Source organism: Terriglobia bacterium, assembly GCA_036496425.1.
GTDB lineage: Bacteria > Acidobacteriota > Terriglobia > 20CM-2-55-15 > 20CM-2-55-15 > 20CM-2-55-15.
In genome coordinates, this window is sequence record DASXLG010000070.1 from 1 (window position 1) to 57,671 (window position 57,671).

Here is a 57,671-nt window from a genome sequence, read left to right on the forward strand (position 1 = left end):
CCTGCCCAAACACTCCGGTGTCTATAAAATCTTCGACCTCCACGGAAAGCTGATCGTCCTCGATAAGACCAGCAATCTCTTCGAACGTTTTGAACGTTACTACGGCGAACGATCGGAGCGCGTACGCGACCTCGATCTGCGCGAAATCACCGGCCGCATCGAGTACATCCGGACCGATTCCACCTTTGAGACGCTCTACGTCCTCTATCGGGAACGGAAGCGCCATTTTCCTAAAACCTACCGCAAAATGCGCACATTCCGGCTGTTCACGTTGATGAAAATCAATCGCAAGCAGCGCTTTCCCCGTATCTATGCAAGCCGCCAGGTCAAATCCGGCGTCGACTACTTCGGACCCTTCATTTCGCGCAGCCAGTTCACCAGGCTCAAGACCACCCTGGAACGCACATTCAAGCTGCGGCCGTGCCTGTATAACATTCGCGGCAATGACCCCCATCCGGACTGTCTCTACTTCCAGATGCATACCTGTTCACGGCCGTGCAACAACGACATCGACCGCCGCGGATATCTCGAAGATGTTCATGAAGCGATCGGTTTCATCGAAGGCCGCGACGCCGATGTCGAAAACGCGCTGGTCGGAAAGATGAATGGCCTGGCCGCGGAGACCCGGTTCGAGGACGCGGAAATCGTCCATCGCAAACTCGACAAGCTTCATCGCGCCCGGCAGGAATACAAAGATACGTTTTTCTCCGTGTGGAATTTCAATTACGTTGCGGTGCTCGGCGCAGACTCCGTTTCGCGCTGCAAGATTGCGTTTATCCGGCAAGGCCGAGTAGTGGGCTTCGAGCAATACGAAGTCGCCGCGCTGAAGGAAGCCTTTGAAGGCGATCTTCAAAGACTGTTCTCGATTCCGATGGAGAAAAGCGCGGACGCCGTTTACGACGAGTTCTGCCTCGTCGCGAACTTCATCGTCAGTCCATTACAGAACGTCCACCTCATTCCGACGGCGGATCCGGAGTCTGTTCTTCCGCGGGTTCTGCAGAGACTTCAACGAAAGCGGAAGGAACCACAAGAAGCACAGAAGGCACAAGAATAGCCAGTCTTGTGCTTCTTGTGTTCCTTCCCGTTCCTATCGGTGTCCGTTCAACTTGTGCTGGCTGATCTTGCGGTTCAGTGTATTGCGATGGACTCCGAGCACTGCTGCGGCCTTGGTCTGATTTCCGCGGGTCTTACTGAGCGCGCTCTGAATAAACTTCTTCTCGAATTCGCTGACAGCTTCGCCCAGATAAATGCGTTTTTCGATCATTTCGGCAACGAGGGACTCCAACTGCTCTTTCACGGTTCTTCCTTCGAGTTGGTCGTGGATTTTTCGGATTACTGTTGCCGCCACCAGCGCTCCAGCGCTTGGTAGCCGACAAGAAACTTCGCTTTCATTTCAAAGGGAGTCACGATGGCAATGACTCTCGACCCGGGCAGGAAATACGGTGCCAGCCCCGAGTTCTTCACTGTCTCCGTCTGAACCTCGAAGGCCGTCAACGCCATGAGGATCACGACCCCGATCAACCATCCGCGAATAAAGCCGAATGCCGCACCGAGCAATCTGTCGGCCCAGTCGACCTTCGCGAACTTCATAAATTTCGTGGCAAGCCAGATCACCACGAATCCGGCGATCAGGATCACCAGGAATATAACGGAGAAGCCAAAGAATAGAGCAAGGTTTTCTGTTCTGACAACACCTTTAAACAAGCCCGCCGCGTCCTGATAAAACCACGACGCAAGCAGCACCCCTGCGAAGATCGTAATCAAGCCGAAAACTTCACGAATAAAGCCTTTGAGCCAGGCGACGGCAGTGGAGTAGACAAGGATGGCGAGGATGACGAAATCCAGCAAAGAGAATCTGAGAATCAGCATCACAGTATAATTTTATTTAAGGTCGTGGCCCGTCAAAACACGCAGCGCTTCGACGTATTTCGCGCTGGTGGCCTTGACGATATCCTCCGGCAATTCCGGGGCCGGCGGCTGTTTATTCCAACCGATCTTCTCGAGATAGTCGCGCACAAATTGCTTGTCGAACGACGGCTGCGGCTTTCCAGGTGAATATTTGTCCGCAGGCCAGAATCTTGACGAGTCCGGAGTGAGCATTTCATCGATAACCGATATCTTTCCGTCGATGGTTCCGAATTCAAACTTGGTGTCGCAAATGATGATACCGCGCGTCGCCGCATAATCCACGCCGCGAGTGTAAAGCATGAGCGTGAGCTCCTTGAGGCTCTGGATGTTTTCCGGCCCGATGATCCTGCCGGCCTGCTCTTCGGAAATGTTCTCGTCGTGGCCTTTTTCGGCTTTCGTCGACGGCGTGAAGATCGCCTGCGGCAGACGATCCGAATCCCGCAATCCCGGCGGCAGCGGAATTCCGCATACCTGCCCGGTCTTGTTGTAATCCTTCAGGCCGGAACCGGTGAGAAAGCCGCGCGCCACGCACTCCACCGGAAAGACTTTGGCCTTCTTCACCAGCATCGAGCGCCCTTCGATCTGATCGCGGAACTGGTGAAGATTTTTCGGATAGTCGCTCACCTCAGTCGAAACGACATGATTGGGAACAACATTTTTGAAATGATCGAACCAGAACGCCGACATTTGTGTCAGCACTTTCCCTTTGTCCGGAATCGGGGTTGGCAGCACCACATCGAAAGCCGAAAGCCTGTCGGTCGCGACGATCAGAAAGTGCTCGCCCAGATCATAAATATCCCGAACCTTGCCGCGGCCATGGAGCGTTACACCAGTTAGATTCGTTTGAACAATTGCCGTCATATTATTTAAGTCCGTTGCACCATTTCATCATCCGACGTTTCTGCATTTCAAATTTGAAATACAGAAACCTCGAATGATGCAATGATCCAATAATTCTTCCTTAGTTCAATCTCACGGAGACTATTTTTGATATTCCGGGCTCTTCCATCGTAACGCCATAAAGCTGCGATGCGGTTTCCATTGTACGCTTGCTGTGGGTGATGACGATGAATTGCGTCGTCGAGCTCATGTCGCGCACCATTTGCGCAAAGCGGTCCACATTGGCCTCATCCAGCGGCGCATCGACTTCGTCGAGCACGCAGAACGGACTCGGCTTGTAACGGAACAGCGCAATCAGCAGAGCGAGGGCGGTCAGCGCTTTTTCTCCGCCGGACAGCAAAAGCACGTTCTGAAGTTTTTTGCCCGGAGGCGACGCGACGATTTCCACGCCCGCATCCGTTTCTCCGGCGCCTTCGAGCAGGCGGAGTTCGCCCATTCCGCCGCCGAAGAGGGTGACAAACGCCTCCTTGAATCCGGCGTTGATGGCTTCGAACGCTTCTTTGAATTGCCGGCGGCAGACCGCGTCGATTTCTTCGATGGCCTGGGTCGTGTCGCGGATTGAATCGAGCAGATCCTGGCGCTGCGTGCTGAGGAACGCAAACCGCTCTTCAGCCTCCTGATATTCCTCGACCGCCATCATGTTCACGGCGCCCATGGAATCCATCTTGTCGCGAAGCTCATGATATTCCTTCTCGCGGACCTCGAGTTCCGTCGGCGGCAACGCTTCGAAGTATTTCAGGCAGACCGCTTCGATGGTTTCATTCAGTTCGTGAACGCACGATTCCGCCAGGTGCTTCAGATCGGATTCGACCTGGGTCTTTTCGATCTCCAGCGCGTTATGCCGGTCTTTCCAGGAATCGAGCAGGGCCCGGGTTTCGTCCCATTTCGCTTCCGCCTCGTGCAGTTCCCTGCGTAGCTCCTCGAGCGCGCTGGTGGTGACCGTGATCGCCGCATCCAGCTCACCGCCTTCCTCGACGAGGCCGGCGCGCGCCACTTCGAGCGACTCGATGGTGACCTCGGTCTGGATCTGCTGTTCCTGCGCCTGTTGAATCTGGGCGGCGGCCTCGGTCGAGCGGCGGTTGAGTTGCTCCGCCTGCTGCGTCAGGGCTGTGATTTCACGCGCCACGGTGGAGCGGCGCTCCTGCAGTACGGCGAGCTGCGACTGAAGCCCGGCGAGGCCGCGCTTCAGCTCATCCGTTTCGATGCGAAGCTCTTCGCTAAGGCGGCTGCGGAGCTGAATTTCTTCCTCGACCGCGCGTTTCTGAGTCGCGACTTCAGTCAAAGCCAATTCCGCATCGACCGCTGCCTTTTCCACCTCGGCCCGCTCCGCCGTCAGCCGCTCGATCTCTGCGACCGCCACCCGCAAGCGTTGCGCCGCGCGCTGCACATCACCGGAAAGCGAACGGACCCGATGGTCGGTGTTCAGCATCGTCTTTTCCGCTTCCTGAAGTTCGACAGCCAGGCGTCCCTTCAACGCCTCGCTTTCACGGACCAGATCCTCCAGGCGGATGGATTCATCCTGCCAGACAGTGGTCTGGCGCTGCGCCGTATCCAATTGCGCGTCGAGTTCGCGAATCTCACGTTTCAGCGACAGCGGTCCGTGATCCTCATGCTCGCCCCAGCTGATGACATGACCGCGCACCATTTCACCGGTTCGCGCGACAAACTCCAGCTGCGGATATTGCGCGGCAAGTTCCCATGCGCGATCCGCCGTGTCGACGATATAGGCATCGCGCACGTAGTCGCTGAAGTGACGGACACGGTCATCGAAACGAACGACTTCCGCAAGCGGCCGCGCTCCCTCGATAACAGCCGGCGGCGCCGGCGTAGTGTGCCCGTTGAGAACGAGACAATCCAGGCGGCCTTTGCTCACCGTCTTGACAATGTCGATCGCCCGCTCGGCCTGCGTCCTGTCCTGAACGACCACGTATTGGAGTTTCCAGCGCAGGAAGTCTTCGACCAGCGCTTCGAAGTCCGGCTCGACTTCGACGAAATCCGCCAGGATTCCGAGCGGCGCCCATTCCAATCCGCGCACCGCATTGAAAAACTGCTGCACGGATTCAGTACTGTAGGCGCGCTGCACGGCAAGGTCGCCGATCGTTTTAAGACGATGGCGAATGCTCTCTTCGTGCGCCCGGGCTTCAGCGGCTGCCTTTACGGCGCCCGCATGATCCTGTTTGTTCTTCGAAAACGACTCCTCGGCGAGCTGGAGCTGCGTCTTCAGCTGACTGAATCCAGCCTGCTGGACGGCATATTCTTCACGCGCGGCAGCCAACTGCGCTTCGAAAAGAGCTTCCTGCTCGCGGGCCTCGGCTTCTTCTTTCTGAAGCCTGTCGATCTGGCCGGAGATGCGGGCGATCGTGTCCCGCCTGCTGGCAACTTCGTTGCGCAGCCGTGCTTCCCTGCCTACCATTTCGAACTGCTGCTGGCGCAGCCTTTCAATCGTGCGTTCTTCCTCATTGCGCCGGGCCACACAATCCGAAACCGCGGCTCCGGCTTTCGCGACATTTGCTTCGACCGCAATTTTTTCGTCATCGATCGCCGCGAGCTGGACCGTCCGGGCCTCACGCTCAGCGCCGTTTTTCTCGAGTTCTTCGAGCGCGCGGGCCTGGTCGGCGGCAAGAGCGACCTTGCGATCTTCGAGCGCCTTGATCTGGTCGTGGAGCCGTTCGATGCGCTGGACCGTCTTTTCGTGTTCGAGCTCGATCTCGGAACGGCGGTCGCGCATCCCTTCGAGTTTGTGTTCCGATTCGCCCACATCAAAGCGGCGCTGGTGAACGAGCGCGTTGAGCCGCTCGATTTCCTGTTCGAGGTGTTTGCCTTCATTGGTCATCAGCGCGAGCGAGATCTCGATCTTCTCCTGCTGATCGACCAGCATCTCGGCGCGCGTCGAATAGACGGCGGACAGGACGTCCCGCATGCGGTTCCGCAGCTCGATGTAGCGGCGGGCTTTGCCCGCCTGTCGTTTCAGTGAATTCCGCTGCCGGTCGACCTCTGCCAGGATGTCGTTCACACGGGAAAGGTTCAGCCTTGCCGCTTCCAGGCGCGATTCCGCAAGTTTCCGCTTGGCCTTGAATTTGGTGATGCCGGCCGCCTCTTCGATGAGCCCGCGGCGATCCGTCGGTTTGGAGCTGAGCAACTGGCCGACGCGGCCCTGCTCGATAATCGCATAGCTGTTGGGGCCGAGGCCGGTACCCAGAAAGATGTCCTGAATATCGCGCAACCGGCATATCTTGCCGTCGATCAGGTACATGCTCTCACCGGAACGGTAGAGACGGCGCTGAACCGTTACGTCGCGCGGCCCGGCTACAGGAGCGGCCGGCGGCGCGGCGTGCTCCACGTCATGGCCGTTGCCATTGCCGCTTCCGTTGCCATTCCCGTTGCCATGGCCATTGCCATTTCCGTTGCCGTTCCCATTGCCGATCTGGCTCAGCGTGATCGTCACTTCCGCCATGCCCATCGGCTTCCGGTTCCGGGTGCCGTTGAAGATGACATCTTCCATCTTCTCGCCACGCAGGGATTTAGCGCTCTGCTCGCCGAGAACCCATGCAATGGCGTCGGACACGTTACTTTTGCCGCACCCGTTCGGACCCACAATGGCGGTAACCCCCGCTTCGTTAACGGTGATTTCCCCCCGGTCGGAGAACGACTTAAAACCTAGAATTTCAATGCGCCGTAATTTCAGCATTTGCTCCCACTCACCTTTTCGTTGTGCCCCTAGCTTCGGGGGTATGAGTGACAGATTGGGTCCAAGTAAGATATTGTCGGGAAATATGAAAGTGTCCGCCAGAGACGAATATGCGTGTTCGGCCGTGCTGGAACTGGCGCTGAATTATGACAGTGAAGCTCCCGTACGCGTGCAGGATATCGCGCAAAGGCAGGCAATACCGATGAAATTCCTGTTTCAAATCATGCAGATCCTGAAACGGGTGGAGATCGTCCGGAGCCGCCGCGGCACTGAAGGTGGGTTCACCCTCACGCGAGCGCCCTCGCAGATCACCCTCGGCGATGTCGTCCGCGCCATGAGCGGCCCTTTCGTCCAGCTTTCGTCTCTCGACAACGGAAAAGACTCGCAGTTCAAACTGATCTGGGACGACGTGGATCGCGCGATCGGCGGCGTTCTGAACAACATCACATTCGAAGAACTCGTCCGCCGCGAGCGCAGCAACCAGCGCCGGTTGATGTACCACATCTAAGGCGCCCATGCGGTCGATCCTGCACGTCGACATGGATGCGTTCTACGCCTCTGTTGAACAGCTCGACCATCCTGAATACAAATCGAAGCCTGTCATTGTCGGCGCCGATCCGAAAGACGGACAAGGCCGGGGCGTGGTTGCGGCGTGTTCCTACGAGGCGAGAAAATTCGGAGTTCGCTCCGCTCTCCCGATCAGCCGCGCGTGGAAACTCTGTCCGGACGGCGTGTACGTCCGGCCGCGGATGAAGCGGTACGTGGAAGTGTCCGGACAGGTCATGGAAGTCTTCCGCCATTTCACAGATCTCGTCGAACCGCTCAGCATCGACGAAGCCTTCCTTGATATCACCGGTTCTGTGGCCCTCCTGGGCGCTCCTGTTCAGATCGCCCGATCGATCAAAGCCGAAATCCGCGAGAAGACCGGTCTGACCGCATCCGTCGGCCTCGCGCCCAACAAGTTTCTTGCCAAGATCGCTTCCGACATTCAAAAACCGAACGGCTTCGTGGTGGTCGAAGAAAGCCAGATCCAGCCCTTCCTCCGCGATCTGCCGATCTCCAGACTCTGGGGCGTCGGACCGAAAACCGAGGTGCGCCTGCACGAACTGGGGTTCCGGACGATCGGCGACATTGCCGCAGCGGACCGGGAATCCGTTGTCCGCCGGCTGGGCAGCCTTGGTGAACATCTCTATCAGCTGTCTCGCGGCAATGACGACCGGCCGGTCGTGCCGGACTGGGAACCCAAGTCGATTTCGAGCGAAACCACGTTCGAAGAGGATACCGATGACCGGCAGCTCCTGCTCGGTACCATCCTCGAACTCTCCGATCACGTCGCCGAACGCCTTCGCAAAGACAATTACCGCGCGAGGAAAGTAACGCTTAAGCTCCGCTACTCCAGCTTTACGACACACACGAAACAACAGTCGCTCGAACAACGCGTTCAAACCGGCGAGGCCATCGCCGCCATCGCTCGCGGCCTGTTCTCGAAATTTCCGTTGAAGCAGAAGATCCGATTGATCGGCGTCGCCGCCGGCGACCTGCGCCGGGACGGCGAAGACCCGCACCAGTTGACGCTTTTTGCCGAAGCCACGGCCCAGAAGGAGAAGGAGAAACTCAGCCACACCGTCGACGAGATCAAACAGAAATTCGGTGAGGGGGCTTTGCGCCGCGGCTCGCAGATGCTGTAGAAAGGAGAAGGAACCACAAGAAGCACAAGAGACACAAGATATGAATCTGTTGCTATTAGCCGCATTGCTCCTCGCACCTCCACAGGAGGATCTCAAACAACTCCAGGCCGTGTTCGACACCTCGGCCGGAACATTCATCATGGAGTTCTACCCGGATCAGGCCCCGTCACACGTCAAGCAATTCATTCAGCTTGCACGCGACGGCTTCTACAACGGCACGACGTTCCACAGCATGGTGGCGCATGGCATTGTTCAAGGCGGCGATCCCGAAACCAGGGATCCGCAGGCGCGCGCGAAATACGGCACCGGCGGCTTCAATCGCGGACTGAAACCCGAAATCAGCAACCTTCCATTCACTCAGGGCACCGTCGCGGCCACGCTGCTTCCGGGCAAGCCGGACAGCGCGGGATCCGAGTTCCTGATCATCGTCGCGGACCAGCCTCAGTTCACCGGCCAATTCACTGCCTTTGGCCACATTGTCGAGGGCATGGAAGTCGTGGATAAGATTTCCACCAGCCCGGTCGACGAAAAGCAGATCGCCAGGGAGCGCATCGAAGTCAAAAGCATCACGATTCGCCCGCGGCCGGCGCCCGTTCCGCCGCCGTTCACTCAGGAAACAGTAGAGGAGCTTTCCCGGTTCCGCGTCGTCATGGAGACATCGAAAGGCAATATCGTGATGGAAATGTTCCCGGATAAAGCGCCGAATCACGTGCGCCATTTCCTGCAGCTCGTATCATCGGGTGCTTACGACAAGACGGCATTCCACCGCATTGCGCCCGGCTTCGTCATTCAGGCGGGCGATCTCAACACCCGCAGCGAGCCGGTACCTCAGGCGGCCCAGAAGTATGTCGTGAAGATCAAGGCGGAGCTCAACGATGTGAAGCACACCGCCGGCATCGTCTCGATGGCGCGAGGCGACGAGATTGACAGCGCTCTCACTTCCTTCTTTATCGTTCTCGCCGACCAGCCTCCGCTGGCTGGCGTCTATACCGTCTTTGGAAAAGTCGTGGAAGGCATGGACGTGGTGGAAAAGATCGCGGCCGTTCCCCAGGAAAACGAACGCCCGAAGGAACGCGTCGATATTTACGCCATGAAGGTGGAACGTAGGAAGTAGTCGCGGTCTTTTTCGAGGTCGGAAACGGCGAAGGTTGCGCCGGCTTCGAGCAACTGCGCGACGGAATAGCTGCCGGTCGCGACACCCACGGTTTTGAATCCCGCGCGCTTCCCTGCCTCGATATCCAGAGGCGTGTCGCCGATGACAAAAGTGTCATCTGCAAGGAAAGTCCTGCCGATTTTGTGCGCTGCCCGGGCGGCGCCTTTCCGGACCAGTTCGGATCGGTCCTCGGCGTCAGATCCGTATCCACCAAAGTCAAAATACCGGTTCAACCCGCCGCGCTCGAGTTTGACTCGTCCGCCCATTTCAATGTTGCCCGTCGCGAGGCCCATCGCCGCCCCGTCGTGTGCCACCAGGTGGTCGAGCAATGAAATGATGCCGGGCAATACCCGGTAGGCCGGCGAGAGGCGAACTTCATCCTTCAGAAAGGAAAGATACGCTTCCAGGATTGTTTCGATTTCTCTTTGTGAGGGAGAGATGTTTTTCAACCGAACACGAAAGATTTCCCGGACAATCGCGGGGTCGGTCTTGCCGTGCGGGCTGATTCCGTCCATGGCACGTTCGAGTTGGATAAGTTGCTGACAAGCACGGTCCAACGCGCGCAATCCCGCGCCGCCCGTGTTCACCAGGGTCTGATCAATGTCGAAGAGGAGTAGCTTCACTCCCTAACAACACACTAATTCTGCCTCGAATTCAAGCACTTGCATGGCCTCGGCCGGTTCCATTTCAAGTTCGAGGCCACAGTCCGATTCCAGACAGACAAATCCGTGGGAAAGAGCGGAGTACGCCATTTCGTTTTCGCTTTTGCATCCTGGACAAATCATTTCAATACCTCCCTGAAATGGATGAGCACTTCAAATGCCACGAGCTCGGAGGTTAGACGCCGGCCGTGAAATAATGTTTTTGTCCCGCCGGAAAATTTCGATATTCTCTTCGACTTGCAGGGAACCTCTATAGACGATCACGGAGAAGCTTGATGATCGAAATCGCAGAGATCTCGCTGGAAAAGCTATGCTTGTTCACCGGCAGTTCCAACACACTGATTACTATTGACGCACCTTTATTCAGCAGCTTCATGATTTTCAACGGGCGTGTCCTCACGAAAAGCGCCCACTACGTTGAACCCGGAAAAATCGGCAACTCGGTAGGTTTTCCGGCTCACGAACAGGTCATAGCCGAAGCCTCCCGCTTCTGGCTGGTGGACGATCGCGGCATCCGGCAGCGCAAGAGCCGAAGCGAAATGGCCGAACTCCTCGAGAAATCCGAGCTGCGGATGTCGCGTATTTCGCAAAGAAAATCCGCGAAATCCGTGTAGTTTTCAACCCTTGAAATCCTGGCTGATCGGCTGGATCGGCACGATAGCGATCGCGGTCATCGGCCGGACCGTCCGGTGGGAATCCGAAGGCGACTCCCACCTCGACGACATTTATAAGTCCGGACAGCGCGCGATTTTTACCTTCTGGCATGGCCGGATCTTTCCCTCCACGTACTATTGGCGGAATCGCGGAATCGTGGTCATGACCAGCATGAATCGGGACGGCGATGCCATCGCCCAGTGCATCCGGCGATTCGGATTCGGCGCCGCCCGCGGCTCCAGTTCCCGCGGCGGCTTTCGCGCGCTGGCCGAGATGGCGCGGGAAATTCGCAAAGGCCACGACGCAGCTTTCACCATTGACGGCCCGCGCGGCCCACGCTATGTCGCGAAACAAGGTCCCGTGCTCCTGGCAATGAAAACCGGCGCCGCGATTTTCTGCTTTCACATTTCGATGAAACACAAGATCCAACTCAAAAGCTGGGACGAGTTTCAGATTCCGTTGCCGTTTACGCGCGCCATTGTGTTGAAGGCAGAACCCATCTGGGTGCCACCCGACGCCTCCGAGGAAGTACTCCGCAACCTCCACCAGCAAATGCAGACGGCCCTTGATAAGTTGAGAAATGAAGGGGATACGCGGTGGTAGTCGACAGCCACGGCCTCTTCGCGTATATTGAACATGACTAATTTAATCTAGTAAGGGTAACGATGAGCGACTTTAAACAGATTCTGAATGACGCAAAGCGGCAAATTAAGGAAGTTTCCGTTCAGGAAGTTAACGAGAAGTTGAATCCTGCCAATGGTTTCACCCTCCTCGACGTGCGCGAAGGCGACGAATGGGAGCAGGGTCATCTCGATCAGGCCATTTTCCTGCCCCGCGGCTTTCTGGAAGTGAAGGCCGACAAGGAATTGACAGATAAGAATCAGCCGATCGTCGTTTACTGCGCCGGCGGCACCCGCTCCGCGCTCGCGGCCAAAACGCTCCAGGAACTGGGCTACACCAAGGTCTACTCGATGCGCGGCGGTTTCAACGAGTGGAAAAACAACGGCTTCCGGTTCGTTACGCCGGAAAAGGTCCGCAAAGATCAGTGGGCGCGCTACAGCCGCCACCTGCGGATCCCGCAGGTCGGTGAGAAGGGACAACTCCAACTGCTCAAAAGCAAGGTTCTGCTGGTCGGCGCTGGCGGGCTGGGATCGCCGGCCGGTGTCTTCCTTGCGGCGGCCGGAGTGGGAACGCTTGGTCTGGTCGATTATGACGTCGTCGATGAATCCAATCTGCAGCGGCAGATCCTCCATTGGACATCGTCGGTCGGAATGCCGAAGGTCGATTCGGCGCGCCGGACCTTATTTGAAGTGAATCCCGATGTGAAAGTCCGGACATACCAGCTGCATCTGGATGCCTCCAACATTCTCGACATCTTCGCCGACTACGACGTCATCGTCAGCGGCTCCGACAATTTCACGACGGCATACATGGTGAATGACGCCGCGGTGCTGCTGAAGAAGCCGGTCGCCTATGGAAGCATCTTCCAGTTCGAAGGACAGGCCTCGACGTTCATTCCCTATCAGGGACCGTGCTTCCGCTGCCTTTATCCGGAAGCCGCTCCGCCGGAGCTCGCGCCGAGCTGCGATGAAGCCGGAGTGCTGGGCGTGCTGCCGGGCACGATCGGTCTGGTTCAAGCGACCGAAGTGATCAAGCTGTTGCTCAATATCGGAAAGCCGCTGAACGGCCGGTTGCTGTATTACGATGCGCTCGAGATGACGTTCCGCACATTGAAGATCACCCGCAATCCGAACTGCGCGGCGTGCGGACCGAATGCACACATCGACCTGGCGTCGATTCCGGAGTTTGTATGCTCCGTACAGACAACCGCGAAAGGGTGAAGGCCAGCCCGATCCAGGTAGGCGATTTCGTCTACTGCCGGTCGAAATACTATCGAGACCAGCTCCAGCTTCCCGAAGAAGTGGGGCTGGTCATCGAAATCAAGCGCAGCAACTTCAAACTCGTCTATTCCAGCGACAAACGCTGCTGGCTCCCGAAGGAAGCGCTCGCCCGCGTCCGGCCGGAAAAGCTCGACTATTCCGGGTTTCTCCAGAAGCTTCACTACCTTATTAAGAAGGTCCACGCTTTGGAGTGCGAACTCGTCTCGGATAACGGCACGCATCGCCTCGGCCTCCGCATCGATAAGATCACTCATCAGACCATGGGAGAGATCCGCGACTTCCTCGGCCCCGGCTTCGGCTCACTGACCGTCGTGCCGGAAGGCATGGCCTTCATGCAGCTGGAGCTGGTATTTCAGGCCTGAAAGGTGGTTCCTTCCCTTCTAAAACAGAATCTCGAAGTCTGCGCGATAGCGTCTCTTGTAATGCCCGAAGAAGGTTCCGAACAGCGGGTCCGCGACGTTCGCGTGCACGTCCAGCGGATTGAAATGGTTCAGTGCGTTCATCACGGTCGCGGAGATTCGCGCCTTGTACTTCTTCGTGACCTGAAAGTCCTTTGAAATACGCGCGTCGAGTCCGACATAACTTCGATACCGTGAGGCGTCTGAATATGGCAGGCCGACATAATTCCGGTTGGCGTCGAGGACGGCGTACGGCAATCCCGTGTGATATTCGAAGATCGGAGCCACGCGCGTCTTCCACGGCGTGTTGATGAAGCCCCATGCGAGAAACCGGTTCGGGATATCGCCCCTCAGGTTTGAGAAGAAATTCGGCTGGATCGGCGTCACGGGGTAGTCCCCCAGATAGCTGCTGAACGTATTCAGGTCTCCTCGCGCTTTGCTCCGGACGTAAGAAAACATCATCTGCTGGGCGCCTTTCCAGGTCAGCCGCGCCGTCGCTTCGAATTGGCGATAGGTGGACTGGCCGCCGCCGCCGAGCGCATGCACATTGGCGCCGTTGAGCGCCTGCGCCGTCAGGAGCACTTCATCCCCCGAGTTGCTGTGCTGATAGTTCACGCGAACGTGAAGGTTTCTCGCGACCGTGCGTTCGAGCTCGACAGTCCACGTCTGGTTGTAAGGAGCGAAATTGCCACGCCCCGTCCCGTGATGGACGAAAGGAAAGGACTGGCTGTCGGTTTCCATCATGTTGGCGAAGGAGCGGGTTTGCGGCGCGGCGCTCCCGGAACGATCGAACGTCGTGACGATTTCGGCCGGATAGTGGAGGAACGAAAAAACCGAAAGCGGCACACGGTCATAGAACACGCCGAAGCCGCCGCGCAGGATCAGCTTGCCCTCCCGGAAAGGCGTCCACGCCGCTGCGACGCGGGGCGCAATACGCACCGACGATGCGTCGGCCTGATACTCCATGCGGGCGCCGGCGTCGATCGAGAGGTTGGGGATCAGTGTCCAGTGATCCTGGGCGAACAGCGCAACCTCCGTATCCATCTTCTGGAATGAGGGAACGCTCGTAAATTCGATGCGTTCGAGTATGTCCAGACTGGAATCCTGAATTTGGACGGGATTGAACGAGACCGTTGCGCTGTTCGCCACATGCGCCAACAGCGAACCGAACTTCAACGCATGAGCGCTGCCTTTGTTGATGGACAACGTTTCCAGCCATTCGGTCCGGGAACTCTCGCGGTTGCGGCGCGCGAAATAATTGCCGAGGTTGCCGAAAGGGGTGAATACCATGTCCGCATTGCCCTGCGCTCCAACCCGGGCCCGGTAACCTTGCCGCGTGATCGTACTGTCCAGCAGACCGTTGAATACGCTCAGATGATCGCCGAAGATAACGGCGTTTTCGAAACTGCGCAGACTGGGAGTCACCGGCTGCGGGTTGAAAAACGCCGGATCGACGAAATTGATGTGTTCCGGCGCGATATGAGCACTCGCCGTCACGAAATGCGATCCGGAGAGGATGTAATCGAATTGCGTGAACGAATTCACGCTTTCGTCTTTCGATTCGTTGTTTGGAAACGACAACGTGCGGATCTGTCTCTTCTGCAGGAAATACTGGCCGGATTCGTCGAAGAAAAGCCTGTTCCGGATCAACGGCCCGCCGAAGGTCACGCGCGGCGTCTCATTGCGAAGGCCGCGAAGGTGCCCGCTGCGGACACGGATGTCCGGGAAGGGATCCTTCAAAGCGAACTTCCATTTGTCGCCGCCGCGTTTGGTTTCCACGTCGACGACGCCGGCCGTGAAGCCTCCATACTGAGGGAGAAACGGGCTCTTCAGAACGTTGATGGACTCCACGCTGTCGACCGGCACCGTGGCGCCGAAACCTCCCGTGACGGGATCGGCCACGTTTGTCGCATTCACCAGGAGCGCGCTTTGTTGTTCGCCCTGACCGTTAATCTGAACTTCTCCATCCGGCCCGCGGTTGATGCCGGGTACCAGCGTCAGCGCTTCCGCAACCGTTGCCGGACGCGTCGCCACATCGTCCAATTGGGCCGATTTCAGTTCCGCGGCCGGCGGTGCCCCGGCTTGAACATCGACGCCCGGCGCATCGGCGACAACATCCACGTTGTCCGTTCGCCGGAGCTTCGAAAGCAGCGTCACGTCGATGTCGATCTGCTGCCGCTCGTCGGCGATCGCGATCGTCTGCACCGACGGCTCGAAGCCGTCGCAGGCGATAGAAATCTTATATTCGCCCGCGGGCAGCGCCGCGATCGCCGCCTTTCCGTCCGGATCGCTCACGGCGCGCGCGACAGGTTTGCCGTCTCGCTCTGCCTGAACAATCGCACCCTGGATCCCGACGCCGGCGTCCGTATGTACGTTGATCAGCACCGGCCGCAGTCCCTGTGCGGATAACAACGTCGCGATCCCGGCGATGATGAGCGCCTTTATCGCCAACACGACTCCCTCTCAATGCCAAACGATTACCAGTTCTTCTGTTCTGAGAACCTTTGAGCAAAATTATACGCCCCGCAGAGCGCACATTAGAAAAAGATAAAGAAGATTTTTACGGGGTCTGCGAGGGCTTAAGGGTTTGAACGAAGACGAATCCCCTCCTTGAAAAGGAGGGGATTACGCTCGGTTCGACAATTCAGGCTAGAAAATGTTCTCCTCCAAAGATGTTTGCCTGACAAAACAGGCGAACATGATAGGGGGACGAGACACGCGGACGCGTCACAATCAAGTAAATATCTTGTCAATAAAAAGCTTCGGGGAATAAACCCGGCGGGTGAGGGCTTGTACGCCACAGACGTTCAAACCGCAGAACGGCAATTAAAGAAACAATTCACAAGAAGGAGATGGAATGAAAAAACAGCTCATCGCGTTGTTTAGTGCAGCCTTCATGATTGCGGGTTTCTCTGCAAAAGTGCAGGCTGCCGATCCCCAGAAAACTCTGGTCGTCACCATGACGAACGACTCCAACAATAATTCGGTCATCGTGGTCGACGCTGCCATGCAGACCCGGCTTCAAACGCTCTCCACTAATGGGAAAGGGGGCGTCACCGGAAATAATCGAGGAGTGAGGCAATACCAGGACCAGTTATTTGCAGCCGTCAACTATGGCTCCGGAACGGTGGCCGTGTTTCAACGTGCTGGGGACCAGTTGACGTTCGAGCAAACAGTCGTAACCACCAGCCCTCCGGTCAGCCTGGAGTTCGCCAACGGCCACATGTACGTTGCCGGAGACACGACCGTGGATTCATTCATTCTTCAGGGAAGCCACATCGGAGGATTGGATGGTACCGCACGGCTGGTTCTGGCCGGCGGCGGCGTTCCCATCGGCGGCGATACCGCTCAGGTCGCGGCGGCGGGTGGCAACACGTTGCTCGTATCGATTAAAACAGACCCGATTCCGGGCACGATGGATGTGGTCCCCCTCAATTCGAACGGAGCGGTTTCCGGAATGCCTGTTGGCGTTTCAGCTCCTCCGGGCACCCTGACGCCCTTCGGCTTTTCGGTTTATCCGGACGGAAGCGCTGTGGTTACTCTGGCACATTCCAACCAATTCGGACTGTTCAGGAATAATTCATTTATCGACGTTGTGGCTGCCGGCCAGATGGCGGACTGCTGGACCACGCGGGTCGGAAAATATGTATTCGCCGTCAATACAGGCAGCCACACCATCAGCCGTGTTCTGGGCACCGGGAGCAATATCTTCGTGGATAGCGCCGTGGCGACAACCATCACCACCGGGGCGCCAACGGACGCGGATTCGACCGGTGGTTATTTCGGCGTTATCGACCATACCACCGGCGCCGGGGCGGCATCGCATTTGACCTTGTTTACCTACGATGAACTCGGAGAATTGTCTCCTATCGGCAGCGCGCTCAACCTCGGCGTTCCTGCCCCTGACGGGATAGCCATAATGGCGCCGGAGTTCGCCGCCGCCAATAGCATCACGGGAAACCTGACCGTTTCGGCGGGCCAGGTCGTGAATCTCAGCCAACAAACCGTGACCGGCAACGTCACCGTGACCGGCGGCACGTTGATCTTGAGAAACGGCTCCCGGATCGGCGGCAACCTGCAAGTTTCAGGGGGCAGTGTTTCACTCGCCAAGAGTGCGATTGGCGGAAACGCGCAGTTTGATGGCGGCGGCAGCTTCTCGATTGGGGAAGGCGTCGCAATCAACGGCAACCTCCAGATTGGAAATCTCCCCGCTAGTGCGGGACTCAACACCGTGTGCGGTTCCAGTGTCGGGGGCAACCTGGAGTTCCACAACAACAACGCGCCCGCGGCGATCGGGTCAGGCAGCGGCTGTGCTGGAAATCTGGTCGGCGGGAATCTGCAAGTCAACAACAACTTCGCTCAAGTGCAGGTTTTCGGCAATCAAGTGACGAACAATCTGCAGTGCCAGCAAAATTCGTCCATCACCGGCGGCGGGAACGCGGCCAGATCCAAACAGGGGCAGTGCTCGGCGTTCTGAGCAGAACGTCAAAACGCAAAACGGTAATCAAAGAAACGATTCACAAGGAGATGGAATGAAAAGACAGCTCATCGCGTTGTTTAGTGCAGCCGTCATGATTGCGGGTTCTTCTGCAAGAGTGCAGGCTGCCGGTTCCCAAAAAACTCTGGTCGTTACGATGACGAACGACCCCAACAATAATGCAGTCATCGTGGTCGATGCTGCCACGCAGACCCGGCGTCAAACGCTCTCCACCAACGGGAAAGGAGGCGTCAGCGGGAACAATCGAGGATTGAAGCAATACCAGGACCAGTTGTTTGCAGCCGTCAACTATCGCTCCGGAACGGTGGCCGTGTTTCAACGGGTGGGTGACCAGTTGGCGCTCCAGCAAACTGTCGTTACCTCCAGCCCTCCGGTAAGCGTGGACTTCGCCAATGGCCACATGTACGTTGCCGGCGATACCACTGCGGATTCATTCATTCTTGACGGGAGCCGTGTCGGAGTATTGGATGGTAGCGCACGACTGGTTCTGGCCGGCGGCGGTATTCCCGTCAGCGGAGACACGGCTCAGGTCTCGGCTGCGGATGCCAAAACGTTACTGGTATCGATCAAGACAGACCCGACCCCGGGCACAATGGATGTGGTTCCCCTCAATCCGAACGGAGCCATTTCCGGAACGCCTGCTGCTGTTTCAGCTCCTCCAGGAAGCTTGACGCCCTTCGGCTTTTCGGTTTACCCGGACGGAACCGCGGTAATCACCTTGGCACATTCCAGCCAACTCGGACTGTTCAGGAATAACTCATTTGTCGGCGTTGTGCCCGCCGGCCAGGCGGCGGATTGCTGGACCACACGGATCGGAAAATATGTTCTGGTTGTCAATACCGGCAGCCAGACGATCAGCCGTGTTTTGGGCACCGGAAGCAATATCTTCGTGGACAGCTCCGTGGTGACAAGAATCGTCACGGGAAATCCTACGGACACCGATGCTGCCGGCGGTTATCTCGGCGTCATCGACAAAGGCACCGGTGCCGGGGCGCATTTGACCCTGTTTACATACAATGACTTCGCAGAATTGTCGCCGAGCGGTACGCTCAACCTCGGAAATATTGCTCCTAACGGGGTAGCCATAATGACTCCAGCGCAATTCGAAGACGAAGACTGAAGCGAAGGGATCCCCGTGACTTTTCCTGGGAAGCTCGAACTATGAGCTTCCCAGTCCTCCGTTTCTGTTTGCGATATCAGAATGATACCGCTCCGTTGTCAATTGGACACTGAGGCTCAAGACATCACCGGAACAGATCATGGGGTGAGTCTGAACGTCGGAGACGTTAGCCGAGGCTTCTGGCTGGGTTCGCGCTGGCATCGCTTTGCACAAAAAGTCGCCCAGAAGGACATTCCCCGCCTTTCCAAGGCGGGGTGGCTGCGCCACTAATAAAACGGTCCCGTTCCTTAGCGGCGCAGACGGGGCGGTTAGTAACTTCCATCAACCACCCTCGCGCCGGATCTCGGAAAAACAGGGCATGCGCCTCATCGCGGTCTAAGAGCGGGATTACGTATGCGGCCGCTTGCCGGCCGAAGTCTGGGAGATTGTGGATATCGAACTTCGATTGCTTCCTTAAGAAGAGGTTTGGATCTAAACTTGCGTTAATGCTGTCAACACCTTACGAGGAATCATGCGTCGTCCACACACAACATTCCGGACGCCGCCGAATGGGTTGATTCGATACCCGGCCTTTGACAACGTAAAAGGGACCCATGCAGAATTCCGGGACGTGACCGCAAATCTCCCGATTTAAGTTCCGATCTGGAGATTTTCTTTCCCAAAACGAGATTTATTCTCCGAAAATGAAAAAGGAGTTCCTATCTCCAGATTCTTTCTCCTATTTCCAGATTCTCTTTCCCAAAACGGGGATTTATTCTCCGAAAACGAAAAAGGAATTCCTATCTCCAGATTCTTTCTCCCATTTCCAGATTTTCTTTCCGAAATCGAGATTCATTCTCCGAAAACGAAAAAGGAGTTCCTATCTCCAGATTCTTTCTCCTATTTCCAGATTCTCTTTCCGAAATCGAGATTCATTCTCCGAAAACGAAAAAGGAGTTCCTTTGTGGAACCCACCCGCGGATCCGAACGAATGACCGCGGGCGGGTTGGATTTTCAATCCGTTAGGCGGCTTCCTGGCCGGATTTGCCGGTAGTGGTGGTGGTAGAGCTTTCACCCTTGATTTCGATCTTCCGCCGGTTTTTGTATTGTTGAGGAGCATCGACCGTCACTTCGAGAACACCGTTCTTGAAGTTTGCGGTGGTCATACCCGGCATATCTGCACGAAGGACGAGCTTTCCATTGCGTTCAAAAATATCGATCTGCGGCGAGAACGTCTCGAGTCGCATCGAGGGCGTAAACCTTCTTCAGGCGGGAAAGCCGAAGCCTTCGACCATCCGATCCATCTCATCCGCAAAACGCCGCATCATAAGTTTCAATTGTCGGTCGGCCGTTCCTCGATGTGATCGACGATGAAAACGGGGTAGGTGCGCTTCTGCGCTTCCAGTTTCAGCCCGAGCTGTTTGTCAATGACGTCGACAAGCGAAAGTCCTCCGACCGGATCGGATGTAGCCCCCGCAGGCCCTCCCGAAAACGGATTGCCCCGTCCAGCAGCCTGAAGCGCCACGAGAGGATCAAAGGCGAAGCTAAAGTCCCAGCCTCCGTCGAGCCCGGTTGCGTCCACAATAGGATAGCGAAAGTATGGACCCCCATATGGTCCTGCGATGCTTTGCAGCTGACTGGCAAACTGTGCCATCGTCATGTTCTGGCACGATACAGGTTGAGAGATCACCTGCCCTGTACGCGATAGGTTTTCCAGCTTACAACCGGTACGAGTCGAAGCGTCCGCCTTCTTGAGTTTCGGCTTTGCAGCCACCAACGCATAAGCAGCCACCAAGCGGTCCTCATAATGGATCTTCATTTTGAAGCGGTCCATCAGCAAAGTTTGAAGCATCTCCGGTATGGGAGCCGTCGCGGCATCTGCACCTCTGAAGGCGGCCGGCAACGTTGCAATCATGTCGAATCTCGCCGAATCGAGCCATTTCGGCGCGCCGATCAACTCTTCATTCGGGTCCAGGTTCCAGGCGATTGAGATCACTGAATGCAGGGGAATAATCCCGCCTGATATCATGACGCGGCCGCCCGGCTGAATGCCTCCGGCCCCTACCTCGTTGCCACCGGTCCCGGTCGGCTTAATCACCGCTACTTCGAACGCGGCTGGTGGAAGAGGGGGTAGCCGTTTGGCGGTGTCCGGCGGATTGACGCTGGGTTTTTCATTGACTCCGTCTACCAGGATGACAGGAGTCAGCACCGTTTGCTCCTGGAGCTTCAGCCCCAGTTGCGTATTGATGCCATCCAACAGGGTGACGCGTTCGGATCCGGCTGGCTGGCTCTTATCGGTAAAGCGGATATCGAGGTCCCATGAACCCTTCAACCCGGTGGAGTTTAAAACATAGCCACCGGCGCGGCCCTTCAGTTCTGCCGCAAACGCATCCATGGTGATGTTGCGGCAGGAAAGGTTCACCATAATTATCTGGCGCTCAATGACTGGTTGCGACTGGCATCCCGTCTTGCCCGATACGTCCGCGTCCTTAAGTTTGCTCTTGCCCACCGATAGTACGAACCCGGGGATAAGTTTTGTATCGTTGTGGACCATCAGCTTGAACCGGTCCGCGAGGAGAGACTGGAGCATGAGATTTAGCGTAGCTTGCTGCGTGTTGGGCGGAACCAGGGCCGTCACATCGAATTGATCGAATTCCAACCAGCTCGGCCCCCCACTGACCCTGTCGCTGTCGACCGTATAGGCGGTCCCGATCAAGTCCACCATGGTAGCGTTGCGCACTTCGTAGCGTTCACCCCTCAGGCTCGTTCGAAAACCCTCCTTGCCGCCAATCCGGCCCAATATGCCATTGCGGATAATTCGAGAGCTCTCATGGACATCCGCAATTTCAAACGTGGGACGTGTACGCGTCGATTGACCAAATCCCGAACCCGACAGAACGGCAGCCACCGTTAAAACAACGCATACTCGCATCATCTTGTCTCATCTCCGTAAGGGAATCGCTGCTGTTATTTGTAAGACGCTCGGAAGCGGCTGGAAGTTTAATTTATCATCAAGGGTGGATAGCGACGGGAAACCGGCCGCAGAACGTCCGTTATTTTGTTCCGGCCGTCGACCTGCGCGCGGATGACTTTTCTGTCAAAACTACGACTCTTTGATACACACGACATAGGCCGTTATTGGGAGCACATGCCCGCGGTGGAGTTCGAGCCTGGAGCCATCAAAGTCAGAAAGCACCTTGTCGCCATCGACGAAGAGATTGTTCCCAAGCTCGATCGCATCGCGAAATCGAAAAAGATGTCTTCCGAATCGCTCATCAACAAGTGGTTGAGAGAGAAGCTTTCCAGAGCGGGATAGGCTTCACGGCGCTTTGCACAACGGAACCCGCGTGTCATACATCGCACACCTCTCGAGCGGGCGGCAGTGCCTGCCGATTGGCCGCGTGGCAAGTTGCTGAAAGCCGTGCCGAAGTAGAACAAGTCGTTCTTGTCTATGCATTGCATATACAATCTGGATTAGGCAATGTTCGAATGGGACCGGAATAATCTGCGAAAGATTCGGACGCATGGAATCACGCAGGAGGAGCCAGAACAGGCGCTCCTTAACAATCCGATTTCGATCTATGAACAAGATGTGGAGGGTGAACGCCGCTTCGTATACTACGGAGGAACCACCGCAGGCCGGCTGCTGGCTGTCATCGTGAAGGAAATCGGCGATAAGCTGCGGGTGGTGACCGCTTACGATCTCGACGCGGGGCAGCGGCGGGACTACACCGATAGACGCGCAAAAGGGCAGTAACGCAATGAAGAAGAAATCTCTTAAAATGCCGAAGTTCCGCAACGAGAGCGAAGAAGCGGATTGGTGGGCCAGCCCGGCCGGGCGCACTTATGTAAAGCAGAGATCCGCTCAAGCTCAATCGCAAAAAACCAAAGGGATGGGATCGAGCCTGGTTGCGGGGTTGAATAAAAAGGGCAGCGTGCAGATCGCCATTCGTCTGCCTGAAGCCGACCTTGCGCAGGCTCGCAAACTCGCTGAACGCAAGGGTATTGGCTATCAAACGCTGCTGAAAATGCTCGTCCGGGAGGGCCTTGTGCGGGAATCCCGCCGCAGCTAACGAAGATTTATCCCCGCGTTGAGACCGGCCCGCACGGGGGAATTCGGCTTCTTCTGCATGTGACCATGCCAAACCTATCGCTGCCGTTCGGAACAGCCGCGGGCTTACTTTTTCCCATTTTGCCTTCTCTCAGTAACGGTCATATCCCTAACAATGCGATGATTCGTCGCCGAATCCTCCGCGCCAGTTGATGTAGTTGTGATTGCCGTTAAATTCGCGGTATTTCACGGCGTATCCTTTGGCGACGAGCATATCGCGCATCCGGCGGTTAGGCTCCAACTGGACTTCTGACGCGCCTCCGGCGCTGAGGCATGCAGTTAACTTTCAGATCTCCATCGCGGCTGTGCTGTCGCCGAAGGATTCCCGCGGCACGTCGAGCTTGTGGAGAACGGCGAGCAGCAGGTTGGACATGGTGGTGTCCTTCGGATTGCGCAGATGACGGCCGCTTTTCAGCTTGCCGGACGCGGAGCCGGCAAGAATAACCGGCAGCGGCGCGTGATTGTGCTGGTTGCCGTCGGCCATTGCGCTGCCGTAGAGCACCATCGAATGGTCGAGCAGGCTGCCGTCGCCGTCCGGCGTGTTCTTCAGTTTCTCGAGCAGATAAGTGAACACGGTCACGTGATAGCGGTTCAGGACGGCAAACTTGTCCATGTTCTCGCGCAGATTGGAATGATGCGAAAGGATGTGGAACGCGTCGCGGATTCCGCTTTTCGGATAGACCGCATTGCTGAGTTCCTTCGCCATTAATAACGTCGTGACGCGTGTGAGATCCGCCTGCCAGGCCAGAACCCACAGGTCGAACATCAATTTGATGTGTTCTTCGAAATCCTTCGGAATACCTGTCGGAGCGGCGGGCACATTCAGATCCGAAGAGACCTGGGCGCCCGCTTTCTCGATGCGCCGTTCGATTTCGCGCAGGTCATTCATGTATTGATCGACGCGGGCACGGTCGCTGGCGGAAACCTTCTTGTTTAGCGCATTCACATCGCCCATCACCGAATCCAGCAGGCTCAGCGACTGTTCGCGGCGGGCGCGGCGCAGTTCATCGGTGCTGCCGTCGCCGAACAGGCGTTCGAAAACCACCTGCGGATTGTTCTGCATCGGCAGCGGCGAAGTCGCACTCTGCCACGAAAGCGTGTCGCGATAGGCGCAGCTCAACCCGTCGCCGCAGCTCAGGCTCGCATCTTCGATACCGAGTTCGAGCGAAGGCATCGCCGTATCCTGGCCGATCTTCTGGGCGGCAACCTGGTCGGCCGTCACTCCAAGGTAAGCCTGGGGACCCGAGCGCGCTTGCGCGCCGCTGAGATAGGCGGCAGCCGAGCGCGTATGGTTCGAAGTCGCCGATCCGCCGCCGTAGGCCTGCGGATGGCTCATATCGCTGACGATGTTGATGCGGTCGCGATACGGTTTCAACGGTTCGAGGATCTCGGAGAATTCAAACGTGGCGCCGTTGCCGGCCGGCGTCCACTTGTCCATCGTGGCGCCGTGCGGGAAATAAATCGCGCCGAAACGCGTCCGCACTTTCGCGGCGGCCGTCTGCCGCAGCGGCGTTGCCGCAGGAACCATGGATTCCAGAAAAGGCAGCGCGATCGTAACGCCCGCTCCGGTCAGGAAGGTGCGCCGTGAAAGATGCTTTTTCGTGATGAACATTTCCCGTCTCCTGTCTACGATTTGAGTTTCTTCTGAAACGCGTCGCTCTGCACGACTCCGAGCACCAGCGACGAAAATTTATAATCGTTCTGAGCGGCCCGCCGGACAATCGTCCGAACCGCCGGCATGTCGTAGTATTGCACCGTGCGGCCCGTAGCATAAGTCAAAAGCTTCTGCGTGGCCGTGGTTACGAACCTGTCCTTGCGCGACAGCAGCGCGTTCCGCAGGTCGGCGACGCCGTTCAGCTTTGTCCCATCAACGAGTTGCCCCGACGAATCGATCGGCGTTTTACCGTCGAGCGTGCGCCAGGTTCCGACCATATCGAAATTCTCCAAGGCAAAACCGATCGGGTCCATGATCTTGTGACAGCTCGCGCAGGGCTCGACTTTCCGGTGCAGCTCCAGCCGCTGCCGCAACGAGGTGACCTTCACCTGCTCGGCATCCTTTTCCAGATTCGTGTCGATGCCGGGCGGCGGTACCGGCGCCGGCGTACCCAGCACGTTTTCGAGAATCCAGCGTCCGCGCGTCACCGGCGAGGTGCGCGTTCCAACCGAGCTGACAGTCAGGAAAGAGCCCTGCCCGAGGATGCCGCGCCTTGGACTCGAGGCCTCCAGAGTCACGCGTCGGAAATAACTGCCGTGGATATTCGGAATGCCGTAGTGCTGCGCGAGGCGTTCGTCCACGAACGTGTAGTCGGCATCGAGCAGCGTCACGATGCTGCGGTCCTCCCGAATGATGCTGTCGAACAGCATCTCGGTTTCGCGCTTGAACGCCTGGCGCAGATTGTCGTCGAAATTCTTGGCGGACGTTTCCGCCTTGGCCAGCTCACGCAGTCCCAGCCATTGTCCGCCGAAGTTGGTGACCAGCGCTGCGGACTTCGGGTCGGCCAGCATGCGCTTCGTCTGCTGCTCGAAGACTTTCGGATCGCTCAGCCTGCCTTTGATCGCAACGTCGAGAAGCTCATCGTCCGGCATGCTGCTCCACAGGAAGAACGACAACCGCGATGCGAGCTCGAGATTGCTGAGCCGGTAGACGCCGCCTGCGGCCACGGTTGCGGGCTCGTCCTCGATGCGATACAGAAATGCGGGAGCCACCAGTATCCGCGCGATGGCTTCCTGAATGCCGGTCTCGAAGTCGGAGTCCTTGCGTCCATGCTGATAGAAACTCATCAGCTTGGTGAGTTCGGCTTCCTGCACCGGGCGGCGAAATGCGCGCCGCGCAAGCGTGCTCACAACCTGGCGGGCGCAGGCGGGTTCCTCGGCCAGGTTCGCAGGCCGGCAAACGAAGATGCGCTTGCGGCTCGGCGAATCGCCGGCGCCGGCTGGATTGAACGGCCCGTTGATCACGATCGTGTTGACGCCGCCGGCCGGATTGAAGAGGCCATTGACGCGAAAATCGGAATACGCTTCATCGACGCCGGCGCCGCGCTGCCGGTCGATCAGGGCGGCGCCGATCGTATGCGGCCCGGCGGCAATCGCAAGCCGGAAGTTCCGGGTGTTACGCACACCGATCCGGTTGCCGTCCACCGTAATGTCGGTCGTCGCCCCGCCACCGCCGATGCCGCCGCCAACCGTGAAGTCATACTCGGCATCCATCGGAAACGTATGCTGGACCAGCATGCCGCCGCGCGTTCCGAGCGGCAGCCCTTCAATATGGCGATCCTGGGCGAAGGCCGGAGGCGCGTTGTACGTCGCCTGCGACGGAATCAGCGTCCGGTCGCCGACGGCGCGCCGCGAAATTTTCATGGCCGCGGAGATATATCCCTGAATCAACGAAGGCGAGGTTCCCAAGGCGTCCGCGATGTTGTCAAAACCCTCAGTCGCGTCGTCCTGCGGCAAAAGCGCCGGCACATCCACATCCAGCGCGAGCAGGTCGCGGATCACGTTCGCATATTCGGTACGGTTCAGACGATGCAACGCCGGCGTGCCGGGATTCGGATGCAGCGCGGCCGCGCTGTCGAGGCGTTTCTCGATTTCCGATGCGAAGGCGTCAAGCTCGGCGCGCTCCGGACGGCGCGCTCCGCTCGGCGGCATCATCCCGGTCTTGATCTTGCGGACAACCTTTTCCCAGGTGGCGGCATCTTTCGCGATGTTCGAGTAGTCCATGCTGTCGAGCATGAGACCGGCGGTCTTCGCGCGCTGATTGTGGCAGCCGACGCAGTATTTCGTTGGCAGCGCGTTATCGAGCGGCGGCGCCTGGGCCGCGAAGAGGGGGACGGAACACAAGAAGCACAAAAAGCACAAGATTCCCGGGAACCGATTTTGCTCTTTCTTGTGCCTCTTGTGCTTCTTGTGTTCCATTTCCCTAGTTGGCTTTCGATTGAAGTTTATTGATGAGCTCGATCGAGCTGGGTTTCGCTTTCGCCGGATGCGTGGCGAGGAAAACGCCTTCGGCCCAGTTGAGGGTTGTGCGGCCTTCGTTATCCTTCAGGTCGAGACGCGCGCCTTTGCTGACAAGCCACTCGAGGATCTCGTCGGAACCGCGATTCGCCGCGCCCATGACGGCAGTAATGCCCATCGAATTCACATCGTTCACGCTGAGTCCGAGATCGAAGCAAAGCTTCACGGCCTCGAGGAGATTCTTCTGGCCCTCGTCATAGGTCTGATCGACAACCCAGTTCACGCCGGCGGCGGCCATTAGCGGAGTGGTTCCTCCAAATGTCGCGATTTTCGGATCCGCACCGGACTTCAGCAGCAGGCGCATGACGGTAACATCGCCGGAATAGGCCGCGCGAAGGAATGGCGTCTGGCCAGTAAAGTCGACCCATTCGAGTGTGCCGGTCGTGCGGAGCATGAAGCGGCGGATCGGAATACTCTCCTTTGTCCGGGAATTCGGATCGGCGCCTTTGTCGAGCAACGTCTTGATGAGGTCCAGGACAGGTTCGCGTTCGATGCCGTTTTCAAATGTTCCATTGTCTTCGTCCATGTTGCGGACTTCGACGGCGGTCCATAGCGGCGTGCGCCCATACCAATCGCTGACGTTGATCCTGGCGCCTTTATCGATCAGAAATTGCGCCGTCGCCATCTGGTCGTCGGCGATGGCCATCAGCAGCGGCGTGATTCCGTTCGGATCGGCCTTTTCGAGATCCGCGCCGGCATTCACCAGGAGCTTTGCGGCGTCGAGCCGCCCGTCGCGCGCCGCATAGAGCAACGGCGTGAGACCGCCGGGAATGAAATATCGCGAGCCGCGCGCCGGCAGTCCGCCGCGGATGATGCCGATGCCGTGACCGAAGCCGGGCACGGAATTCGGAAGAATCCAGCCCGGCGTTTCGCCGGTCCGGGTCTGCGCATTCACGTTGGCGCCATGTTCGACGAGAAGCCCGGCGACATCCGGATGATTTTCGCGCACAGCGATCATCAACGCGGTCTGCTTGTACAGCGGGTCTTCGGTGTCGACCTTCGCTCCGTGATCGAGAAGGGCGCGGACGGTTTCGAGATCCCCAACCTTGGAGGCCGTCATCAATGCGGTCTCGCTCGTCGGATCGGTCGTATTGGGATCGGCGCCGGCATCGAGCAGCAGCCTGGTCATCGCGGCGTTGCCGTTGGAGCACGCAAGGTAGATCGGAGTGACGCCGTAGCGGTCGGCAAGCTTCACGTCCGCGCCCGCCTTAATAAGGAGACGCGCGGTTTCCAGATCGTCGACGCGCACAACCCAGTGGAGCGCCGGAGTGCCGTCGGTTCCAGGCGCGTTGACATCGACCTTTTGATTCAGCATCGAGCGGACGGTTGCCATGTCGCGGTGCGCGGCCGCATCCGCCAGGTTTCCATAAGCGATCAATGACGCCAGCAGGATTGAAGGGATCATAATGGTGTCCATTTTATAAACATTGCGAAACGATTGCACGCAGAAAGCCAGTGTGCCAGCGCGGCCGGGCGGTCCGCTGATCAAGCCGCAGCTGCGCTATTGCCTGGTCAGCTGAAAATCGCCCTGCTCGCCATCATGCGACCAGGTTCCCGCCATTTTATTGCCTTCAATTTTGCCATCGACAACGTAATGGACCGTCCGGCCGTTTGCCTGAGCATCGAATTGGATGTTGATGGCGCTCATCTCCGGCTTGAAAACGGCCTGAGTCACATCAAGCGATCGAGTCCCCGCCTGAACCGTTCCGCGAAGTGTCGTATTGTCCCATTTCAAATCGAGAGTGATGGGATCGCGCCGTTCGGCATTCGGGCCGTAGTCGCCGGTCCATCGTCCGCTTGGCGGCGCCGTTGAAGGACCGGCCTTCGGACCGCAGGCCGCTAGCAGCATGAATATCGATATCGAACAAACGATTTTGAGTTTCATTGCTGCCGTCAGAATCGAGTATTTTCGCAACATCAGATCTCCGCAATAACTCCGGTACTGTCCCCGATTTTTTCTGCCGGGACTCCAGCCTTATGCAGGATGGTGAGCAGAAGGTTCGAATGGGTGGTCAGTTTTGCCAGTTTGATGTGCCTGCCGCCTTTGACGGTACCGTAAGCCCCTCCCGAGAGAATCATCGGCAACGGGCTGTGATTGTGTTCGTTGCTGTTGCTCATGCCACTGCCGTAGAGAACGAGCGCGTGATCGAGCAGCGTTCCATCTCCGTCCGGAGTGGCTTTGAGCTTCCCGAGGAAATAGGCCAGCATGCTGTGATGGTATGCATTGAGTTCCGCGAACTTGTCCATATTGGCCCGTACGTTCGAATGATGCGAGAGATTGTGGAAGCCGTCGCGGATGTTGGTTGCGGGATATACCGCATTGCTGACCTCATGAGCGAGCATCAGGGTTGCAATGCGGGTGATCTCGGCGCGGAAGGCGAGCACCTGGAGATCAAACAGCATTTTGATGTGATCTTCGAAGGCATCCGGCACACCCGCCGGAGTATCCGGCACATCCAACTTCGCTGCCTCCAGCTTCTGTTGCGATTTCTGGATCCGGCGTTCGATTTCGCGCACGTCATCCAGGTAATCGGTAACCCGTCCTCGATCGCCGGCCGGAAGCTGCCGCTGCAGGGCGCCGAGCTGGTCCGTTACGGAATCGAGCAGGCTGCGTGCTTCTTTGCGCCGCGCATTCCGTTCGGCCTCATTCGAGCCGTCACCGAAAAGTTTTTCGAAGATGACCTGCGGATTGTTTTCCATGGGTAGTGGAGAGGTCGCGGACTGCCAGGCGATGGAATTCCGGAAGGGGCTGGTCAAGCCGCCCTCTTCGACCGTCATTTCGATGGACGGCAGAGGCGTATCCTGTCCAATCTTTTTGGCCGCCATCTGATCGGCGGATTCTCCGAGAACCGGACGCGGCGTCTCTTCCGGCTTGGCCCCTGTAATAAACACGGCCGATGAATTGGTATGGTTGGCGCCGGCTGAGGCATCTTTGCCATACGCCATCGGCGCATAAGTGTTGCTGATGATGTTGACATGGTCGCGGAACGGTTCAAGCGGCTTCAGGATGGGTGTAAATTCAAACCCTGCGCCTTCGGTTGCGGGCGCCCATTTGTCCATCGTCACACCGTGCGGGAAATAGATGAAGCTGAGCCGTGTCCTGGAATTTGCGGCCGCTGTCAATGGCGTCTGGGCCGGCAGCATAGACTCCAGAAAAGGCAGAGCCAGCGTGACGCCTGCACCGCGTATAAAGGTCCGTCGCGAAAGATGTTTTTTGGTGATGAAGTTCATTGTTTCGACTCCTGTGGACGGTCGTTAACCGCTCCTGCAATTTTGGGCGCCGTTTGCTCTTTTGCGCGCATCTGGAAAGGTACGCTCTTGACTACACCCAGAACGAGCGATGAAAAACGATAGTTGTTGCGCTCGGCCTCCCGGGCAATGCTCCGGACTGCCGGCATGTCATAAGGTGTCGTTGCGCGGCCGATGGCGTAGGTCATGAGTTTCTCGGCAGCGACCGTGACAAACACGTTCGAACGGCTGAGCAGCGCGCGCCGCAGGCTGGCCGGCCCGTCGAGCTGCGTTCCATCGACCATCTGCGCTGTGGCATCGATCGGGACTTTGGAATCGGTCTCGCGCCATTTGCCTGTCAGATCGAAATTCTCCAGAGTGAATCCAATGGGATCCATGATGCTGTGGCACGAGTTGCAGACCGGGTTCTGACGGTGCATTTCCATGCGCTGCCGCAGCGTCTGAGGTTCGGGTCCATCCGATGGTTTGTCGAGATTGACCTCGACTCCAGGCGGCGGGTTTGGAGCTTTTGCTCCGAGCACATTTTCCAGAATGAACTGGCCGCGCTGAACCGGAGACGTCCGGTTGGCTGCCGACGTCACCAGCAGTATGCTCGCTTTTCCGATAATGCCGCGGCGGGGATCGTCTTGCGGCAAGGTGACACGCCGGAACAGGCTGCCTTTCACATTCGGAATCCCATAATGCCGCGCCAGCCGGTCATCGACGAATGTGTAATCGGCATCGAGAATATCGATGATGCTGCGATCTTCGCGAATGATGGTTTCAAAGAACAGCTGCATTTCGCGCTGCAAGGCGAGACGCAGGTTGCCATCGAAGTCCGGAGACTCGGGTTCGGCATTGTCCAGTTCGCGCACTCGCATCCATTCCATCGCGAAGTTGTCCACCAGCGCTTTGGATTTCGGATCTTTGAGCATCCGGCGGGTCTGCTGCTCGAGCACTGCCGGGTTCGAAAGCTTTCCCGCGATCGCGAGATTCAGAAGCTCGTCGTCCGGAATGCTGCTCCACACAAAGAATGCCAGCCGCGTTGCGATTTCGAGATCGTTCAGACGATACGGCGTACCGGCAGCGAGATTCACAGGCACATGCTCCATCCGCAAAATGAATCGCGGATCGACCAGGATGCGTGCGAGACCCTTTCGGATGCCATCTTCGAACGAACCTTCGCTCCTGCCTTCCTGATAGAAACGAAGCAGCGTTTCCATGGCAGGATCGTCATCTTTTATGGGTTGTTTGAACGCCCGCGTTGCGAGCGTCCGAAGAATCTGTTTGGCGCACGGAATTTCATCGGCCGGTTTGGCCGCTGTACAGCCGAAGATGCGGCGGCGGCTCGGTGTGCCGCCGGGACCGGCCGCGTTGAAAGGACCCGTTACCGTTATCGTCGAAATGCCGCCACCGCCGCGTTCCGGCGCGCTGAACACGTCGTCCAGGCCTGCGGTTTCCGCCGCGCGGACCGCTGCGGCGCGTATGGTGTGCGGACCTGCTGGAATAGCCACGCGTATGGCGCCGCGGCCGGTCACGGGAACCGCCTGGCCGTCGATCGTCAGATCGATGCGGCCGTTGCCGGCCCGGATTTCATATTCCGCATCCAAAGGAAAGTTGTGTTGCGCGACCATTCCACCCTGAGTTCCGAGAGGCATGCCGTCGAGATGACTGCGTTGCGACAGGCCCTTCGGCGCGCGATAGGCTACCGGTGTGGGCGGGGCGGACCGGTCGCCTACCGCAAGACGGCTGATCTTCATGGCGGCGGACAGATAGCCCTGGATCAGCGAGGGTGATGTTCCAAGAATGTCCGAAATGTTGTCGAACCCGGCACTGCTGCTGTCGCTGGGAAGCAATGTCGTCACGTCCACGCGCAGATCGAGCAGATCACGAATTGCGTTCGCATACTCGTTACGGTTCATCCTGTGCAGGGAAGGCGATCCCGGATTGGGATGCTGTGCCGCAGCGCGATCGAGACCGGTTTCCAGCCAGGCCGCAACGCCGTCCAGGGTTGCACGATCCGGCCGGGAGGCGTTTTTCGGCGGCATCATTCCGGTTCGAAGTTTCCGGACGACAGCTTCCCAGACCGGCACGTCGCTTTCGACGTGACTCAGATCCTTGATATCCAGCTCGAGATTGGCCGTCTTCGCACGCTGATTATGGCAGGTGAAACAATACTGTTTCAGAACTGCCTGGACGTCCGGCTGCGACAATGGCGCGCCTGCGGCATAGGAACTGATCAGACAAACAACAATGAGCAGGTATAGACGATAACGCATCATTGTTTCGCCGCGGCCTGGCCGTTACCGGTGAGTTTTTGAATGAGAGCCATCGTGCCCGGCTTCGGCACCGCCGCATGCGTCGCCAGGAAAATTCCTTCGGCCCAGTTGAAAGCGGTTCTGCCGGTTTTGTCCTTCACATCCAGACGCGCACCCTTCGAGACGAGAAACTCGATGATCGCGTCCGACCCGCGATTTGCGGCGCCCATTGCGGCAGTCAAACCCATCGAATTTGCCGCATTCACATCCAGGCCGAGCTCCGAACACAACTTGACGGCCTCGAGCAGCGCCGGTTCGCCCTCGGTGTATGTCTGATTCACGACCCAGTTCACGCCGGCCGCGGCCATCAGCGCATTCGTGCCGCTATAGGTCGTTATTTTCGGATCCGCGTCGTGTTTCAGGAGAAGGCGCATCGTTGAAAGGTCTCCCGACAGGGATGCAAGGATAAATGGCGTCTGGCCTGTAAAATCGACCCAGGCCAGTGAGCCTCCGAGCAGGTACATCCAGCGGCGGAGCGGCGCAACTTCTTTGACGCGGATGTTGGGATCCACGCCGCGATCGAGAAGATACCCGATGAAATCCAGGATCACTTTCCGGTCATCCTCATTGACCATGTGCTGAAACGTGACGTAATGCAGGTCCACGTTCCGCATTTCGATGGCCGCGAACAGCGGAGTCCGTCCGTACCAGTCGACCGCATTGATGTTCGCCCCGCGATCGATCAGCATCCGTGCCATCTCGATGCGGTTATTGCTGATGGCCATGAAGAGGGGCGTGATCGCGTTCTTGTCGACGGCGTTTACATCCGCGCCGGCTTCGATCAATGCCTTTGCGGCATCGAGATGTCCTTCACGCGCCGCGTACATCAAAGGCGTCATATCGCCTGGAATGGGCGCGCGATATCCCTGGTCCGGAAGACCGCCGCGAATGATCCCGACGCCATGCGACCCGCAGCCGGCCTTGTCGATGCAGGGCAGTTTCGGCTCCGGTGTGGCGCCCGTTCTGGTGCGGGCATGAACGTCTGCGCCACGGGCCAGAAGAGCCCGGACGATTTCGGCATTCCCGGTATCGGCGGCGAGCATCAGGGGAGTAAGCCGGAGTTGGGGTTCTGCAGCGTTGGGGTTGGCGCTTGAGGAAAGAAGCGCCTGAACAGATCCGGCCGCTCCTGCGCGGATGGCAACCATCAAAATCGATTCGCCGGTTGCGCGGTCGATCTGGTTGGCATTGGCTCCCGCAGAAAGGAGTGCGCGGACCATTTCGGGATCGCCATTCTGCGCCGCCAGATAAAGCGGCGTGACGCCAAGCCGGGTCTCCGCATTCGGATCCGCACCGGCCCGGAGCAACAATGTCGCGACTTCGAGTTCGTCGGCGCGCACAGCCCAGTGCAATGGCCGTGTGCCGTCGGTGTCGGCGGAATTGACGGCCTCCTTTGTCGATCCTTTCGAGACCAGCGAACGGACGCCGCTCCAGTTCGCCGATCGCGCTGCATCCAACAGTGCGATATCACCTGCGCCCGCCGCCAGGCATGCGCCGGCTGCAACGATCAGAACGAGAAATGCGTTTCTCACCAACCGAATAGACATACCGCCTCCAGCTCGCTGTCGTTTGCGACACATTTCCAAATGGATATACCACCTGCACCATAGTCCCGATCGTCCCTTGAATCCAATATTTTCGTTCTGTTCTCCGTCCATGCGCCGATTATGGCCGGAGGTCTATGTGGCCTTCAACTCGAGCATGATCCGGTTGTTGTCGCGGAAACGCACGACACCGGGCTCGTCGTCCGAGGGGAGAATCTCGACGCCGATTTTCTTGAGGCCCGCAATCACTGCAGCTCTATCGAACGGCCGCACCCTGATGCAGAAGTGTTCGATGGCCGGGGACTGACCGGCGGCAACTTTCTGGAGTCCGATCCGAGTACCCTTCTTCAGATTCAACCACAGCCGCTCGGGATTACGTTCGCGCGCACCGTCCACGTCTTTTCCGTATACGAAGTGGTAATAGGGCAGTGATGCGTTGATGTCCCGGACGTTCAGCACCACATGATCCAGACCCAGGGGTGTGACAAGCCCGTTCATTTCGACCGCAAGCTCGGATGGTACAGCTGCTTTGACGACGCCGGCGGGTGGCTGGAAGAGTTGAAGCTCGAGATCGTCGGGATCGGGCCACATTCCGAAGCTGCCCTGGGCGGTTTTATACCCGGCCGCTTCCATTTCCCGTGCCACGGCATTGCGGTCATAGTGTTCCGCCAGTGAGCAATAATGGCCGATTCCTGTCGGCCGGGTTCCCCCCGCGCCGATCGCGATGTATCCGACCTGCCGGTCCTCAGGCAGCTCGCCCAGCAGAATGAAATAGCGGATCCCGCCCTGAAACGGCTGCTGGTGGAGCTTGGTGCGGAATACCTGCATATAAAATTTGGCGCTCACAGCCGTGTCGGGTACGACGATATCGAGGTGTTCGAGTCCCAGATTCTTCAGCGGCAGTGCCGTTGCCGCGGATTGTGCCCGGACGGATGCCGCCGGCGCGAACAACGCCGCGCCCATGCCTGCAATAAACGATCGACGCGTTTGGCTCATAGAAAGTACCTTTCAAAATCCTTAATCTAAACTTCACAGACACCAAATTGTCTTTCCCTTACGATTTCAATTCGGTGTCTGTCCCCAGAACTCCCTCATTCATTACGTAACGCAATCAACGCGCTCCTACATATGCATCACAAACCGCGCGCGACGAATGCTGAATTTCCAGCCTTCGGAGGTTCGAATGAATTCGTCTTCGAATTCGCCGATACGCTCCTCCGCCTTCTCATTCCCTGTCGCCGAGTAGACCACGGCGTATGTGATTCCGCGCGCCCGATCCGCGGAGTCGACCGTGATCCGGATATTGCTGCAGACGTGCCGCGTCATGCGGCCCGCGGGACGCGAACGATAGGCCTGCAGAATCGCCTCGCGGCCGATGGGATCGCCGCTCGGGCGATGCATGATTCCATCAGCCGCAAAAAGCGCCGCGAGCGCTTCATATTCCTGATGATCGCTGAAATACGCAAAGTCCAGAACCAGACGCTCGCACGCCCTCTCAATCGTAAGACTGTCCATTAGCTCTCCACAGCCGCTTCGACGCCAGTTCCGCGCCCTCGACAAGCGCCCTCAATTTCTTGAATGAGATCCCGGCATCCATTTTACCGATCCCCGCGAATGTTCCAAAACCGCAGTCGGTTCCCGCAATGACGCGCTCGCGTCCCACGATCTCGGCGAACTGGCAGATCCGCTGGGCCACGAGCTCGGGATGCTCGACGTAATTCGATGTCGATGTGAGCACGCCGGGAATGAGAATCTTATCCTCCGGAACGCGGGCTCCCTTCCACACGGCCCATTCGTGAGCGTGCCGCGGATTCGAGGCTTCGAACTGAATCGCCTTGGGCTTCGCTCTCAGGATAATTCCGATGACTTTCTGCAACGGGATGTCGTGGTCGTGCGGTCCTTCATAGTTGCCCCAGCAGACGTGCATCCGCAGCGAGTCCGCCGGAACGTTGCGGAGTGCGTGGTTCATCACCTCAACCTGATGCTCGGCCCGCTTCAGGAATTCGGCTTCCGTCAGGTCCTGAAAACCGGTGTGGCGCGCCATCGCCAGGTCGGGACAGTCGAGTTGCAGAACGAATCCGGCGTTGACAATCGCTTCGTATTCGATCCGCATCGCTTCGCCGATCGCTTCAACATAGGCCGTGTGGGTGGGATAAAACCGGTTCGGCTGAAACGCGGAGACCACGCCCGGAGATGCGGCATTCAAGAACGCATCGTGCGGACGATGCTCCTTCACGGCGGAGTGGAACCGCGCGATGTCTCTCTCCAGATCGGCATGGCCCGCAAACCGGATCTCGCCCGTACACGACTGCCGCTTGAACGTCTGCTTGCCCGCAAAAGCCGCCATCCGCGACCGGAACTCCGGATACGGTTGAAGATCCAACGCAATCTGGCGCGGGCTGTCGCCCGCGAACCCGGTGAGCCGATCCTTTATATATGTCGCATAACCGATCTTCGACGTCTCACCGTCACTGACGACGTCGATGCCGGTTTCGACCTGGCGCCGCACGGTATCCGAAACCGCCTGGGCCATCACGCGATCGAATTCAGCGGTATCAAACGGTTCACCTGCCTCGCGCTTGAACAGCAAATCCACCACGCCTTGTGAGCGCGGGAGACTGCCGACATGCGTGGTGAGTATGCGATCCGAACTGAGCTTCATAAAAAGGAGCGAGTATACACGCTGCCGCGCGCCATCCGCGTCATCTGCGGCTATAAATACTCCCTCTTTTCCGAATTTACGTTGACAACAACTCTGTAAGTGAATTTAATGGGCGCAAATTTCCGGTTAAGAGAATTTCAGGTGGAGGACTCTACGATGAAACGGTTCGCTCTCGCGGTGGCTCTGTTTTTGATAATTCTTCCGCTTCCAGCATTCGCGCAATCGAGCAATGCGAATCTCAGCGGAACGGTAACGGACGCTGGAAAAGCCTTCATCCCCGGAGTAAGCGTGTCGGCGGCGAACACGGAAACGGGGGTTGTCTCAACTGCAGTAAGCAACGAGACCGGAACGTACTCGATTCCCAGCCTGCTGCCGGGAACCTACAAAGTCAGCGCGGAGTTGCCTGGCTTTCAGACCCAGACCTATACCAATGTGCAGCTCGGAAATGCCGGACAGCTTCGATTGAACTTCACGCTGCAGGTGGCTTCGTTGAGTACCGCCGTCGAAGTGACCGTTGAAGCCGATCGGCTGCTGCTGGAATCGACATCGTCTGTCGGCGCCGTGCTTCCGCAAAGGACGGTGGTTGACCTTCCGATCACCGGAGTCATGGGCAACGATGCGGTCAGTGGCCTGATTGGAACCCTGCCGGGCATCAACCTGTCCAGCGATCTGGTCCTCGCAGCCAACAGCACCATGGCGGCCGGCGTCAGCGCCGCCTATGTCAATGTCACGCGGGACGGGGTTGACGCCAGCGCTGCGGGACGAAACGCCGCCGGTTTCCAACCGGCCACGATCATGAACCCGGATATGGTCGGCGAGGTCCGCATGGTCACCTCACCGGTGGATGCCGAACTCGGCCGCGGCAATTCGCAGGTTCAGGTTCAGACGCGGTCCGGAACGAACCAGTACCGCGGGGCGTTGGTCTATAACATCCGGAACAGCGCCATCGAACCCAATTCCTGGGCCAACAACCGCGTACAGCCGACCCCCATCATTCCAAACTGGACAAACCTCAATGAATACACCGGAAGCGTCGGCGGGCCGATCATTAAAAATAAAACATTTTTCTTCTTTTTATGGGACGGCCTGCTCCCGTCGACACGAGCCAACGTCAATGCCACCGTACTATCGCCATGCGCACGAAATGGCATCTTCCGGTACTTCGACGGCTGGCAAAGCGGCAATTCGCAGGCGGTCACCACGACAGGCGGCGCGACACCCGTGACCGCCACCGTCGATCAGGCCGGCAATATCCTGACTCCGGCGACCAATGCGACCGGCACCGGGCCTTTCACCGGATCTCTCCATTATGTGAGCGTGTTCGGTAAACTGCCGGCCACCCTCCCCGCAGCAAATGCGGACTGCTCCAACATCTCCGCGCTCCTGCAGCCGGGAACCAGCTGGGATCCCAACCGGACACAGATCGATCCGACCGGATATGTCCAGAAAATATTTGGCGTGATGCCGGCGGTGAACAATTATCGAGTCGGGGACGGCTTGAACACTGAGGGATTTCAGTGGACGCAGAGCGCACACGGCGCCAACAATCGTTTTGCTTTCGGCTCTGCAGAGGTCCGGAAACAGCTCAACATCCGGATCGATCACAATTTCAACTCCAAAAACAAAATCAACGGCGGATGGAGCTTCGAACGCGACCACGCGGACTACGCCCAGCCCCAGTGGCCAACCCAATTCACGGGCGTCGCGCACCACCAGCCGCAAGTCCTGACGGTGAGTTTCACGTCCACGCTATCGGCGACGTTGCTCAATGAAGCCCGATTCGGAATGCGCCGGATTGGGACCAATACCGCACACGCGTTGGCAAACCCGGCAACCATGAAGGCAGCGCTTGCTTTTATCCCCAACGTGCAGGGGACACCCGTGCTTCCACAGTTGGGCATGAACGCCGTTGGAGCCGTGCAGGACATCTGCATCTGTGGCGGGCAGCCCCTGTTCCAGGGGGAAACGGGGGGTACTCTTTTCAATGGCAATATCTCCGAAAAGACCCCGCTGTTCACTTATGGCGACTCGATAACCTGGACGAAAGGCAAACACACGTTCAAAGGCGGCGGCGAATTGCGCTTCGGGAGTTCACTGTTTGGCGACGACATTGAAGGCGGAAACTTCAGCTCCTTCGCGCGTGCCTTCGGCGGGGACTCGCCGCTGGCGCCGACCCAAAACATCGACAGCACGCATCAGCCGGGACTCCAGGGCACATCCACCACTGGAGCTCAACTGTATATGCGAAGCCTGTTGTCGCTGCTCTCCGGCTCGCTCGCCCAGGTGACCCAGCTGGATTGGCTGGCTAACGCCACAGACACGAAGTTTTCCGGTTACCAGACGGCCGCTCAGAGGTTTCGTCAGGTCAACCAGAACGAGGCTTCCCTTTTCTTCAAAGACGATTGGAAGTTCCGCCAGTCCCTGACGCTCAACCTCGGCCTGCGCTGGGATTATTATGGCCCGGCATGGGTTTCCAATGGTTTGACGGCCGTTCCCGTCGGAGGCGGTAACGCGCTGTTCGGATATTCCGGCCGGGGTTTCCAGAACTGGATGCAGCCCGGACAACGCGGTGCCAACACTCAGATCCAATTGGTTGGACCGGGCTCGCCGAATCCCGGGATCAGCGCCTGGTCCAAGGACTACCACAACTTCGGTCCGGCAGTGGGATTTGCCTGGCAGATCCCTTACTTTGGAGCCGGGCAGACCACTCTTCGCGGCGGCTATCAGGTCAGCTTTCTGCCGGGAGGGGGCGGGCGGGTTTCGACTCTGAATGGCATTCTCGCAAATCCGCCGGGAAGCTCCTATGACGCCAGTATCAATCAGGCTCCAGGGCTGGAATACCTCGATATGACCAAACTGGCCAGCCTCGTTCCGGTAAACGTTCCGATCAAGCCGCTGCAGCCGGTTGATGTCACGAACCGGAGCGTGGGTCTGTCGGCGCTGGACCCCAACTTGACGAACCCTTACGTTCAGAACCTGACGCTGAATCTGACGCGGCAGGTTGGACGAAACCTGACACTGGACGCCCGCTACATCGGAACGCTGAGCCGGAAGCTATACGGAAGTATCAATCTCAACTCGCCCGATTTCCTGTACAACGGATTGAAGGAAGCCTTCGATGCCGCGCGCAGCGGGGGAGAATCGCCGTTGCTGGACCAGATGTTCAAAGGAATCAACCTTGTCGGCGGCGCAGGGACTGGACCGGTGGGAACTGTTGTCGGCGGCGTTCTGCAGACCGGAGCTGGTCAGCTTCGGGCTGACACGGCCAGTTTAATCCGCAACAACCTGGCCAATGGAAACTATTCCGCACTCGCCAGCACGCTCAATACATTAAATTATGCTGGGAGTAATAATCCCACTCTGCCGGTGATTCCGACCAACGTCTTGGGTGCTGTGCTGCGTAATAGCGGATTATTCCCGGAGAACTTCATCGCGACCAATCCGCAGTTCACCAGCGCAACCTGGCAAACAAATCTCGGCAACACCAACTACAACTCACTTCAATTCCAGTCGACGCTACGGCCGACCGCCGGCGTCAATCTTCAGGCAACCTACACCTGGAGCAAGCTTCTTGGACGCAGCGGCACCTTTACGAATCCCGTGGATCGGGGCCCGGATTACACGCTGCAAACGGGCGACATCCGGCATGACTTCCGCACCAACGGCATTTTCAACGTGCCGATCGGACCGGGCCAACTGCTGCTCGGAAAGAGCTCGGGTGTTCTCGCCCGGTCGGTCGCGGGTTGGCAGATGGGCTGGATCGTTGATCTGTCGAGCGGGGTTCCGACGAGCATTAGCGCGCAGAGCATGCTTTATGCGAACGGCGTTCCCGATAGGGTTGGGCCGTTTAACCCGCATGCCGGAAAAGTCCAGTGGCAAAATGGCGCCCTCGCCGGAAACTTCTTCGGCGGCGCTTACAAAACGGTTGCGGACCCGCAATGCTCCAGTATCGCGTCCAGTCTGCAATCCCTCTGCACACTCACAGCCGTTGCGAATTCCTCAGGGACCGTCGTCCTGCAGAATCCGAAACCCGGAACCCGGGGCAATCTCGGCCAGAACGTCATCGAAAATCCCGGGATGTGGACTTTGAACACGTCCATGAGCAAGGCATTCAAGATCAGGGAAAGCAAAACCCTGAGATTCCGCATGGATGCCACAAACATCCTGAACCATCCGACTCCCTCCAACCCCACTCTGAGCATCAACAGCGCTCCGTTCGGTAACATTGCCTCGAAATCCGGCAACCGCCAGTTCCAGGCTGTAATGCGCTTGGAGTTTTAACAAGAATTAAGGGGACAGACACCGAATTCTGAAGTACAAGAATTCGGTGTCTGTCCCCTTAATTCGTTGTGGCTAATGTCCCCAAATTCATGGCTTTTTTTGATATTTCAGACTAAACTTCCGCCAATGATCCCGGTACAGACTAGAAGAGGGTTTCTTTCAACTCTCGCGCTCGTGTTTGCGGCACGGAAAGCCTTCGCTTTCCCCTCGCAAATTGCGTCGGCGAAGCTGACGGAAAACCTCACATTCATCACCGGCGCCGGGGGCAACATCGTTGTCCTGAGTCAGCCCGAAGGCCTGCTTCTGGTGAACGGCAGTTCCCCCGAAATGGCGGCCGAACTCATGAAGTACCTGGCGGATCAGTTCAAGGGGCAGCCGGTGAAAGCCGTCTTCAACACCGACTGGCACCTCGATCACACGGGCTCGAACGAGCTGTTCAAAAAGGCCGGCGCGAAAATCTACGCGCACGAAAACACGAAGCTCTGGATCGGCGCCGATTTCTACTCCGACTGGGACAAGCACACGTACAAACCGCGCTCTGCGGCGGCGCTGCCGACGGACACGTTTTATACCTCGGGGAAAATGACCTTCGGCAAGGAACCAATCGAGTACGGCTACATGGCGCAGGCTCATACGGACGGCGACATCTATGTTTTCTTCCCCGGCCAGAATGTGCTCGCGGCGGGCGATATCCTGAGTGTCGGAAAATATCCGCTCCTGGATTACGTGACCGGCGGATGGCTGGGCGGCCTTCAGAACGCCAACACCGCGCTCTTGAAAGTCGCCAATGCGGAGACGCGCATCATCCCGGGCAGCGGGCCCGTGCAGACGCGCGCCGACCTTCAGGCTCAGGCCGACATGTGCACAATGATGAGGGACCGCCTTGTCAAGCTGATGCGGCAGGGCATGGGGCCGGCCGACATGATCGCCTCAAAGCCGACCGAAGATTTCGATGCGAAGTGGGGTAATCCGGAACTCTTCATCCGAATGGCCTATCGCGGCATGTGGGGACACGTGCGCGAACTGGGCGGCATCATATAGGAGATAATTCATGCGCTATGTGTGCGCGGTTTTGGCTTTCGCGGTCGCCATCCTGGCCTCGGGGTCGGCGGGCTCCGGTGGTTCCGGTAGTCTTCGAGCCGCGGCGCTGCAGGAAAAGACAGCGGTGACGCCATCTCCTCAGCAGGCACTCATCAATCAGTATTGCGTGACCTGTCACAACCAGCGCGCCAAGACCGCCAACGTCATGTTCGACACGATGGATGTGAACGACGTGTCGAAAAATCCCCAGATCTGGGAACGCGCCGTCCGCAAGCTGCGCGGCGGGATGATGCCGCCACCGGGAGCGCGGCGTCCGGATCCGGGCGCCGCGCAGGGATTCGCAACCTATCTCGAAAATGAACTCGATAAGGCGGCAGCTGCTCATCCGAATCCGGGACGCGTCGGCGTACACCGGATGAACCGCGATGAGTACGCGAATGCCGTCGAAGATCTGCTCGGCGTGCGGGTCGATGCCAGCGCCTTGCTCCCGAAGGATGACATCGCGGACGGCTTTGACAACATCGCCGACGTTCTCAAAGTTTCGCCGTCATTTCTCGATCAATACATTTCGGCCGCCCGCTTCGTGACCAATGAAGCCATCGGCAATCCCGCACCGAAGACGACCAGCGCCGTGTTTCGCGCTTCCCGCAGCACGGACCAGAGCGCTCATATCGACGGACTGCCGCTCGGCACCCGCGGCGGAATGCTGATCGACTATCTCTTCCCTGCCGACGGCGAATACAAGTTCAACATCAACGGCCTTGCCAGTGCCGGGTATGTCCGCGGCCTGGAGTGGGAACACACCGTCGTCATCACCATCGACGGCCACCGCGTCTGGGAAAAGAACGTCGGCGGCGAGGCCGACATCAAAGAGATCGATCAAAAACAGGCCGCCGCCGTGGCGGCGATTAACGGCCGGTTTCAGAACATTCTGATTCCCGTGAAGTCCGGACCACACAAGGTCGGGATAACCTTCATCGAACGTTCCTACGCCGAGCCGGACGAAACGCTCCGCTCATTTATCCCGGGAAAACTCGAAGATCGCATCGCGCGGATCTCGAATGTGGAAGTCCTTGGTCCGTACAACTCCGACGGAGTCACGGAGACGCCGAGCCACAAGCACGTTTTCATTTGCCATCCGGCCGGCGCCGCTTCCGAATCCGAGCAGACGGCCTGCGCAAAACAGATCCTCTCGGCGCTGGCGAAGCGCGCCTACCGCCGTCCCGTCACGGAGCGGGATCTGGTCGCGCCGATGGCATTCTACAAAACCGGTAAAGACGAAGGCGGCAGCTTCGACTCCGGCGTCAAGAGCGCCTTGACCGCGGTTCTGTCCAGCCCGAAGTTCCTGTACCGCGCCGAGACTTTCCCGGGAAACGTCGCAGCCGGATCGAACTATCGCATCAGTGATCTGGATCTGGCGGCGCGGATGTCGTTCTTCATCTGGAGCCGGTTGCCCGACGACGAACTGATCAATGCCGCGGCCAAGGGACAGCTGACCGATCCGAAAAATCCGCAGGCTCTGAATCAGGAAGTGCGGCGAATGCTGGCCGACCCGAAGTCGAAATCGCTGGTCACGAACTTTGCTTTCGAATGGCTGAAAGTCCGCAGCATCGACGATATCGATCCGGATGCCATCCAGTTTCCCAACTGGGACGACAGTCTGCGCGAAGCCTTCAAGCGCGAAATGGAACTGTTCGTCGGCAGCATCATTCAGGAAGACCGCAGCGTGGTGGATCTCCTCACGGCGAATTACACCTACCTTAATGAACGGCTGGCCCTGCACTACGGAATTCCGAACGTCCGTGGCGACCGCTTCCGCAGAGTCACGCTCGACGATCCGAACCGCTTCGGACTGTTCGGCAAAGGCAGCATTCTGATGGCGACGTCTTATCCGAACCGGACGGCTCCGGTTCTGCGCGGCGCTTTCGTTCTGGAAAACATCATGGGAACGCCGCCCTCGCCGCCACCGCCGGACGTCGAAGGCTTCAAGGAAAACAAGGAAGGCGAAAAGGCGAAAACCGTGCGCGAGATCATGGAGAAGCATCGCGCGAACCCGGTGTGCAATAACTGCCACGGCGTCATGGATCCGCTCGGCTTCTCGCTCGAGAATTTCGATGCGATCGGAGCCTGGCGATCGAAAGACGTTTTCGCGGACACGACTATCGACGCTTCCGGCAAACTGGTCGACGGAACGCCGGTCAATGGACCGGTGGATCTCCGCAATGCATTGCTGAAACATCCCGAACAGTTCGTTCAGACACTCACCGAGAAGATGATGACGTTTGCCCTGGGACGCAGCGTGGAGTACTACGACATGCCGACCATACGCAAAATCGTCCGGGACTCGGCGAAAGATAATTACAGGTTTTCTTCGATCGTGCTGGGCATCGTCAACAGCCCGGCGTTCCAGATGAGACGAGCGGAAAAGGTTACGAGTAATTAGTAAGGAGCAGACCATGTTCATCACTAAGAAACATTTGTCACGCCGCACGTTCCTTCGCGGCGCAGGCGTCGCTGTTGGATTGCCGTTACTGGACGCAATGATCCCGGCGGGCACAATGCTCGCTCAGACCGCGGCCAAAGCAACGCCGCACATGGGATTCATCTATTTCCCTCACGGCGCGATCATGGATAACTGGATGCCGGCGAAGGAGGGCGCCGACTTCGACCTGAAGCCCATCCTGAAACCGCTCGAACCTTTCAAGAAGCAATTGACCGTCATCAGCGGCCTGGCCAACAAGCAGGCGTACGGTCCCGTTCACGCTCTGTCGCCGGGAACATGGTTGAGTTGCGTCCGGCCGCGTGAAAGCCAGGATCCGTACGGCGGCGTGACCGTCGATCAGATTGCGGCAAAACACATCGGCCAGGACACGCCAATGCCGTCGATCGAACTTGCCGTGGAAGGCGGCGGACTGGCCGGCGCGTGCGACCGGAACTTCGGCTGCAGTTATGCGGGAACGATCTCATTCCGCACGCCATCGACGCCGATGCCGATGGAATACAACCCGAGAAAGACATTCGAACGCCTGTTCGGGCAGGGCGACACCCCGCAGGAGCGCAAAGCTCTGGGCAAGCAATATGCCAGCATCCTCGACCTCATCAGCGAGGAAGCCGCCGATCTTCAATCGCACCTGGATCCCCAGGACCGCGTGGCGGTCAGCGACTATCTGGAAAGCGTGCGCGAAGTGGAGCGGCGCGTCCAGAAAATGGACGAGCACGATCTGACCAGGCTCGACCTGCCGAACGTTCCTCCCGGAACGCCCCCGCTCGACGACCGGCTCAACCTCATGTTCGACATGGTGGCTTTGGCCTATCAGGCGAACCTGACGCGCATCTTCTCGTTCATGATGGCCGCCGAGGGCAGCAACATGACGTACAACCACATCGGCGTGCCCGATGCGTTCCATCCCGTATCGCATCACCAGAACAATCCGAAACGCATGGAAAGCTGTACGAAGATCCAGACCTATAACGCCGGGGTCGTTGCAAAATTCCTGGGGAAACTTCAAAAGATGCAGGACGGCGACGGCACCATGCTCGACCATTCGATCATCCTGTTCGGCAGCAACATGAGCAACAGCAACGCTCACAATCACGATCCGTTACCGACAGCGCTCGTCAGCGGATGGAAGACGATCAAGGGTGGGCAGCATCTGAAATATCCGGAACACACGACGCTTGCGAACCTGCACCTGACGTTGCTCGAACGCGCCGGAATTGTGGAAAACGCTTTCGGAGACAGCACCGGAAAGTTATCGGAGGTCTAAATGCCCACGATCATTCTTGCCATGCTGCTTGCAGCCGCCGGGCTGGTCGATGCCGTGAAATCCGGCGACCGGACGACCGCCCTTTCACTGCTCCAGCAGAAAGTGAATGTCAACGCGCCCGAGGCGGACGGAACCACGGCCCTGCACTGGGCCGTTCAGAAAGACGACGCGGACCTCGTGGACCGGCTGATCAAAGCCGGCGCCAACGTCAACGCGAAAAACGACTACGGCTCGACGCCGATGTCGGAAGCCGCCATCAATGGCGACGTCGCGATCATGGACAAACTGCTGAAGGCCGGCGCCAGCGCCGAATCGTCAAATGCCGACGGCCAGACAGCGTTGATGATCGTCGCGCGCACGAATAACGTCGAAGCAGCGCGGCTTCTGTTGAATCACGGCGCGAATGTCAACGCGGCAGAAAAGTTCCATGAACAAACGCCTCTGATGTGGGCGGCCGCCGAAGGCCAGGCCTCGATGACCAAAGAACTCATCGCGCACGGCGCCGATGTCAATGCGCGCTCTCACGTCAATGACTGGGATCGCCAGGTCACTGCAGAAGCCCGCGCAATCGCTCGGCCGGCCGGCGGATTGACGGCGCTCCTGTACGCCGCGCGCCAGGGATGCACCGGATGCGCCAAAGCGCTGGCGGAAGGCGGCGCGGATTTGAATCTTGCCGATCCGGAAGGCGTGTCTCCCCTGCTCCTCTCCATCCTTAACATGAACTTCGATGTCGCGGCCTATCTGATCCAGAAAGGCGCCAACGTCGACAAATGGGATTGGTGGGGACAAAGTCCGGTCTACGCGGCTGTCGACGTGAATACGATTCCTCACGGCGGACGCCCGGACCGTCCTTCAGCCGACGAGACCACCAGCCTCCAGGTTCTGCAGATGCTGCTCGATAAAGGCGCGAACGCGAACCTTCAACTCAAGCTCTTGCCGCCTTATCGCAACCTTGGCGCCGATCGCGGAGTCGATGGAATGCTCACCATCGGCACAACGCCTCTGCTGCGGGCCGCCAAAGGCCTGGATGCGCCCGCGATCAAATTGTTGCTCGAACACGGCGCCAATCCGAACCTGCCCAATACGCGGAATTTCATTCCGATCGTGGCCGCTGCCGGAATCGGATCGAGCGATGCCGATACGCGCGGCTGGTTCAAAACCGACGACGTTCAGCAGCGGGCCATCGCTTCTCTGGACCTTCTGCTGAAAGCCGGAGGCGACATCAACGCCAAGGATACACAGGGCAAAACCCTGCTGCTGGGCGCCGCATTCTGGGGTTGGAGTGACGTCGTGAAATATCTCGCCGCTCATGGCGCCGACTTGAGTGCGAAAGATAATCGCGGGCACGATGCCGTCGACACAGCGCTCGGCAAAGCCGGCGGCAACAGCCGCGGCGGCCAACGCGTCGATGTGCATCAGGACACCGCGGACCTGCTCAAACAACTGATCGCGGCCAAACAATGAGAAAAAGAAAAGGAACACAAAAAGCACAAGAGACACAAGCAAGACGCATTATTCCTCTCTTGTGTTGCTTTTTGTGCTTCTTGTGTTCCTTTCCCGTCTTCGCCGCCAACGACTGCGATCGGCCCTGCCTCAAGACCACCCTCGACCAGTATCTCAACGCCGCCATCAAGCATGACCCGGCGGGCGCTCCTCTTTTCGCCGGCTTCCGCCAGACCGAAAACGCCATCGTGGTGCGCACCGGTACCGGCATCTGGAAATCGCTGACCGGCCTCGGCAAGGTTCAGCGCCGTTACTTCGATCCGGTGTCCGGACAGGCCGCCTATTACGGAATCATCGAAGAAGGTTCAACTGCCGATATCGCGACAGTCCGCCTCAAGGTGGAAGACAAGAAGATCACGGAAGCCGAATGGATTATCAGCCGCAAAACCGATATCGGCCTGAACGGCACCGGCCCGAATCTTCTCGATCCCGGGAATCTAGCCGCCAATGCCCCTCCCGATAAACCCATGCCGCGCGACGCGAAGCTCTCGCGCGCAGCGCTGATGGCCATCGTGAACAGTTATTTCGACGGCATCACGACACACGACGGCTCCATCATCAATGCGTATCAAGGATGCACCCGAATCGAAAACGGCGTTACGATGACCGGCCGCGGAAGCCGCGGCGGAGCAACGAGCGATTGCACCTCCGGCCTGGAAACCATCAACATTCTGAATGTTGCGGCACGCCGCTTCCCTATCGTCGACGAGGATGCCGGCGTCGTCCTGGCGATGGCTGTCTTCATCCGGAAACCCGGCACCACGACACGCCGGAACGTTTTCTCGGAATGGTTCTACATCGATAAAGGGAAGATCCGGACGATTTACACTGCGATGTTCTATCCGCCCGCGGAGCTTCCGGTTCCCAACTGGCCGCCATACGACGGCAACTGGCCGGTGAAATAAGTTACTATCGGGCGTGCTTCTTTTATTTATTCTCTCCGCCGTTACAGTTCTTGCCCCGGCAAAAGTGGATATTCAGGGCGAGATCGTGGCCTCTCACTTCGTCGATGCCCCGGCGACGCTGCAATTGTTCAGCGGCAAGAATCTTGTTCAGACGGTCACTTCCGATGAGCACGGGCACTTCAGGTTCACGAAGATCGAAGCCGGTTCTTATACGATGCACGTCGAATGCGACGGTTACTACGCGCAGGACATTCCTGTTCAGGTGGCGAATTCAACGTCACACGTAAGCGTCATGCTGAAGCCCGCGCCCGACAACCCGTCGCTGACGGCCGCCTTCGACCCGTTTCGCGATCTCGACATTCCCGCGAAGGCCAGGAAGGAATTCGACCTCGGAGTGCGTCCTCAGAAGGACGGGAAATGCGGCATGAGAATCGAGCATCTCCGGAAAGCCCTGTCGCTGTTTCCGAGATATGGTGAAGCATTCACCGAGATCGCCCGCTGCTATGTGCAGATGAATGATATGGCGGGCGCGGAAGCGGCGTTCAAGAGTGCGATCCGCTACACGACCGGCATCTATCCGACGATTAACCTGGCGAACTTATTGATCAATGAAAACCGCCTGGATGATGCGCAGGCGCTGATTACTCCCCTGTTCAAGAAGAACCCCACGGAGGGCGAGCCATACGCCTCCATGGCCCGAATCAATTACGCCAGAGGCCAGCTACGCGAAACAGAGGCCGCCGTGATCGCGGCGCACGAGCGCGGACATCAGTCGCCGGATATTCACCTGATTCTCGCGAAGATTTATGAAGACCGTGGAATGCGAGGCGCGCTTGCCACTCAGCTGCTCAATTACCTCGACGAAGCCCCACACGGCGCAGCGGCGGATCAAGTCCGCAAGAAACTGCAGGACCTTCAGGACCGGTAGGATATGCACCAATGAAGAAACTTGCGATGATGCGCTGATCCAATATCATCTTAACGAGGGGGACGCCCTTCGGGCTTTATCTTTCGCGCGCGTCCTGGCGACGTGAAGTATCGATCGGGCATAGGCTGCCAGGCACTCGCTGCATTTGTCGATGTGGTCGAACTCGAATTTCGTGAAGCGGGAATCCTTCCCGGCCAGTTCAAGGAGCCGCTTCTTCAGCACGTGTTCCTGCACGGTTTGTATAACGACAAAGATCGAAGGTTGGATGCCTGATTTTTTTGAATCCGGCGGCAGGGTTTTGTCGTTCTTCTAAACGGAGTGTACGTCGGTGTACCAAGTCCGTCCGCCTGCCGGAAGCCTCTTGACGGAAAACTGTTTGCCGCGGCATGATTTCAAGGTGAGTACGGCAAGACCTACGAGCCCTGACTGGCCTGAATCTGAAGGAAGAACGCTGGGCGACCTGCTTTACGCCTCAAGACAGAGGTTTCGTGTTTCCGAGCAGGAGTGGGTCGAACTGGTCAAGGCGATCGCCGGAGGCGACCAGCTTGCGCTGCATTCGTTATATGAGCGGACGCATCGGATCGTCTTCACGTTGATCGTACGGATCACTCGCAACCGGGAGACGGCCGAAGAATTGACGCTCGACGTATTTCACGACGTGTGGCGAAGAGCTGCGGCGTACGATCCCGCAGGTGGAAGCGTCCTCGGGTGGATCATGAATCAGGCGCGATCGCGCGCCATCGACCGGGTGCGGTTCGATCAGCGTAAGAAGCGGGTCAACATTTCTGGTGAAGATCCGGTTACGGCCCAGCTTCCGGCCGATCCTCAACAGGCATGCCAGCTTGAAGAAGAAGCGCGGCATCTGCGAGAGGCGCTCGAGGTACTCACTCCAGAGGAGCGTCAGGTGATCGAAACGGCCTTTTTCTCCGAGTTGACGTACCACGAGGTCGCGCAAAAGCTGAGTCAACCTCTAGGTACCGTCAAGACACGGATCCGGTCCGGACTCGGCAAACTGCGGCATACTCTCGGCAGGACTTTGAAGCGTATATGAATTCGCCAATCCAACAACACGATGGCGAACACCACGACCTGGTGTTCCTCTATGCCCTTCAGGCGCTTCCGACAGCCGAGATTCCCGCCGCTGAGACCCACTTCACCGGATGCGACGCCTGCCGTCAGGAGTTGGAACTCCTGCGTCCGATTGTAGGGGGCTTCACTGCATGGCCGTCGGACGTCCTGAGGCCAGCGCAGCCGCTGTGGGAACGCCTGACGCGCCGCATCTCGATGCAAACGGGACAGGAACCTGTTCTGAATCCACCACGAGCACCGGCGCAACCCGAATGGGAAACCGTTGTGCCCGGTATCTCCGTCAAACTGCTTGCGACGGATACGCTGAAAAACCGTACCAGCATGCTGGTACGGCTCGATCCCGGAACCGAATATCCCCCTCATTGTCATGCCGGCGAAGAGGAGTTGCATCTCCTGTACGGCGAACTCATAATCAACAACCGGAAACTCCATCCGGGCGATTATTTTCGTGCTGCGGCCGGATCGGTGGATCATCGCGTCTGGAGCGAGACTGGCTGCACCTGCGTTCTGATCACGTCTAACGACGACGAAATCCTCTAAGATTCGACGCCAACCCGATCACAACACCTCGAACACGTGATAGATGGCACCGCCGGCCATGCGGTGTCCGTAGGCGACTGAGACGAGACGATTGAGCCAGTCGTATTTCTGCGAAGCGGTTTCGAAGTTCACAGTCACACGCATGTAATACTCCGACGGGCTGACCTGTTCGCCGCGGCCCAGGCGGTCCAGAACCTCCTTCGGCCCATGCCGCATTCCGAAATACCGCATACCGATCAGCTCGCCGTCGTCGGTCTGCATGACGAGCCGCACATTGATCGTGGTCGCGCCGTCTGCGCGAAGAGACTGCCAGTCACTGCCGCCTGAAAGAAATTTTCCTCGCAACCGCTCGCCTTCGAAACGGCCTCCGGCAATCTCGCCAATGCGCCGGTCGTAGCCGGGAGTGGCGCCGATGATCGTCGGGGGTTTCACCTCGATCTGGAAGATAAACAGAGGCAGGACGCGAAGCGTCGCCATCTCCGATGGAAGCAATGCGGCGAGTGAGTCTGTGCTCATGAACTTTATTCCTTTCTCTGCTGTAGGGGCGGTCATAGACCGCGCCTACAAAAGCGATCTCAACTCCGAAATCGAGCGGACAATCCGGTCAGGGCGCACACTGCCAGACTGCGAGTGGCCGTTTCCGGACGGATGTATCCAAATGGAGAAAATTCCCAGCCGCTGGGGTTGCACGACATCCCATTCCAGATTGTCGCCGGCCATCCAGACGTCGGCTGGAGATACGGAGAGGCGCTCGAGCGCCAGTTCATAGACGCGCCGGTCGGGCTTGCCGAAACCGACTTCGCCTTCAATCAGGATCGAATCGAAAAATGGCGCAAGGCCGAAGGTCTCGATCTTTCTGCGTTGAGGAGCGCCATTGCCATTCGTCAGCAACGCCAGTTTGCATCCGCGCCCGCGGAGCCAGCGCAGAGTCTCCAGAGCGTCCGGAAAGATCTCGAGGCACTCTTCCCTCCGGTCGTGATACACGCCGCCGATCCGCAGCGCCAGACCCTCGTCCGGCATTCCAAGATCCTTCAGAGCGAGACGCACCACTTCGGTCCTGGCCGTTTGCAGATCGAGCCGGCCGGTGCGATGACGCTCGGCGTCGGACCAGAACCACTTGCCGGAAGCCTTGACGGCTTCATAGAGAACATCGGACGCAATGCCGCATTCGGATGAGCCCGCCGAACAGGCTTCACGCCAGCACGCATCGACCGGTCCGGAGTCATTCAGAATCGTGTCGTCGAGGTCGAGGAAAACAGCTTTCGGCGTCCGGACTTCGAGCGCAGCCCAGTCCACGGAATCGCCGATCGCAATCTCGCCGCCGGTGATCACCTCGGCAAAAGCGCCGCCGCCCCAATTCGAATACATGAGGTTCTTCAAGCCAGGCTGGACCTCATCCATGCGCTCGCAGGGCTTCGTCTCGCCTGCGATCCGAAGCACAGCGGCGCCGACTCGCAGCAAACGTCCGCGGGAATTCGCCAGGGAGATTCCGCTGAGCATCAGGTTGGCTCGTCTTCTGGATGGAGGCGCATCGCTTCCGGCTTCGGCCGTCACCGCATCCCAGAGTTCGCGCTCCATGAGTGTCACCTGGCGCGTCCGGCTGTTGTCCACATTGCCGCCAAGACCTTTACCGGCAATGAGGGAGGCCGTCAGCCTCGCATCCATCGATCCCCGGTGCGCACGTTTGATCCAGATTGCATCGAGCCTTCCTGCCATGAAGTTCAATCGGCTGCGGCTCGTTCTAATTCTTCTGTTCCGGCGCGGGTTCCGCAGCAGGCGGCGCCTGTCCCCGGTTGGCTGGCGGCGGCGGAACCGCGGCCGCGGGCATCACTGCGGTGCCGTCCAGCGCAAAGACGAACATGATCGGCGGACTATCCACTTTCGCATTGTTCGGTCCGATGGTGGTTGCCGGACGTCCTAAACCGCCGCCGAAAGCGACGTACTGTTTGCCGTCGACTTCGTAGGTGATCGGCGGAGCCATGCCGGTGCGGCCCGTCTTCACCTCATAAAGCACCTCGCCGTTATCGGCGCGAATGGCGCGGAAGCGCCCATCGTTGATGGTCTGGAACACCAGGTTGCCCGCGGTCGTCGTGGTTCCTCCGCCGATGCCGCCGCCCCCTTCGACATTCCACTTCAACTTCTGATTCGCCGGATCCCATGCTTGCAATCCGCCGCGCGCACCCTGAGGCGGCTCGGGACCGAAGGCCGGTCCAATCGTTTTTGTCGGACCCGAAGGACGTACATAACCGGTCGTGCCGGGCTTGTGCTCCACCTGCGCCTGATACGGGAAACTACTGTAGGAGGCGGGAATGTATACCAGTCCGGTATTCGGATTGAAGGACATCGGCGCCCAGTTGTGGGCGCCGCCGCCGGTCGGAAACACCGATACCGGATCCTGATCGTAATACGCTTCGGGATTCACGACGGGCCGCCCGCCTTCGCCCATGCGCAACGCCCAGCTCACTTTGACGAACGGCTCGGCCGAAATCAATTCGCCGGTCACGCGGTCCAGAACATAGAAGAACCCGTCCTTTGGCGCCTGCGTGATGACCTTGCGCATGCGGCCGTTGATATTGAGGTCGAGAAGCATCAATTGCGCCACGTTGTCGTAATCCCAGTTGTCGTTCGGGACGGCCTGGTAATACCACTTGAGCTGGCCGGTCGTCAGGTCGACTGCCAGAATCGAGCATGTATAAAGGTTGTCCAGACCCTGCGCGCCGCGGAACTTCTGAACCCAGGGTTCCGCGTTGCCCGTACCGAGATAAACGAGATTCACTTCGGGATCGTAGGCAAAGCCGTCCCACACCGCGCCCCCGCCGCCATTCTTGTAGAAATCACCGCCCCAGGTCTTTGCCGCGGTGCGCAACACCGGGCTCTCATACGGCTTTGAAGGGTCGCCCGGCACCGTGTAGAAGCGCCACGCGATCTGGCCGCTCTGCGCATCCACGGCAACGAACTGGCCGCGCGTGGGTTTGTCGCCGCCGGAGGCGCCGATGATGACTTTGCCGCCTGCGATACGCGGCGCCATGGTCAATGTGTACTGGTCCTGCGGATAAACGATCCGCGTTTCCCAAACCGGCCTGCCGGTCGTGGCGTTCAATGCAAACAAACGGCCGTCGATCGCCGGCGCGATGACCATGCCGTTATACAGCGCGATCCCGCGATTCACGATGCCGCAGCAGATCGCCGGCCGTATCGTCTGGTTGACCTCTGGATCCCATCGCCAGAGTTCTTTGCCCGTCCGCGCATCGAGCGCGAAAACGACACTCCACGTCGTGATGCCGTAAAGTGTGTTGTTCCACATCAGCGGCGTACCTTCCTGATTGCCGCCGCCGGCTCCCATCTCGTAGTACCACGCCAGACCGAGACGCTTCGCGTTTGAAGCGTCGATCTGTTTCAGCGGGCTGTAACGCGTCTCGCTCTGCGTGCGGCCGTAACTCAACCACGCACCGGATTGCGAGTCATTCGCGCTGCCCGTGCGCCGAAGCACGTCGTTGGTGATGTTGGCAGGCGTGCCGACACGGGTCTGTTGTGCATACATCGCGGCGCTCACTGCAGCGATCAATAGAATAAGCACAGCGGATCGACGAAATCTGGCCATGAGATTCTCCCGGTTAAGTCCGATCAAAATATCATGAACGGCGCAAAAGGACGTAGCGGTATGAAGGCGGAGAATCGTTGTGAGAGCAGACATTCCCCGCCTTTCCAAGGCGGGGAGGCTGCGCCATCAAGAGATAGTCCCGTTCCTTATCGGCGCAGACGGGGCGGTTTGTAACTTCCATCAACAAGTAAGGAGCGCTACGCGGTTCGTTGATAACCGCCCCGCCCGAGCGTTCTAACGTTTGATCTCTCGGGCACCCCGCCTTGAAAAGGCGGGGAATGGTACAACCTACTTCGATGCCGGAGCGCCTTTTGCGCCCATCAGGGATTGAAGCAAGGCGACCGTCTCCGGGAACGGTTCCGGAGCCGGGCCGCCGCGGGCGCCTCCGCGGACACCCTTCGCGAGATCGAGCGCCATTCTGCCGTCGGCATCCTTCGCCTGGAGATCGGCGCCGTGCTCGGCGAGAAACTTCACGAACGGCGTGAAGCCGTGCTCGGCCGCGCCGTGCAAAGCGGTTTCGCCCGGCACCGCAAACGCACTCGGCACCTGGCTGGAACGGCCGCCGCGGCCCGCACCGGCTGACGCGCGCTGAGCCGCGCTGTCCGTCGCCACACGACGCGGTTCAGTGAGCATGTGGGCATTGACGTTGGCGCCGGCGTCGACGAGAAGTTTCATCGTCGCAAGCACGCCTTCGTTCGTCCGGTTCCGGCCGCGCGTGACGCGCGTTCCAAATTCAACACCGGCCGCAGCCATCAGCGGCGTGACGCCTTCTTTACTCGGCAGATCGACCAGCGCGCCGTGCTGGAGTAGAAGTTCGACAAACTTGGCATCTCCGGCCCGTGCCGCGCGCAACAACGGGGTCGCGCCCTGAGCCAGAATCGAGTCGCCGCCGCGATCCTGAGGTACATCGCGGTACGGCGGCCGGCGCTTGAGCTGAATATTCGGATTCGCGCCGGCTTCAAGCAACATCCGGCCGACATCGACGGCGGTGAGCTTGTCTTCGCTCGGAATCACGGCCATCGCGCCGTTGCCCTTCATCGGAAGCGTGCTGACATCGGCGGCCATATAGACCGGCGAACGGCCGAAGAGATCCCACTTATCGAGGTCGGCGCCGCCCTTGATCATATACGCCGCAAACTCGAAATGAAGATTCAAGAGAGCCATGTTCATCGGCGTCACGCGATCGGGATCGTCGAGATCCGGATCGGCCTTCGCCGCGATCAAGGCTCGCGCACATTCGACGCAACCTTCGCGCGCTGCGTACAACAAAGGTGTAAAACCACCCTTGTTCATGTCCTTGGGGCGCGGCTCGGTGATGACCTTGCGTTCCCATTGGTGAACCACTCCGCGCGCATTCACGTCCGCACCATGTGACGCCAGCAGCTTGATCATCTCCGCCTGGCTCTGCGCCGCGGCCCACATGATCGCGGACTGTCCGCCCCACGTCTCTTTGGCATTAACGTCCGCTCCCGCATCCAGCAGCCGCTTAGCCGCGTCGACCTTTCCGGCGCGGGCGGCTTCCATCAACGGTGTTTCGCCGTCCGGGTTCTTTGTATTCGGATCGGCTCCGGCCTTCAACAACGCATCGATGACCGGCGTCGCACCGATAATTGAAGCTTCGGTGATCGCCGAGGTGCCGAACTGATTCATCAATTTGACGTTGGCGCCGGCCTTGATCAGCGCGCGCACGAGGTCGAGGTCGTTATTCGCGGCCGCGTACATGATCGCCGTTGTGCCGTCGGGGCCAACCGTGTTCGGATCGGCCTTCGCGGCTAGCAACTTCAAGGCCGCCGGCCGATCGCCGGACTCGGCAGCGTCCAGAAGCGAAGGCTTCGCCGCGGTCGCGGCCCTTCCCACGACAAAGGAGACGGAACACAAGAAGCACAAAAAGCACAAGAGAGCCATTCTTGTGCCTCTTGTGTTCCTTCCCTGTTTCCTCTGCATCTTAGACCTCCGAAAGAACCTTATCGCTGTCGCCGATCGACTTCACCGGGATATCGTTGCGGTCGAAGATCGTCAGCAACAGGTTGGCGTGCCGCGAATCCTGCGGATACTTCAGATGCTGGCCGCCTTTGATCTTGCCGTGCGCATGGCCGAGCAGAGCCGAGGGCAGCGGATCGTTGTTGTGGCGGTCGCTGTTGCTCATATTGCTGCCGAACAGGATCGTCGAGTGATCGAGAATAGTGCCGTCGCCTTCCTGTGCCGCCGCGATGTGCTTGATAAATCCGGCAAACACTTCGGTGTGGTACTTCTGGATCTGGACCAGCTTATCCATTTTTTGCGGATTGTTTCCGTGATGCGACAGAGGATGGAAACCCTCGGCGATGCCGAGGTTCGTGTAGGTGCGCATGCTGGCTTCGCGATCCATCGACATCGTGATGATGCGGGTAATGTCGGCCTGGAACGCGAGCGACATCAGATCGAACATCAGCTTGAAATGTTCGGTGATGTCGTTGGGCGTGCCGACCGGTGCATCGGGAATGTTCAGTGCCGCGGTGTCCTGTTTCTCCGCCATCTGGACGCGGCGCTCGATCTCGCGAACCGAATCAAGGTAGTCGCCCACCACAACGCGGTCACGCGCGCCGAGGCCGGCCTGCAATCGTTTGGCTTGCGCCTGCACACGGTCCAGAATGCTGTCGGTTTCGTGCAGAATTTCCGCGCGTTCTTTATCGGTGTCGCCCTGGCCGAATAGTTTCTGGAACACCGCGCGGGGATTGCCTTCCTGCGGCAGCGACTGCGTCGGCGTCCGCCAGGACAATCGGGCGCCTCCTTGAGCGGTCGTGAGTTCCAGCGACGGCAGCCGCGTATCCTGACCGACGTAGCGCACCAGCATCTGATCGGCGGTAACGCCGGCATCCTTACCGGCAACGCCCATATCCCAAGGCTTCACACAGCTTAACCACGTCTGCTCGATGTAGGCGTGGGGCTCCGGCGTTTCTCCCTGTTTGTTGCGCAAACCCGACACGATGGTCAGGTGCTGTCGATACGGCGCCAACGGCTCGAGAATCGGCGACATCTCGTAGGCCGTGCCGGTCTCCTTCGGCGACCAGTGATCCATGATTGCGCCGTGGGGAAATCCGATAAACGCGAACCGTTTCGGCGTTGAACCGGCGGCCGTGGCTGCCCACGCAGTGGCGGCAGGACTCATCGCATCCAGGAGCGGCAGCCCGATCGTGGCTCCGATGCCCTTCAATACCGTGCGTCTCGAAATATGCTTCTTGTCGATAAACATGACGTATCTCCCCTATCGAAGATTGCTTATTTGCTCGCTACCTTACTCGCAACTGCCGAGGTCTGAGGCACGCGGCGCATTCTGAACTGGTCGCTCCGGACGATCGCCTGAACGATCGTCGAGAATTTGTAGTTATCTTTGGACGCGTCGCGGACAATCCGCCGGACGGTCGGCATGTCGTAGTACTGGACGGTGCGCCCGCTTGCATACATCAACAAGCGTTCGGTAAACGTCTGCACAAACTGGTCGGGCCGCTTCAACAGCGCATTGCGCAGATCGTCGGGCCCTTTTAGCGGTGTACCGTCGGGCAACTGACCCGCGGAATCAATCACAGTTCCCGCATAACGATCGCGATCCCGCCACA

Annotated in this window: 47 protein-coding genes (1 of these 47 running past the window's edge); 23 read left to right on the plus strand and 24 right to left on the minus strand. The window is 58.5% G+C overall.

Annotated features, from left to right (window positions below; translation table 11 throughout):
- On the plus strand, window positions 1-1,054 hold a 1,054-nt coding region (locus VGK48_04750), incomplete at its 5' end, for a hypothetical protein (GenBank protein ID HEY2380472.1).
- A 33-nt stretch (window positions 1,055-1,087) separates the two neighbouring features.
- Here the strand turns inward: VGK48_04750 and VGK48_04755 are convergent.
- The 4 genes from VGK48_04755 to smc all read right to left on the minus strand — a co-directional run bounded on the left by VGK48_04755 (window position 1,088) and on the right by smc (window position 6,496).
- Window positions 1,088-1,348, minus strand: coding sequence for a helix-turn-helix domain-containing protein (locus tag VGK48_04755; protein HEY2380473.1), 261 nt, complete (start codon window positions 1,346-1,348; stop codon window positions 1,088-1,090).
- Window positions 1,333-1,869, minus strand: coding sequence for a CvpA family protein (locus VGK48_04760; protein HEY2380474.1), 537 nt, complete (start codon window positions 1,867-1,869; stop codon window positions 1,333-1,335). Before VGK48_04760 ends, VGK48_04755 begins: the two co-directional genes overlap by 16 nt.
- 12 nt (window positions 1,870-1,881) lie before the next feature.
- On the minus strand, window positions 1,882-2,769 hold the full coding sequence (locus tag VGK48_04765; GenBank protein ID HEY2380475.1) for a phosphoribosylaminoimidazolesuccinocarboxamide synthase: 888 nt from the start codon (window positions 2,767-2,769) through the stop codon (window positions 1,882-1,884).
- Window positions 2,770-2,869: 100 nt separating this feature from the next.
- Window positions 2,870-6,496 (minus strand): chromosome segregation protein SMC, encoded by a 3,627-nt coding sequence (gene smc / locus VGK48_04770; protein HEY2380476.1) that lies wholly within the window; start codon window positions 6,494-6,496, stop codon window positions 2,870-2,872.
- A 91-nt stretch (window positions 6,497-6,587) separates the two neighbouring features.
- On the opposite strand from smc, the gene VGK48_04775 reads away from it, so the two are divergent.
- From VGK48_04775 to VGK48_04785, 3 genes are read left to right on the plus strand one after another with little or no spacing between them, the layout of a single operon-like run.
- Window positions 6,588-7,004, plus strand: coding sequence for an Rrf2 family transcriptional regulator (locus VGK48_04775; GenBank protein HEY2380477.1), 417 nt, complete (start codon window positions 6,588-6,590; stop codon window positions 7,002-7,004).
- A 7-nt stretch (window positions 7,005-7,011) separates the two neighbouring features.
- Window positions 7,012-8,184: a DNA polymerase IV gene (gene dinB / locus VGK48_04780; protein HEY2380478.1), complete on the plus strand. Its 1,173-nt coding sequence runs from the start codon at window positions 7,012-7,014 to the stop codon at window positions 8,182-8,184.
- A gap of 40 nt (window positions 8,185-8,224) precedes the next feature.
- Complete coding sequence (locus VGK48_04785; GenBank protein ID HEY2380479.1) at window positions 8,225-9,298, plus strand: peptidylprolyl isomerase; 1,074 nt, start codon at window positions 8,225-8,227, stop codon at window positions 9,296-9,298.
- Here the strand turns inward: VGK48_04785 and VGK48_04790 are convergent.
- Window positions 9,268-9,960: an HAD family hydrolase gene (locus VGK48_04790; protein ID HEY2380480.1), complete on the minus strand. Its 693-nt coding sequence runs from the start codon at window positions 9,958-9,960 to the stop codon at window positions 9,268-9,270. The two genes, VGK48_04785 and VGK48_04790, sit on opposite strands and share 31 nt — an antisense overlap.
- A 314-nt stretch (window positions 9,961-10,274) precedes the next feature.
- Here VGK48_04790 and VGK48_04795 point away from each other — a divergent pair, with 314 nt between their 5' ends.
- The 4 genes from VGK48_04795 (at window position 10,275) to VGK48_04810 (ending at window position 12,916) form a co-directional block, all read left to right on the plus strand.
- Complete coding sequence (locus VGK48_04795) at window positions 10,275-10,613, plus strand: hypothetical protein (protein ID HEY2380481.1); 339 nt, start codon at window positions 10,275-10,277, stop codon at window positions 10,611-10,613.
- A gap of 10 nt (window positions 10,614-10,623) precedes the next feature.
- Window positions 10,624-11,256, plus strand: coding sequence for a lysophospholipid acyltransferase family protein (locus VGK48_04800; GenBank protein ID HEY2380482.1), 633 nt, complete (start codon window positions 10,624-10,626; stop codon window positions 11,254-11,256).
- Between the two features lie 62 nt (window positions 11,257-11,318).
- Window positions 11,319-12,494 carry a molybdopterin-synthase adenylyltransferase MoeB gene (gene moeB / locus VGK48_04805; GenBank protein ID HEY2380483.1) on the plus strand — a complete coding sequence of 392 codons (1,176 nt, stop codon included), beginning with the start codon at window positions 11,319-11,321 and terminating at the stop codon, window positions 12,492-12,494.
- On the plus strand, window positions 12,464-12,916 hold the full coding sequence (locus tag VGK48_04810) for a hypothetical protein (protein HEY2380484.1): 453 nt from the start codon (window positions 12,464-12,466) through the stop codon (window positions 12,914-12,916). Before moeB ends, VGK48_04810 begins: the two co-directional genes overlap by 31 nt.
- Before the next feature lie 18 nt (window positions 12,917-12,934).
- Here VGK48_04810 and VGK48_04815 read toward each other — a convergent pair whose 3' ends face one another.
- The gene (locus VGK48_04815) at window positions 12,935-15,406 is read right to left on the minus strand and encodes a carboxypeptidase regulatory-like domain-containing protein (protein ID HEY2380485.1); all 2,472 of its coding nucleotides are present in this window, start codon (window positions 15,404-15,406) and stop codon (window positions 12,935-12,937) included.
- A 403-nt stretch (window positions 15,407-15,809) separates the two neighbouring features.
- Between VGK48_04815 and VGK48_04820 the strand changes: the two genes are divergently transcribed.
- Window positions 15,810-17,429 carry a hypothetical protein gene (locus VGK48_04820; protein HEY2380486.1) on the plus strand — a complete coding sequence of 540 codons (1,620 nt, stop codon included), beginning with the start codon at window positions 15,810-15,812 and terminating at the stop codon, window positions 17,427-17,429.
- A gap of 55 nt (window positions 17,430-17,484) precedes the next feature.
- On the plus strand, window positions 17,485-18,570 hold the full coding sequence (locus tag VGK48_04825; GenBank protein HEY2380487.1) for a hypothetical protein: 1,086 nt from the start codon (window positions 17,485-17,487) through the stop codon (window positions 18,568-18,570).
- Window positions 18,571-19,571: 1,001 nt separating this feature from the next.
- On the opposite strand, the gene VGK48_04830 is transcribed toward VGK48_04825, so the two are convergent.
- Together VGK48_04830 and VGK48_04835 are read right to left on the minus strand one after the other, a co-directional pair.
- Window positions 19,572-19,796, minus strand: a complete 225-nt coding sequence (locus VGK48_04830; GenBank protein ID HEY2380488.1) for a hypothetical protein — start codon at window positions 19,794-19,796, stop codon at window positions 19,572-19,574.
- 86 nt (window positions 19,797-19,882) lie between these two features.
- Entirely contained in the window at window positions 19,883-21,484 is a 1,602-nt protein-coding gene (locus VGK48_04835; GenBank protein HEY2380489.1) for a TIGR03435 family protein, read from the minus strand.
- Between the two features lie 150 nt (window positions 21,485-21,634).
- On the opposite strand from VGK48_04835, the gene VGK48_04840 reads away from it, so the two are divergent.
- The 3 genes from VGK48_04840 to VGK48_04850 all read left to right on the plus strand — a co-directional run bounded on the left by VGK48_04840 (window position 21,635) and on the right by VGK48_04850 (window position 22,622).
- A complete protein-coding gene (locus VGK48_04840; protein ID HEY2380490.1) occupies window positions 21,635-21,865 on the plus strand; it encodes a CopG family antitoxin in 231 nt (76 codons plus the stop codon).
- 165 nt (window positions 21,866-22,030) lie between these two features.
- Window positions 22,031-22,306 (plus strand): DUF4258 domain-containing protein, encoded by a 276-nt coding sequence (locus VGK48_04845; GenBank protein HEY2380491.1) that lies wholly within the window; start codon window positions 22,031-22,033, stop codon window positions 22,304-22,306.
- A 4-nt stretch (window positions 22,307-22,310) separates the two neighbouring features.
- Window positions 22,311-22,622: a CopG family antitoxin gene (locus VGK48_04850; protein ID HEY2380492.1), complete on the plus strand. Its 312-nt coding sequence runs from the start codon at window positions 22,311-22,313 to the stop codon at window positions 22,620-22,622.
- 324 nt (window positions 22,623-22,946) lie between these two features.
- Here VGK48_04850 and VGK48_04855 read toward each other — a convergent pair whose 3' ends face one another.
- From VGK48_04855 to VGK48_04900, 10 genes are all read right to left on the minus strand, one after another.
- Complete coding sequence (locus tag VGK48_04855; GenBank protein ID HEY2380493.1) at window positions 22,947-24,272, minus strand: DUF1552 domain-containing protein; 1,326 nt, start codon at window positions 24,270-24,272, stop codon at window positions 22,947-22,949.
- A 14-nt stretch (window positions 24,273-24,286) separates the two neighbouring features.
- Entirely contained in the window at window positions 24,287-26,497 is a 2,211-nt protein-coding gene (locus VGK48_04860) for a DUF1592 domain-containing protein (GenBank protein ID HEY2380494.1), read from the minus strand.
- A gap of 79 nt (window positions 26,498-26,576) precedes the next feature.
- Window positions 26,577-28,076, minus strand: coding sequence for an ankyrin repeat domain-containing protein (locus tag VGK48_04865; GenBank protein HEY2380495.1), 1,500 nt, complete (start codon window positions 28,074-28,076; stop codon window positions 26,577-26,579).
- Between the two features lie 96 nt (window positions 28,077-28,172).
- Window positions 28,173-28,589, minus strand: coding sequence for a hypothetical protein (locus VGK48_04870; protein HEY2380496.1), 417 nt, complete (start codon window positions 28,587-28,589; stop codon window positions 28,173-28,175).
- Complete coding sequence (locus VGK48_04875) at window positions 28,589-29,902, minus strand: DUF1552 domain-containing protein (GenBank protein ID HEY2380497.1); 1,314 nt, start codon at window positions 29,900-29,902, stop codon at window positions 28,589-28,591. The genes VGK48_04870 and VGK48_04875 overlap by 1 nt, the downstream gene beginning before the upstream one ends.
- Window positions 29,899-32,181 carry a DUF1592 domain-containing protein gene (locus tag VGK48_04880; protein HEY2380498.1) on the minus strand — a complete coding sequence of 761 codons (2,283 nt, stop codon included), beginning with the start codon at window positions 32,179-32,181 and terminating at the stop codon, window positions 29,899-29,901. The genes VGK48_04875 and VGK48_04880 overlap by 4 nt, the downstream gene beginning before the upstream one ends.
- A complete protein-coding gene (locus VGK48_04885; GenBank protein HEY2380499.1) occupies window positions 32,178-33,761 on the minus strand; it encodes an ankyrin repeat domain-containing protein in 1,584 nt (527 codons plus the stop codon). The genes VGK48_04880 and VGK48_04885 overlap by 4 nt, the downstream gene beginning before the upstream one ends.
- A 132-nt stretch (window positions 33,762-33,893) precedes the next feature.
- The gene (locus VGK48_04890; protein ID HEY2380500.1) at window positions 33,894-34,754 is read right to left on the minus strand and encodes a hypothetical protein; all 861 of its coding nucleotides are present in this window, start codon (window positions 34,752-34,754) and stop codon (window positions 33,894-33,896) included.
- Between the two features lie 126 nt (window positions 34,755-34,880).
- Window positions 34,881-35,273: a nuclear transport factor 2 family protein gene (locus tag VGK48_04895; protein HEY2380501.1), complete on the minus strand. Its 393-nt coding sequence runs from the start codon at window positions 35,271-35,273 to the stop codon at window positions 34,881-34,883.
- Window positions 35,254-36,420, minus strand: a complete 1,167-nt coding sequence (locus VGK48_04900; GenBank protein ID HEY2380502.1) for a cobalamin-independent methionine synthase II family protein — start codon at window positions 36,418-36,420, stop codon at window positions 35,254-35,256. The genes VGK48_04895 and VGK48_04900 overlap by 20 nt, the downstream gene beginning before the upstream one ends.
- 156 nt (window positions 36,421-36,576) lie before the next feature.
- On the opposite strand from VGK48_04900, the gene VGK48_04905 reads away from it, so the two are divergent.
- The 10 genes from VGK48_04905 (at window position 36,577) to VGK48_04950 (ending at window position 50,474) form a co-directional block, all read left to right on the plus strand.
- Window positions 36,577-40,701 (plus strand): TonB-dependent receptor, encoded by a 4,125-nt coding sequence (locus VGK48_04905; protein HEY2380503.1) that lies wholly within the window; start codon window positions 36,577-36,579, stop codon window positions 40,699-40,701.
- A gap of 126 nt (window positions 40,702-40,827) precedes the next feature.
- A complete protein-coding gene (locus VGK48_04910) occupies window positions 40,828-41,742 on the plus strand; it encodes an MBL fold metallo-hydrolase (protein HEY2380504.1) in 915 nt (304 codons plus the stop codon).
- A 10-nt stretch (window positions 41,743-41,752) separates the two neighbouring features.
- Window positions 41,753-44,185: a DUF1592 domain-containing protein gene (locus VGK48_04915; GenBank protein ID HEY2380505.1), complete on the plus strand. Its 2,433-nt coding sequence runs from the start codon at window positions 41,753-41,755 to the stop codon at window positions 44,183-44,185.
- Window positions 44,186-44,198: 13 nt separating this feature from the next.
- Complete coding sequence (locus VGK48_04920; protein ID HEY2380506.1) at window positions 44,199-45,509, plus strand: DUF1552 domain-containing protein; 1,311 nt, start codon at window positions 44,199-44,201, stop codon at window positions 45,507-45,509.
- Window positions 45,510-46,973 (plus strand): ankyrin repeat domain-containing protein, encoded by a 1,464-nt coding sequence (locus VGK48_04925; GenBank protein HEY2380507.1) that lies wholly within the window; start codon window positions 45,510-45,512, stop codon window positions 46,971-46,973.
- A gap of 80 nt (window positions 46,974-47,053) precedes the next feature.
- Window positions 47,054-47,917, plus strand: a complete 864-nt coding sequence (locus VGK48_04930) for a hypothetical protein (GenBank protein HEY2380508.1) — start codon at window positions 47,054-47,056, stop codon at window positions 47,915-47,917.
- Between the two features lie 13 nt (window positions 47,918-47,930).
- Window positions 47,931-48,845, plus strand: a complete 915-nt coding sequence (locus VGK48_04935) for a carboxypeptidase regulatory-like domain-containing protein (protein HEY2380509.1) — start codon at window positions 47,931-47,933, stop codon at window positions 48,843-48,845.
- A 102-nt stretch (window positions 48,846-48,947) separates the two neighbouring features.
- Window positions 48,948-49,118, plus strand: a complete 171-nt coding sequence (locus VGK48_04940; GenBank protein HEY2380510.1) for a hypothetical protein — start codon at window positions 48,948-48,950, stop codon at window positions 49,116-49,118.
- A 124-nt stretch (window positions 49,119-49,242) separates the two neighbouring features.
- On the plus strand, window positions 49,243-49,896 hold the full coding sequence (locus tag VGK48_04945; GenBank protein ID HEY2380511.1) for a sigma-70 family RNA polymerase sigma factor: 654 nt from the start codon (window positions 49,243-49,245) through the stop codon (window positions 49,894-49,896).
- Entirely contained in the window at window positions 49,893-50,474 is a 582-nt protein-coding gene (locus VGK48_04950; protein ID HEY2380512.1) for a cupin domain-containing protein, read from the plus strand. Before VGK48_04945 ends, VGK48_04950 begins: the two co-directional genes overlap by 4 nt.
- An 18-nt stretch (window positions 50,475-50,492) precedes the next feature.
- Here VGK48_04950 and VGK48_04955 read toward each other — a convergent pair whose 3' ends face one another.
- The 6 genes from VGK48_04955 to VGK48_04980 form a co-directional block, all read right to left on the minus strand.
- Window positions 50,493-50,990 carry a DUF3237 domain-containing protein gene (locus VGK48_04955; GenBank protein HEY2380513.1) on the minus strand — a complete coding sequence of 166 codons (498 nt, stop codon included), beginning with the start codon at window positions 50,988-50,990 and terminating at the stop codon, window positions 50,493-50,495.
- Window positions 50,991-51,035: 45 nt separating this feature from the next.
- Window positions 51,036-52,190 carry an HAD-IA family hydrolase gene (locus VGK48_04960; GenBank protein HEY2380514.1) on the minus strand — a complete coding sequence of 385 codons (1,155 nt, stop codon included), beginning with the start codon at window positions 52,188-52,190 and terminating at the stop codon, window positions 51,036-51,038.
- A gap of 25 nt (window positions 52,191-52,215) precedes the next feature.
- Window positions 52,216-54,075, minus strand: coding sequence for a PQQ-dependent dehydrogenase, methanol/ethanol family (locus tag VGK48_04965; protein ID HEY2380515.1), 1,860 nt, complete (start codon window positions 54,073-54,075; stop codon window positions 52,216-52,218).
- A 288-nt stretch (window positions 54,076-54,363) separates the two neighbouring features.
- Window positions 54,364-55,953: an ankyrin repeat domain-containing protein gene (locus VGK48_04970; GenBank protein ID HEY2380516.1), complete on the minus strand. Its 1,590-nt coding sequence runs from the start codon at window positions 55,951-55,953 to the stop codon at window positions 54,364-54,366.
- Between the two features lie 67 nt (window positions 55,954-56,020).
- Window positions 56,021-57,307 carry a DUF1552 domain-containing protein gene (locus VGK48_04975; GenBank protein ID HEY2380517.1) on the minus strand — a complete coding sequence of 429 codons (1,287 nt, stop codon included), beginning with the start codon at window positions 57,305-57,307 and terminating at the stop codon, window positions 56,021-56,023.
- Between the two features lie 26 nt (window positions 57,308-57,333).
- Window positions 57,334-57,671: the 3' portion of a DUF1592 domain-containing protein gene (locus tag VGK48_04980; protein HEY2380518.1), read on the minus strand. The gene runs 2,107 nt beyond the window's last position; 338 of the gene's 2,445 nt are visible here — the last part of the coding sequence; the start codon falls outside the window, past its right edge; the stop codon is at window positions 57,334-57,336.

Excerpts from the sequence above, each read along its gene's own strand:
- VGK48_04830 (HEY2380488.1), bottom strand. The coding sequence starts at position 19,796 with ATGCGACTCGAGACGTTCTCGCCGCAGATCGATATTTTTGAACGCAAT.
- VGK48_04900 (HEY2380502.1), bottom strand. The coding sequence starts at position 36,420 with ATGAAGCTCAGTTCGGATCGCATACTCACCACGCATGTCGGCAGTCTC.
- VGK48_04865 (HEY2380495.1), bottom strand. The coding sequence starts at position 28,076 with ATGATCCCTTCAATCCTGCTGGCGTCATTGATCGCTTATGGAAACCTG.
- VGK48_04950 (HEY2380512.1), top strand. The coding sequence starts at position 49,893 with ATGAATTCGCCAATCCAACAACACGATGGCGAACACCACGACCTGGTG.
- VGK48_04810 (HEY2380484.1), top strand. The coding sequence starts at position 12,464 with ATGCTCCGTACAGACAACCGCGAAAGGGTGAAGGCCAGCCCGATCCAG.
- VGK48_04920 (HEY2380506.1), top strand. The coding sequence starts at position 44,199 with ATGTTCATCACTAAGAAACATTTGTCACGCCGCACGTTCCTTCGCGGC.
- VGK48_04820 (HEY2380486.1), top strand. The coding sequence starts at position 15,810 with ATGAAAAAACAGCTCATCGCGTTGTTTAGTGCAGCCTTCATGATTGCG.
- VGK48_04895 (HEY2380501.1), bottom strand. The coding sequence starts at position 35,273 with ATGGACAGTCTTACGATTGAGAGGGCGTGCGAGCGTCTGGTTCTGGAC.
- VGK48_04760 (HEY2380474.1), bottom strand. The coding sequence starts at position 1,869 with ATGCTGATTCTCAGATTCTCTTTGCTGGATTTCGTCATCCTCGCCATC.
- VGK48_04910 (HEY2380504.1), top strand. The coding sequence starts at position 40,828 with ATGATCCCGGTACAGACTAGAAGAGGGTTTCTTTCAACTCTCGCGCTC.
- VGK48_04845 (HEY2380491.1), top strand. The coding sequence starts at position 22,031 with ATGTTCGAATGGGACCGGAATAATCTGCGAAAGATTCGGACGCATGGA.
- VGK48_04905 (HEY2380503.1), top strand. The coding sequence starts at position 36,577 with ATGAAACGGTTCGCTCTCGCGGTGGCTCTGTTTTTGATAATTCTTCCG.
- VGK48_04840 (HEY2380490.1), top strand. The coding sequence starts at position 21,635 with ATGACTTTTCTGTCAAAACTACGACTCTTTGATACACACGACATAGGC.
- dinB (HEY2380478.1), top strand. The coding sequence starts at position 7,012 with ATGCGGTCGATCCTGCACGTCGACATGGATGCGTTCTACGCCTCTGTT.
- VGK48_04960 (HEY2380514.1), bottom strand. The coding sequence starts at position 52,190 with ATGGCAGGAAGGCTCGATGCAATCTGGATCAAACGTGCGCACCGGGGA.
- VGK48_04915 (HEY2380505.1), top strand. The coding sequence starts at position 41,753 with ATGCGCTATGTGTGCGCGGTTTTGGCTTTCGCGGTCGCCATCCTGGCC.
- VGK48_04765 (HEY2380475.1), bottom strand. The coding sequence starts at position 2,769 with ATGACGGCAATTGTTCAAACGAATCTAACTGGTGTAACGCTCCATGGC.
- VGK48_04885 (HEY2380499.1), bottom strand. The coding sequence starts at position 33,761 with ATGTCTATTCGGTTGGTGAGAAACGCATTTCTCGTTCTGATCGTTGCA.
- moeB (HEY2380483.1), top strand. The coding sequence starts at position 11,319 with ATGAGCGACTTTAAACAGATTCTGAATGACGCAAAGCGGCAAATTAAG.
- VGK48_04825 (HEY2380487.1), top strand. The coding sequence starts at position 17,485 with ATGAAAAGACAGCTCATCGCGTTGTTTAGTGCAGCCGTCATGATTGCG.
- VGK48_04975 (HEY2380517.1), bottom strand. The coding sequence starts at position 57,307 with ATGTTTATCGACAAGAAGCATATTTCGAGACGCACGGTATTGAAGGGC.
- VGK48_04870 (HEY2380496.1), bottom strand. The coding sequence starts at position 28,589 with ATGTTGCGAAAATACTCGATTCTGACGGCAGCAATGAAACTCAAAATC.
- VGK48_04835 (HEY2380489.1), bottom strand. The coding sequence starts at position 21,484 with ATGATGCGAGTATGCGTTGTTTTAACGGTGGCTGCCGTTCTGTCGGGT.
- VGK48_04785 (HEY2380479.1), top strand. The coding sequence starts at position 8,225 with ATGAATCTGTTGCTATTAGCCGCATTGCTCCTCGCACCTCCACAGGAG.
- VGK48_04925 (HEY2380507.1), top strand. The coding sequence starts at position 45,510 with ATGCCCACGATCATTCTTGCCATGCTGCTTGCAGCCGCCGGGCTGGTC.
- VGK48_04795 (HEY2380481.1), top strand. The coding sequence starts at position 10,275 with ATGATCGAAATCGCAGAGATCTCGCTGGAAAAGCTATGCTTGTTCACC.
- smc (HEY2380476.1), bottom strand. The coding sequence starts at position 6,496 with ATGCTGAAATTACGGCGCATTGAAATTCTAGGTTTTAAGTCGTTCTCC.
- VGK48_04855 (HEY2380493.1), bottom strand. The coding sequence starts at position 24,272 with ATGTTCATCACGAAAAAGCATCTTTCACGGCGCACCTTCCTGACCGGA.
- VGK48_04955 (HEY2380513.1), bottom strand. The coding sequence starts at position 50,990 with ATGAGCACAGACTCACTCGCCGCATTGCTTCCATCGGAGATGGCGACG.
- VGK48_04850 (HEY2380492.1), top strand. The coding sequence starts at position 22,311 with ATGAAGAAGAAATCTCTTAAAATGCCGAAGTTCCGCAACGAGAGCGAA.
- VGK48_04875 (HEY2380497.1), bottom strand. The coding sequence starts at position 29,902 with ATGAACTTCATCACCAAAAAACATCTTTCGCGACGGACCTTTATACGC.
- VGK48_04890 (HEY2380500.1), bottom strand. The coding sequence starts at position 34,754 with ATGAGCCAAACGCGTCGATCGTTTATTGCAGGCATGGGCGCGGCGTTG.
- VGK48_04965 (HEY2380515.1), bottom strand. The coding sequence starts at position 54,075 with ATGGCCAGATTTCGTCGATCCGCTGTGCTTATTCTATTGATCGCTGCA.
- VGK48_04880 (HEY2380498.1), bottom strand. The coding sequence starts at position 32,181 with ATGATGCGTTATCGTCTATACCTGCTCATTGTTGTTTGTCTGATCAGT.